Origin of the sequence: Kitasatospora sp. NPDC056446 (assembly GCF_042796115.1) — a bacterium.
Classification (GTDB): domain Bacteria; phylum Actinomycetota; class Actinomycetes; order Streptomycetales; family Streptomycetaceae; genus Kitasatospora.
Genome location: NZ_JBHTRF010000011.1, coordinates 63,015 through 119,866, shown reverse-complemented (window position 1 = coordinate 119,866; position 56,852 = coordinate 63,015). Strand labels below are relative to the sequence as shown.

Here is a 56,852-nt window from a genome sequence, read left to right as displayed (position 1 = left end):
TCCTTCTCCTCGAAAGACGCCCCCAGCTCGCCCGTCACCCGGACGATCACCTCGCGGGCCTCGTCGCACAGGTGGCAACCGGGCTTGCCGACCAGGGTCACGGTACGGTCCGCGGGCTTCGGGCTCTTACGTCGCAGCAGTGGGCTCACGGCGTTCATTATTCGCGCCGCTCGCCTCCGGGGCGCTTTGGGTCCGGTGCCGACGGTCGGCGCACTGCCACTCGCCCGCTCGCCTCCGGGGCGCTTCTCGTCCGGTGCCGACGGTCGGCGCTCCCTCGCTCCTTCGTCGCTCCCTCGCGCTCTCCCTTTCGGCACCGGCGCGCCCCTTCGGCTCGGGGCGGGGCGGGGAGGCTCGGGGTGGGCCAGGGGAGGACCCCGGGGCGGGGGCCCTGGGCGCAGGGGAGAACCCCGGGACGGGGCAAGGGGCGGGGGCAAGGGGCGGGGGCAAGGGGCGGAGGCGAGGGGCGGGGACAAGGCGCGAGGAGCCCGGGGCGGGGGCTGGGGGCAGGGGGCGCACCCGGGCCGCGCGCGGCCGAGCTGTTCACCCGGCGGGCACGGCACCGTCACGGCCGCTCCGCGCCCGGCTGGCTATGCTCGATGACATGGCCGTGCTCAGAAGGCTCACCCAGGCAAGGCGTTCCGGCAGCGAGCGGAGCGCCCTGGCGGGCGAAGCCGCGGCCGAGGCCGCCGAGGCCGCGCTGCGCGCCGAGCCCGAGCACGGATCCGCCCCCGCGGCGGCCCACGCGGCCGCTCCCCCGCTCTCTCCCGACGCGTCGGATCCGACGGCCCCGACCAGGCCCGGGAAGGCCGCCAGGACGCCCAGGGCCTCGGAGGAGAACCACACCCCGGACCGGGACGACCCCCGCGCCGCCGCCTTCTTCGACTGCGACAACACCATCCTGCGCGGCGCCGCCGTCTTCTACCTCGGTGTCGGCCTCTACCGCCTCGGGTTCCTCACCCGCCGCGACATCGCCCGCTTCGCCTGGCAGCAGGCCTGGTTCCGGCTGCACGGCGCCGAGGACCCGGACCACATCTCGGACGCCAAGCACACCGCGCTGGGCATCGTCGCCGGGAAGCCGACAGCCGACCTGGAGGCGATCTGCGAGGAGATCTTCGAGGAGGTCGTCGCCGACAAGATCTGGCCGGGCACCCGGGCCCTGGTCCAGATGCACCTGGAGGCCGGCCAGCGGGTCTGGCTGGTCACCGCCGCCCCGCTGGAGGTGGCCCGGATCATCGCCCGGCGGCTCGGCATGACCGGCGCGCTCGGCACCGTCGCCGAGGCCCGGGACGGCCGGTACACCGGCGGGCTGGTCGGCGATCTGCTGCACGGCCCGGCCAAGGCCGCCGCCGTCCGCGCGCTGGCCCGCCGCGAGCGCCTGGACCTCGACCGCTGCGCCGCCTACAGCGACTCGGCCAACGACATCCCGATGCTCTCGCTGGTCGGCCACCCGTACGTGGTGAACCCGGACGGCGCGCTGCGCCGCCACGCCCGGGCCCAGGGGTGGCGGGTGCGGGACTTCCGGACCGGCCGGAAGGCGGCCCGGGTGGGGCTGCCGGCGGCGGCCGCGCTCGGGGTGCTGGCCGGCGCGACGGCGGCCGGGGTGGCCCTGCACCGGCGTCGCCGCCGCCCCTGAGACCGGCCCTTCCGGGACTCTCCGGAGCCTTCCGGGGCCCTTCGGAGGGCTCGCGAGCGCTTGCGAGGATCGCTCGGGCGGGCTCGCCCGGGTGGGTGAGCGGGCGTCAACCAGGGCTCTGACCTGGCCGCTCGTACGGGCGAACTCCCCTGTACTGCCAGGCAGTCGGGCCTCTATGTACGAACGTGTCAGCCGGTGACTGGTTCTGATCGTTCGCCAGGCCGGGAAAGTCAGGGGTTGCCGGGCCCCAAGGCTGGGAAACCGCCCGCGAGACACCCGAATTGGTCACCCTGGGCGGCTGTTCGATCACGTTGAGCTGGATGAACGATGACAGCTCCGGTCAGTGTCAGCCGAATATGCACAACAAATGGATCCCAAACGACCACTTCGACCACACGGTGTAGCTGTCATTGCACAAAGCGTTATTCTCTCCTGGATGCACGTCACCCACGTGTCCCGCTCGAACGGACGCTTCGGGAAGTGCTCTCCGCGCAGGCGGAGGTGATCCGTCCACAGTTCTGCCTCTGGGAGTCCCGTGTACCCACCCGTCCGGAACGACGCGCCTGCACCCTCCCGCCCGTCGTCCGCGCCCCTGCGCCCCCGCACCGGCCACCGCGGCCGGCCCACCGCCGAGCGGCAGATCTCCACCGGCCTGGACCTGCTGCGCAACCTGCTCCGCAGCCAGCTCGCCGCCTCGCCCCGACTCGCGACCGCCGGCGGAACGTTCGGCCACCCGCACGGCCCCGGCCTGGCGCTGCGCACCACCGCCGCCGGCTCGACCGGCACCGGCGCGCGCGGCCGGGCCGGCACCACCGGCGTCGGGCGCGGCCGCTCCCGGACGGCCGCCGGCCCGGGCTACGAGACCGAGCACAACCCGGTCATGGAGCTGGTCGAGCGGGCCCAGGCCGGCGAGAGCGAGGCCTTCGGCCGGCTCTACGACCACTACGCGGACACCGTCTACCGCTACATCTACTACCGGGTCGGCAGCCGGGCCACGGCCGAGGACCTCACCAGCGAGACCTTCCTGCGCGCACTGCGCCGGATCGGCACCTTCACCTGGCAGGGCCGCGACTTCGGCGCCTGGCTGGTCACCATCGCCCGGAACCTGGTCGCCGACCACTTCAAGTCCAGCCGCTTCCGGCTGGAGGTCACCACCGGCGAGATGCTCGACTCCAACGAGTGCGAGCGCAGCCCGGAGGAGTCGGTCCTGGAGTCGCTCTCCAACGCCGCCCTCCTGGACGCCGTCCGCCGGCTCAACCCCCAGCAGCAGGAGTGCGTCACCCTGCGCTTCCTGCAAGGGCTCTCGGTGGCCGAGACGGCCCGGATCATGGGCAAGAACGAGGGCGCCATCAAGACCCTCCAGTACCGCGCCGTACGCACCCTGGCCCGGCTGCTCCCGCCCGACGCGCGGTGAGCCGGCCGTGACCGCGCGGGGCACCGCCGGAGGGCCGTCCGGCCGTCCGTCACCGGCCGCGCCCGACCGACACGTCAGGGTGAACGGTCGATCCGATGATCAGCCGTGCGTAACCGACCGCCCGCACCGATCGTTGCCCTGGGTGCAAGCCTCCACCGGGCTTACGGTCAAGCCGAATTGTGACCTGTCACCCGATGGAGTGGCTTTGGCCCGCCGGGGCAACCGTCCGGCAGGCCGGGGTGTCGACAACGACGAAGGGAGGTGTGGCCCGTGACGGCAAACGTGCTGGAGCACCGGCGGGCGAAGGCCTTCGCCGAGGCGCTGGAGGCCCACCGGACGGAGCAACTCGCTGCAACCGACGCGGAGCCGGCCAACACCGCGGGCCTCGGCTCCGGTTCGGCCGCGATGGCCGAACTGGTCGGCCTGACCGACGTGCTGGGAGCGCTGCCAGGACCGGTGCTGGACCGGGAGGCCCGGACGGTCCAACGCGCCCAGCTGATGGCGGCGTTCGAGCAGGCCTTCGCCGGCGGACCGGGCGCGGCGGTACCCCGCCAGCGCCGCCACCGGGCGATCCGGACGGCGCCGCGCGGCCGCTGGAGCCGCCGGTTCGCGATCGGCGGACTGGTCGCGGGGCTCGCCGTGGGCAGCCTGACCGGCGCGGCGGCGGCGAGCACCGGGGCGCTCCCGGGGGACACGCTGTACGGGCTCAAGCGCGGCCTGGAAGGGCTGCGGCTCGACTTCGCGGACTCCGACTCCGAGCGCGGCGAGATGCTGCTCGACAACGCCGCCACCCGGCTCGGCGAGGCCAAGCAGCTGGTCGGCCGGACCGGCCCGGCCGGCGGGCTCAGCCCGGTCACCGTCGAGCAGGTCCGGCGTGCCCTGGACGACATGCACAGCGACGCCCTCAAGGGCCGCGAGCTGCTGCGCTCGGTCTACCGCAGCAACGGCTCGCTCGACCCGATGCGCGCGCTGGCCGGCTTCGCCCACGACGAGGACGGCCGCTGGAGCGAGCTCCAGGGCAAGCTGCCCGTCCAGCTCACCCAGCAGGCGTCCCTGGTGAACCAGCTCTTCGACGACATAAGCGAGGACGTCGCGCCCCTGCGCCTGGCCCAGCCCCCCGCCAAGAGCGGTGGCACGGCCGGCCCCGGAGCGGGCGACGGCTCCTCCCAGTCGACCGGCGGTTCCCCGGCCGGCTCCCCGGCGGGCTCCGGCACGGCGGGCACCGACCAGGCCCCGGGCGGCGGCGCGAACGGCCGTCCCGGCGCCACCGACCACGCCCCGGCCAACCCCGGCTCCGGCGCGTCCGGCAGCGGCGGCAAGGGCGGCGGGTTGCCGAGCACCCTGCCCACCAGCGCCCCGGACGCGGTCAACGGGCTGGTCGGCGACCTCACCAGCGGGCTGACGGGCACCAAGCCCTCGCCGAGCGCCGACGCCGCCCCGCCGCAGGTGCCGCAGCCGTCCGGGACACCGGGCGTCCCGGACGCGGCCAGGCAGCAGGGCGTCGAGGTGCCCCCGCTGGTCCCGGGCCTGCTGCCCGGGCTACGGATCCTCGGCGGCTGACCGGGGTGCGACGGGGGCCCGGCGGAGTGCGATATCCGCCGGGCCCCTCCCGTACGTCCGTGGGTCCGTCCTCCACAAGGGACGGACCCACGGACGTACGGTCAGAAGAACACCGAGCGGCGCTGCACCAGCAGCTGGTAGAGCGAGTGCTGGATGGTCTCGCGCACCTCGTCGGCCAGGTCGAAGACCAGCATCGGATCGTCCGCCGCCTCCGCCGGGTACCCGTCGGTGGCGATCGGCTCGCCGAAGCGGATCGTCCACTTCGTCGGCAGCGGCAGCATCCCGAGCGGCCCCAGCCAGGGGAAGGTCGGTGTGATCGGCACGTACGGCAGGCCCAGCAGGCGGGCCAGCGTCTTCACGTTGCCGATCATCGGGTAGGTCTCCTCCGCCCCGACGATCGAGCAGGGCACGATCGGCACCCGGGCCCGCAGCGCCGAGGACACGAAGCCGCCGCGGCCGAAACGCTGGAGCTTGTAGCGCTCGGCGAACGGCTTGCCGATGCCCTTGAAGCCCTCCGGCCAGACCCCGACCACCTCGCCGCGCTCCAGCAGCGCCTGGGCGTCCTCGTTGCAGGCCAGCGTGTGGCCGGCCTTGCGGGCCAGCTCGTTGATCCCGGGCAGCACGAAGACCAGGTCGGCGGCGAGCATCCGCAGGTGCCGGTGGTTCGGGTGGTGGTCGTGGATGACCACCTGGGTCATCAGCGCGTCCAGCGGGATCGTCCCGGAGTGGTTGGCGACGATCAGCGCGCCGCCCTCGGCCGGGATGTTCTCCACGCCCTGGACGTCGATCCGGAAGTACTTCTCGGCCAGCGGGCGCAGCAGCGAGAGCAGCACCTCCTCGGTGAGCTCCCGGTCGAAGCCGAACTCGTCGACCTCGTAGTCGCCGGTGACCCGGCGGCGCAGGAAGGCCAGCCCCTCGGCGGCCCGGCCCTCCCAGCCCTTGCCGAGCAGCCGGGTGGCCGCCGGACCGAGCGGCCCGGACAGCGCCCCGCCGACGGCCCCGGCGAGGCGGTCGGCCAGGCCGGGGCCCTCGGACCCGGTCCAGCTCGGGGCGGACTCGATCGGGATGACCTTGGCCTCGCCGGGCACGTTCTCGGCTGCGGCACTCATCGCGGGTTCAGCTCCTCGGTCGGCGGGGGCGGTCCGGTACGGCGGGGGCGGCCCCTTCCGGGCCGAGCAGGGCGGACAGCCGGTCGGTGGCGGCGGCCAGCCGTCCGGGCGGCAGCAGGCCCGGGCGCTGGGCGGCGGCGAAGTCGGCGAAGGCCTCGGGCGTGGTGAACGCCGGCCGGTAGCCGAAGGTCTCGCGCAGCCTCGTGGTGTCCACCACCCGGCCGTGGGTGAGCAGCCGCAGCTGCTCGGGCGAGACGTCCACCAGCCGGGTCTGCCGGGCCAGGACGGCCATCCAGCTGACCGCGGGCAGCAGCAGCGGCAGGGTCGGCCGGCCGAGCCGGCGGGCGCACTGGGAGAGCAGCAGGACGCCCTCCCCCGCGACGTTGAGGGTCCCGGTGTTGACGGTGCCCGGCTCGGGCTCGCCGGCGGCCCGGCAGAGCACGGCGACGGCGTCGTCCTCGTGCACGAACTGGAGCCGCGGGTCGTAGCCGAGCACGGTCGGCAGCACCGGCAGCGCGAAGTACTCGCTGAGCGGGGTGTCCGCGTCCGGGCCGACGATGTTGGCGAAGCGCAGCACCGTCACCGCGACGTCCGGGCGGCGCCGGGCGAAGCCGCGGACGTAGCCCTCGACCTCCGCCGCGTCCTTGGCGAAGCCGCCGCCGGGCGGGTCCTTCGGCTGGATCCGTTCGCTGAACACCGCCGGGTCGCGGGGCGCGGAGCCGTAGACGCCGGTGGTGGACTTCACCACCAGCCGGCGCACCCCGGGCGCCTTCTGGCAGGCGCCGAGCAGCTGCATGGTGCCGATGACGTTGGACTCCTTCACCGCGGAGCGGTTGGTGGAGCCCAGTCCGGTGGCGCTGACGCTGAGGTGCACGACGGTGTCCACCCGGTGCTCGGCGAGCACCCGGGAGAGCGCCGGGCGGCGCAGGTCGAGCTGGTGGAAGCGGTACGGGGCGGCCGGGCCGGACGGCTCCCCGGCCGGCACCCGCGGCGGCTGCACGTCCACGCCGACGACCAGGTCCACCCCCGGACGGCGGCGGACCTCGGCGGCGAAGCGGGCACCGAGATGGCGTGCCACGCCGGTGACGAGCACGACCACGCCCACGGTGCTGCACCCCATTCCCTCGGCCCGAGCGGCTGCGTGCACCGTACCGCGCCGCCCCACCGGGCCGTGAAACGACACTGCCCGCCCCGGACCGCGAGGGCCTGGGACGGGCAGTGGAAGCGCTGGGCGCGCAGGGCGCGGCCGGGGGCGCTTACTTCTTGTTGCGACGCTGCACGCGGGTCCGCTTCAGAAGCTTGCGGTGCTTCTTCTTGGCCATACGCTTGCGACGCTTCTTGATGACAGAGCCCACGGAACAACCCTCGCTCACTGAGACTCTCGCCCGTGTGAGACGGAGTCCATACGACTGACGTGAGGGCCTAGCCTACCGTCCGGGTGGCCGGGGCTGTAAATCGTGCCCCCGGCAACCGGGAAACTCAGGGGAAATCTGCGGCGAACGGGCCCCGGTCCGCGGCTGCGGACCGGGCCCCGACGCCCATGTCCTACGCGCTCTCGAGCCGCACGTAGGACTCCTTGAGGTACTCGTGCACCGCCTGCTGGGGCACCCGGAAGGACCGTCCGACCCGGATGGCCGGCAGTTCTCCGCTGTGCACCAGTCGGTACACCGTCATCTTGGACACCCGCATGACCGCAGCGACCTCCGCCACGGTCAGGAAGACGACTTCCTGCAGGGGACGCTCCACGGAACTCATGACCATCACCCGACCCTTACCCGTGTGCAAGGCACCGGCTTCCCCTCCGGTGACTCCACCGGCACACGTGTATCCCCAGAGTAGTTATGGGTGGTACCAGTGGGAAGAGGGGAAGTGCAGTCCTCGTACGGTGAGAGATAGGACTGTTGCAGTACGTAGCCACTCGGCGGATCGCACGGGTCGCCGTACGCACGACGGGCGCGGCGCCGCTCCGGGGCGGCGGGTTCAAGCCAGCAGGCCGTGGTGGGGGAACACCGCGCGGCGGGCGGCCAGGACGGCCTGATCGAGCCGGTCGGCCGGATCGTAACCCGCGTCGAAGTCGCGCCAGGCCGGGCGGGCGCCGTCGGTCATCCGCAGCGGGGCCGGGCGGCGGGTGCGGCGGTAGACCTCGGCGCGCCACGGCTCGGGGGTCTCGGTGGCCGGGTCGACGGGCCGTCCGGCGGCGGTGGCGACCAGGTGGGTCCAGGTGCGCGGGACGACGTCGACCACCGCGTAGCCGCCCCCGCCGGTGGCCACCCAGCGGCCGTCGGCGTGCCGGTGGGCGAGCCGGTGGAGCTCCTCGGCGATCAGCCGCTGGGCGTCCACGGTGACGGCCAGGTGGGCGAGCGGGTCCTCCAGATGGGTGTCGGCGCCGTGCTGGGTGACCAGGACCTGCGGCCGGAAGGCGTCGAGCAGTTCGGGCACCAGGGCGTGGAAGGCGCGCAGCCAGCCGGCGTCGCCGGTGCCGGCCGGCAGCGGCAGGTTGGCGGCGGAGCCGGGGGCGTCCGGGCCGCCCGTCTCGGTGGACCAGCCGGTCTGCGGGAAGAGCGTGGCGGGGTGTTCGTGCAGCGAGACGGTGAGGACCCGGGGGTCGTTCCAGAAGGCCGCCTGGACGCCGTCGCCGTGGTGGACGTCCACGTCGACGTAGGCGACCCGCTCGGCGCCGAGTTCGAGCAGCCGGGCGACGGCCAGCGCGGGGTCGTTGTACACGCAGAAGCCGGAGGCCTTGCCGGGCATCGCGTGGTGCAGTCCGCCGGCGAAGTTGACCGCGTGCGGGGCCTCGCCGCGCCAGACCGCCTCGGCCGCGGCCACCGACTGCCCGGCGATCAGCGCGGAGGCCGAATGGATGGCCGGGAAGGACCAGTTGTCGTCGGTGCCGAGGCCGTGCCGGGGGTCGCTCAGCTCCGGGTGGGCGGCGGCCTGTCTGACCGCCTCGACGTACTCCCCGGTGTGCACCAGCCGGAGGGTGGAGTCGCCGGCGGGCGGCGCGGACCGGACGGTGACCCCGGGAGCGGTGTCGAGCCCGAGGGCCTCGACCAGGCGCATGGTGAGGGCCAGCCGGGTCGGGTCCATCGGGTGGCCGGGGCCGAAGTCGTAGGCGGTGACGGCCTCGTCCCAGAAGAGGTGCAGGCCGCAGGGGGTGTCACGCTCGGCTTCGGGCATGGCCTCCACCGTAGCGGGTGACGGCCGTCGGGCCGCCGCCAGGGCGCGCCGGGGCGGCGGCCGCGGCCCGGCGGCGCGGCACGTGTGGGGTACCTGTGGAGAGGAGTTGTCGAGGCGGTACAGACAAAGGCTTTACGAATCCCTATCCTCTCCGCCATGAAGCCATTCAGCGTGCAACGCCTTGGGGTAATTCTCGCTGCAATACTGGGACTTGGTCTTCTCTTTGCCGCCCAGCCGGCCTCCGCCACCGTCAGCGGTATCGCCTTCTCCGTCGACAAGAAGACGGCGAAGCCCGGTGACCAGCTGACCCTGACGCTGTCCCTCACCAACACCGAGACCAGCGACATCTTCTTCGCCTACGAGTTCATCCAGCCCACCTGGCCGTCCAACCAGGCGACCGGCATCTACACGGTCGTCGGCTGCTCCGGCGACACCGTCGACTGCACGACCAACGGGAACAACGCCAACTTCCACTTCCTGGCCCCGATCGCCCCCGGCGCGACCCGCACCGTCACGCTCACCGTCCAGATCTCCCCGAACTGGCCCGGAAACACGTCCACCAGCACGCTGAACTGGGCGCCGTACGTCCACTACGAGTTCGGCCAGGTGAACGGCCCCTCCACGGCCAGGGACGAGGGCTACTACAGCGGCCTGCCCGAGTTGCAGACCACCATCGGCGTCTGACCCGCCTCCCCCACCCCCCACCCCAGCCCTGTCCCCGCCGTCACCCGGCGGGGACGGGGACCGACACGGGCGCCGGGGCGAAGCGGTCCGCCAGCGGCAGGACGGCGAGCACCAGCAGCATCGGGGCCAGCAGCGCCCAGCGGTACGAACTCGCGTCGGCGATCGCCCCGACCAGCGGCGAACCGACCAGGAACCCCACGTAGTTGAAGAGGTTGAGCCGGGCCACCGCGGCGTCCGAGTCGGCCGGGAAGAGCCGCCCGCCCGCCGCGAAGACCTGCGGGATGATCGCGCAGATGCCGAAGCCCAGCACCGTGAACCCGGCGATGCCCGCCCAGGGGGCGGGCGCGACCGCGGCCGCCCCGAAGCCGAGCGCCGCCAGCGCGGCCCCGCCGCGGACCACCGGGACGGCCCCGAAGCGCTGCACCGCGCGGTCGCCCAGCGCGCGGCCGAGCAGCATCGCGACCATGTAGCCGAGGTAGGAGAGCTTGGCGAGGTCCTCCCGGCTGCCCAGTCCGTCGGTGAGGTACTTGACGCTGTAGTTGGAGACCGAGGCGTCGGCGATGTACGCGAAGGCCATCGCCAGGCAGAGCGGCAGCAGCGGCCGCCACGGGACGGACCGGGCGGCGGCCTCGGTGGCCTCCCGGACGGCGTCGCCGAGTTCGGCCGGGCCGGCGGTGGGGGTCCCCCCGGCCGAAGGCTGGGGGAAAGTGCCGGTGAGCACCGCGAGCGGGGCGATCACCGCGGCGGCCGTGCCGAACAGCACCGGCAGCCCCAGGTCGTAGTGCGAGCCGAGGCCCGCGAGGGCCGCGCCGACGATGCCGCCGAGGCTGAACGCGGCATGGAAACCGATCATGATCGAGCGCCCGTAGCGGTGCTGGAGGCCCACCCCGAGCATGTTCATACTGGCGTCGAGGCCGCCCACCAGCAGCCCGAACGCGCCCAGGGCGAGGGCCAGTTGCCACAGCGCGCCGCCCAGTCCGACGGCCGCCAGGCTGAGGCAGACGGCGGGCTGGACCACCCGCAGCACGGCCCGGGCGCCGGTGCGCTTCACCAGCCGCTCGGAGACGATCGAGCCGACCCCCGCCAGGACCGGCACGGCGGCCAGGAAGACCGGCAGCAGCCCGTCGCTCAGCCCGTACCGGTGCTGGATCTCCGGGATGCAGGTGACCAGCAGCGCGAAGGTGACGCCCTGGAGCAGGAAGCTGACCGCGAGCGCGGCCCGCCCGACCCGCAGACCGGGCGGGGCCACGGACGGCGCGGCACTGATACGGACCTCCACACGGGCCTCCCGGCAACCTCGCTACCGACCGGTAGAACGATGTTGGCGAGAGCGTAGGCGGTGCGCCGCGATTGCGGGAGGGGTCGCGCAGGGACTTCTGCCCGGGACTTCCGTGAGGCTCCCGCCCCGGGCGCCGCGGCCTACTTCCCGCCGGAGGCCAGCTCCCGGGAGCGGTCCCGGGCCGCCTCCAGGGCGCTCAGCAGCGCCGCCCGCACCCCGTGGTTCTCCAGCTCGCGGATGGCCGAGATGGTGGTGCCGGCCGGCGAGGTGACCGCCTCGCGCAGCTTCACCGGGTGCTCGCCGGAGTCCCGCAGCATCACCGAGGCGCCGATCGCCGACTGCACGATCAGGTCGTGCGCCACCTGCCGGGGCAGGCCGAGCAGGATCCCGGCGTCGGTCATCGCCTCGACCAGGAAGTAGAAGTAGGCCGGACCGGAGCCGGACAGCGCGGTCGCCGCGTCCTGCTGGGACTCGGGCAGCCGCAGCGCCTTGCCGACCGAGCTGAAGATCTCCTCGGCGCGCACCAGGTGCTCCTCGCCGGCGTGCGAACCGGCCGAGATGACGCTCATCCCCTCGTCCACCAGGACCGGGGTGTTGGGCATCACCCGGACCACCGGGGTGCCGGCCGCCAGCCGCTCCTCGAACCACGCGGTCGGCACGCCGGCCGCCGCCGAGATCACCAGCCGGTCCGGGCTGACGTGCGGGGCCAGCTCCTCCAGCAGGGTGCCCATGTCCTGCGGCTTGACCGCGAGGATCAGGGTGTCGGCGAGCTTGGCGGCCTCGGCGTTGGAGACGGCCACCACGCCGTACCGGGCGGCGAGTTCGGCCGCGCGCTCGGGGCGGCGGGCGGTCACCAGGACGTCCGCCGGGTCCTTGCCGGCCCGCAGCAGACCGGAGAGCAGGGCCTCGCCGATCTTGCCGGTGCCCAGGAAGGCGATCTTCTGTCCGTGTGCCGCGCTGTTGCCCATGGTCCGCTCCTTGCCTCGGTACTGCGGCCATCCTCGCACCGCGCGCGGGCCGTCGGCGGGACCGTCCGGTCCGTGGTCGCCGGGCCCGCCGGGGCTCCCGGGCGGCTCCACGGCGCCTCCCGGCGGCTCTTGCCGGTTCCCGGAAACGGCTCCCGGAAGCGGCTACCGGACCGGTTCCGGAGACGATTCGCCCCTAGGGAGAAAACCAGGGGGTTCCCCTATGGCCCCCGGCTCCTGGCAGGCGCACCGTGGAGCCATGGCACACGACGAAATGTCCCGACGTGAGAACCGGCAACTCGCCGTCGCCTCGGCGACCGTGGGCCCGTGGCGGACCGCCGCGGGGGTCGGTGCGGTGGTGGGGGCGACCGCCCTGGGGATCGAGGCGATCTCCGGCGGCTGGTCGCTGAGCATGCTGGCCGGTCCGGCCGGCTGGGCCCTGTTCTTCTTCTTCCTGGTCGGCACCGTCGGCGGGCAACTGCGCCGCGACACCACCGACCGACGGCTGCGCCGCTGGGCGAACGAGCACCCGTGGCAGTCGGCGCTCCCCGCGGCCGGCGGGCTGCTGGTGCTGAACACGCTGGCCCAGGTGTTCCTCGGCGACACCGGCCTGTTCGGCTCCTTCTTCATCTCACTGCTGCCGGCCGGCCTCCTGCTGGCGATCGCCGGGGTGGTGGGGTCGGTCAAGCAGGCCCGCGAGAAGGGCTGAGCACCGGCGCGGTTCCGGACGGGACGGGGTGGGCCGCACCCCGGCGCGCACGAGTTCACCACATGGTGTGCCCCCGATCGACGTATCGTCACACCCCGTCGTCATACTGGCGCGATGCCGATAGCCGAAGATCCGGAACCGCGCCCCTCCGGGGGCGACGAGCCGGGCGGGTCCGACCTGTCCGGAAGGGGCGGGAAGGACCCGTTCGCCGACCTCGTCCTGGACGAGGAGTTCGTCCGCGACGCCACCGTCAAGGAGCAGAGCGGACGGACCCGCATGCTCGCCGCCCGGTGGAAGCACACCCCGCCGGTCGACCCGGGCGGCCGCCGCTCGGTCAACGACGGCCCCGCGCCCGCACGGCGCTTCGGCCGCAAGCCGAAGCCCCCGGCCGTCGACCCCTGGGGCAACCCGCGCCCGCGCCGCCGCGCCGGGTGGCGCACGCCGCTCTACGTCGTGCTGGTCGTCGCCGTCCTGCTCGCCGCACTGAACATCGACGGGCTGCGCGGCTGGTTCGCGGACCACGTCGGCGGCCCCTCCTCGGCCCACGCGCCGGTGCCGACCGTCGCCCCCGAGACGGCCAAGCCGACCACCGCGCCGCCGAAGGTCGACGAGCAGCAGCCGACCGTCGACCACCCCTGGGCCGGCTCCCCCGCCGAGGGCTGGCCGAACGGCGCCGAGGCCTTCGTCCTGCCCGAGGCCCAGGCCACCGGCGTCTTCTCCACCGAGCAGGTGGCCGCCCAGCTCGCCTCGGTCCGGGACTACCTGGCCGCCGCCAACCTCGACCCGGCGGTGGTCGCGGGCGGCCGCCCGGACGCCGCCCTGGCACTGCTGGAGCGGGAGGACCAGGACAGCGCGCGAACGGCGGTGGAGCACCCCTCCAAGGAGCAGGACCCGACCGGCCGGTTCAGCCGCTTCGACCCGCGCGACGCGATCCCGGTGGGCGACGTCGTCAAGGTCCAGGGCCGGATGAGCTTCGAGGGCGACGGGGACAAGGGCGTCCTGATCCACACCGACTTCAGCTTCGTGTACGCGCTGCGCCCCGGCCCGGAGGCCGCCAAGCGGGCCGGGGCGCCCCAGCCGACGACCCGCGCCCCGCAGCCGACCAAGCCGCCCTCGCGGCAGGACGGCACGGCCAAGCCGGCCGGTCTGCTCGTCCCGGCGGCCGACGTGGCCGGGGACACCTGGACCACCCGCACGATCGTGCGCCGGGTGGACACCTTCCGCTTCTACGACCCGGGGCGCTACCGGGTCCAGCCGAAGAAGCTCGTGTACGCCAAGAACCAGACCGACCCGGCCAACTCGGCCTGCGACGTCTACGACGGCTTCTTCCACCCGCAGTTCGACCAGTTCGCGGTTGCGGACGCGCCCGGCACCCGGCCGACCGGTCCGGCGGTCGACCCGTACGACCGCAGCAAGGACATCCAGCAGACCGACGAGTGCGGCACGATCAGCCGCAACTGACCGGTCAGCGCTTGCGCTTGGCCCGGCTCGGCACCTTGGTGCCGGGCCGGCCGCTGCGGCCCGCCTGGCGCTTCTCGTACTGGGCGACGGCCCGCTCGTGCGCGGCGCGCCGGACGGCCTCGCCGGGGGCCTCGACCAGGCTGCGGGCGAAGTAGGCGGCCAGGGCGCCGGCCCCGCCGATGAGCCAGACCGCGCCGAGCGACTTGTCCTCGGCCATCCAGCCGGTCAGCTGGTCCTTGCCCTCGGTGAGCACCTTCCAGGTGCGCCGCACGGACATCATCGAGCAGATCGCGATGGCCGCGGTCAGCAGCACGTTGAGGAAGGTCCCGCTGTCGGAGACGGCGATGCCCTCGACGCCGAAGCGCAGGAGCAGCACGGCGGCGGCGGTCGCGGCCAGGGCGCCGACGGACACGCCGATCCGGCGCGGCCAGTAGCCGCCGTCCCGGTTCAGCCAGCTGGTGCCGAACCAGCGGATCGGCTCCGGCTCGGGGGCGCCGGCGGGCTTGGGGGCGGGGGTGGGGGTGGGGGGCTGCTCGCTCACGCCGTCGATTATCACCCGGGCGCCGGGTACGGCGCGGGCGCCGTCCCGGCCCGCGGGACGGCGCCCGCGCCGTGGGTGGTCCGGACCGGGCTCAGCCGAGCTTGGTCACGTCCCGGACGGCGCCCTTGTCGGCGGAGGTGGCCATCGCGGCGTACGCCCGCAGGGCCTGGCTGACCTGGCGCTCCCGGTTCCTGGGGCGGTAGCCGCCCGAGGCCTCCAGGGCGCGGCGGCGCTCGGCGAGGACCTCGTCCGGGACCTCCAGGGAGATCGTCCGGCCGGGGATGTCGATGGCGATGGTGTCACCGTCCTCGACGAGGGCGATCGTCCCGCCGGAGGCCGCCTCCGGGGAGGCGTGGCCGATGGACAGGCCCGAGGTGCCGCCGGAGAAGCGGCCGTCGGTGACCAGCGCGCAGGCCTTGCCGAGGCCGCGGCCCTTGAGGAAGGAGGTCGGGTAGAGCATCTCCTGCATGCCCGGGCCGCCCTTGGGGCCCTCGTAGCGGATGACGACGACGTCGCCCTCCTTGACCCGCTTGGCCAGGATCGCCTCGACCGCGTCCTCCTGGGACTCGACCACGACGGCCGGGCCGCTGAAGGTCCAGATCGACTCGTCCACGCCGGCGGTCTTCACGATGCAGCCGTCCTCGGCGAGGTTGCCGTACAGCACGGCCAGGCCGCCCTCGACCGAGTAGGCGTTCTCGACGCTGCGGATGCAGCCCTTGGCGCCGTCGGTGTCCAGCGTGTCCCAGCGCTCGGACTGGGAGAAGGCCTCGGCGGAGCGGACGCAGCCGGGGGCGGCGTGCCACAGCTCGACGGCCTCGGCGGAGGGCGAGCCGCCGCGCACGTCCCAGGTCTTGAGCCACTCGGCGAGCGAGTCGGCGTGCACGGTGTGGACGTCCTCGTTCAGCAGGCCACCACGGTGCAGCTCGCCGAGGATGGCCGGGATGCCGCCCGCGCGGTGGACGTCCTCCATGTAGTACGAGCCGTTCGGCGCGACCTTGGACAGGCAGGGCACCTTGCGGGAGATCGCGTCGATGGCCCGCTGGTCGAAGTCCAGCTCGGCCTCCTGGGCGGCGGCGAGCAGGTGCAGGATGGTGTTGGTCGAGCCGCCCATGGCGATGTCCAGGGCCATCGCGTTCTCGAAGGCGGCGCGGGTGGCGATCGCCCGGGGCAGCATCGAGGCGTCGTCACCTGCGTAGTGGCGCTGGGTGATCTCGACGACCGTCCGGCCGGCCCGCTCGTACAGCGCCCGGCGGGCGGTGTGGGTGGCGAGCACCGAGCCGTTGCCGGGCAGCGAGAGGCCGATGGCCTCGGTGAGGCAGTTCATCGAGTTGGCGGTGAACATGCCGGAGCACGAGCCGCAGGTGGGGCAGGCGTTCTCCTCGATGATCGCGATGTCCTCGTCGGAGACGTTCTCGTTGACCGCCTGGGAGATCGCGTCGACCAGGTCGAGCTTGCGCACGGTGCCGTCGACCAGGGTGGCCTTGCCGGCCTCCATCGGGCCGCCGGAGACGAAGACGGTCGGGATGTTCAGCCGCAGCGCGGCCATCAGCATGCCCGGGGTGATCTTGTCGCAGTTGGAGATGCAGATCAGGGCGTCGGAGCAGTGCGCGTTGACCATGTACTCGACCGAGTCGGCGATCAGGTCGCGCGAGGGCAGCGAGTAGAGCATGCCGCCGTGGCCCATCGCGATGCCGTCGTCCACGGCGATGGTGTTGAACTCGCGCGGGATGCCGCCCGCCTGCTTGATCGCCTCGGAGACGATCCGGCCCACCGGCTGGAGGTGGGTGTGGCCGGGGACGAACTCGGTGAAGGAGTTGGCGACCGCGATGATCGGCTTGCCGAAGTCCTCGCGGGCTACGCCGGCGGCCCGGAGAAGCGCCCGGGCGCCTGCCATGTTGCGACCGTGGGTGACCGTACGGGACCTCAGCTCGGGCACTGTGCTCCACTCCTTCGGGGCTCTCGCCGGCGCCCCGCCGGTGGAAGGTGCGGGGGCCGCTGTGGCTACCGAGCCTACGCCCGCCGTCCGGCGGGCGGACAGGCCGTCCGCGATGCGGTCATCCGGCCGGTGGGGCCACGGGCCCGCCGGGTCACTCCGGGGTGGTGGCCACCGTCAGGTCCACGACGTACGGCTCGACCACCCGTCCGTCCGGGAACTCGGCGAGCAGCGCCGCGCGTTCGACGGCGATCAGCGGCTCGCGCCGCTCGGGGGCCAGGGCGGCGAAGAAGGAGCGGGAGGTGAGGTTGTCGACCGCCTGCTCGACCGGGATCTCCCGCTGCCAGTCCAGCCTGACCCGGGAGACCCGCAGCCCGGCGGCGGCGAAGGGGGCGGTCAGTTCGTCGACCCGGCCGTACCCGTGGTAGCGGCCGGAGAGCGCCTCGGACAGCCGCACGTCCCGGGCGCGCACCCACGGGACGGACTCGTCGAACATGTTCCACCAGGTGGCGAGGGCGCCGCCGGGCCGCAGCACCCGGACCGCCTCGGGGACGGACCGCTCGGGCCGCGTCCAGTGGAAGGCCTGGGCGTAGGTGACCAGGTCGGCCGAGCCGTCGTGGAAGGGCAGGTCGTCGCCCCCGCCCCGGACCAGCGGGAGCCCCGGCGAGACGGCCCGGAGCCGCGCGGCCATCTCCGCCGAGGGCTCCACGGCGACGACGTCCGCGCCGCGGGCGGCCAGCAGCCGGGTGCCGATGCCGGTGCCCGCGCCGACGTCCAGGACCCTGGCGCCCCTGAGGCCGTGGCCCCAGAGCCGCTCCAGCTCGTCGAACAGCTCCGCCGGGTAGCCGGGGCGGCCGCGGTCGTACTCGGTGGCCACCGAGCCGAAGCTGCCGGCGAGTTCACGGAAGTCGCGGAGTTCGCTGAACCTCTGACCGTTCGACACTTCTCCCCCTCGGTACGGCAGTTCCGTTCTCGTCCCCGCCGGTCAGCGTACGCGCGACGGGGTGGCGAGGTGCAGCCTGGTGAACGCCAGCGCCTCGGCCAGGTCGGCCTCGCGTTCGGCGGGGGACGCGGAGCGGCGGGTGTTGACCTCCAGCACCACGTGGCCGTCGAAGCCGGTCCGGGCGAGGTGCTCCAGCAGCTCGGCGCAGGGCTGCTTGCCCCGGCCCGGGATCAGGTGCTCGTCCTTGCCGGACCCGCTGCCGTCGGCCAGGTGGACGTGGGCGAGCCGGTCGCCCATCCGCTCGACCATGGCGAAGGTGTCGATCCGGGAGGTGGCGACGTGCGAGAGGTCGATGGTGAAGTGCCGGTACTCCTCGTCCGTCACGTCCCAACCGGGCGAGTACGCCAGCACCTCCCGGTCGCGGTAGCGCCACGGGTACATGTTCTCGACGGCGAAGCGGACGTCGGTCTCGCCCGCCATCCGGTTGATGCCGGCCACGAAGTCCCGGGCGTACTGCCGCTGCCAGCGGAACGGCGGGTGCACGACCACGGCGCTCGCGCCGAGCTTCTCCGCCGCCGCCCGGGCCCGGACCAGCTTGGTCCACGGGTCGGTGCTCCACACCCGCTGGGTGATCAGCAGACACGGCGCGTGCACGGCCAGGATCGGCAGCCGGTGCGCGTCGGAGAGCCGGCGCAGGGCCTCGATGTCCTGGCTCACCGGGTCGTTCCAGACCATCACCTCGACCCCGTCGTAGCCCAGCTTGGCGGCCAGCTCGAACGCCACCGCGGTGCTCGCCGGGTACACCGAGGCGGTGGACAGGACCACCTTGGTGTCGGGGATGTGCAGGGCCGGGTGCTGGGGCAGCACCAGCCGGTCGGTGGTGCGCAGCAGCGGCGGGCGGGCGGCGTCCCGGCGGGCGGCCTTGACCGAGCGCACCGACTGGACGGCGGCCTTGGCGGCGCCGGCGGCCCGGGCGGTGCGGGTCTCCTTCGGCACCGCCTTGGCGGCGGCCTTGCGGGGGGCGGGGGCGGGGGCGGGGGCCGTCGCCGGGGCGGTCTTCGCGGGTGCGGCCTTCCTGGCGGTGCGCGTGACGGCCTTCGCGCCCTTGACGGCCTTCGCGCTCTTGGCCGGCTTGCTCGTCCTGGCCGGCTTGCTCGTCCTGGCCGGCTTGCTCGTCCTGGCCGGCTTGCTCGTCTTGGCCGGCTCGGCGGCCTTCACGGCCTTCACGGCCTCGGCGGCCGGTGCCGCGGTGGCGCCCTTGACCGCCTTGCCGAGCCGACGGCGCGACCCGCCCGGCCGCGGCTGCCCGTCCCCGGGAGCGCGGCCCTCCCGCGTCCCGTCCTCGTCCGCTGGTTGCACCACGGGAGACAGCGTAAGCGGAGCGCGCCCCGAACGGGACGACGTCCTGACGCCGTCCTGACACGCCCCGGTGCCGCTCCTACGGGGTGAGCGCCGGCCGGCGCCGGTCGGCGGGGCTGTCCATGGCGTCCAGGCGGCGCAGGATGATGCCCTCGCGCAGCGCCCACGGACAGACGTCCAGCTCGTCCAGGCCGAACAGGTCCATCGCGGCATCGGCGACCAGTGCTCCGGCCAGCAGCTGCTTGGCCCGGCCCTCGGAGACACCGGGGATCTGCGCGCGCTCGGCGACCGTCATCGCGGACAGCCGCGGCACCCAGGCGGCCAGCCCGCTGCGGGTCAGCCGGCGGTCGGCGTACGGACCGGCGTCGGCGGGGGCGGCGCCGGTCATCCGGGCCAGCTGCTTGAAGGTCTTGGAGGTGGCGACCGCGTGCTGCGGCGGCCCGAGCCGGGCGATCTCACCGACCACGGTGGCCATCTCGGCCCGGATGTGGCGTCTCAGCTCGCGCAGCCCGTCCGGGTCGGCGACGTCCCCGGGCAGCCAGCGGGCGGTCAGCCGCCCGGCGCCCAGCGGCAGCGAGGAGGCGACGTCCGGCTGCTCGTCCAGACCGCAGGCGATCTCCAGCGAACCGCCGCCGATGTCCAGGTTGAGCAGTCGGCCGGAGGACCAGCCGAACCAGCGGCGGACGGCCAGGAAGGTGAGCCGCGCCTCGTCCTGCCCGGAGAGCACCCGCAGCTCGACACCGGTCTCGGCGGCGACCCGGCGCAGCACCTGCTCGCCGTTGGCGGCCTCGCGCACGGCGGAGGTCGCGAACGGCAGGATGTCGACGACGCCCTTGTCCTCGGCGACCCGCAGCGAGGAGGCGATGTGGCCGACCAGCCGCTCGACCCCGGCCTCGCTTATCGCGCCGTCGTCGTCCAGCAGCTCGGCCAGGCGCAGTTCGGCCTTGTGGGAGTACGCGGGCAGCGGGGCCGCGCCCGGATGGGCGTCCACCACGAGGAAGTGGACCGTGTTGGAACCTACGTCGAGAACACCGAGTCGCATAACTCTCCACGCTACGCGATCCGGGCCCTGGCAAGGGGGGTTGCGGCGGTATTCGCGCTGGTCCGGGGCCGTCCCGCCGCCGGTCCGCGGCGGTAGGGGTCGACGGCCCCGGGGGGCGGGGCCGAAACCGGTCCGGCACCGGCCGGCGGAGGGCTTCTCCGGAGCCGACGGCGGCCCTCCCGCCGGATGCCCCCGGCCGTCCGAAAGCCCGCTGGTCCGGTGCCGGTTGCCGTCCGGGCCCGACCGGCGTGCCGCACCCGGACGGGCGGGCGCGGAGCCGTGGTCGGCCCCGCCCCGCCCCGCAGCCCGTCACCGCCCCCGCGAAAGCTCTACCCTTGCCGGGTGGCACCAGCAGAAACGTCCAAGAAGAAGGCCAAGGCGAGGCCCGAGGCCTCCCCCGCCCCCGTCGACCTCGCGATGCCGACCCTGCGCCGCGAGATCCCGCGCGACGAGGTCCCGCTCGACTTCGCGCGCGCCTGGGTCGAGTTCGCCGACCCCGCCGACGAGGAGCAGGTCTTCCGCTGCGACCTCACCTGGCTCACCTCCCGTTGGTCCTGCGTCTTCGGCCAGGGCTGCCACGGGATCCGGGAGGGCCGCGGCGAGTCCGACGGCTGCTGCACCCTGGGCGCGCACTACTCGGACGAGGACGACGAGAAGCGCGTCCTGTCGCACGCGAAGCGGCTGACGCCCGAGCTGTGGGAGAACTTCGCCCAGGGCACCGACGCCAAGGGCCGGATCGTCTCCGACGGCGGCGTCACCATGCTGGACGAGGACGGCGACCGCCAGACCCGCCGGGTCGGCGGGGCCTGCATCTTCGTGAACAGCCCCGACTTCGCGGGCGGCGCCGGCTGCGCCCTGCACGCGCTCGCCCTCAAGGAGGGCCGCGAGCCGCTGGAGACCAAGCCGGACGTCTGCTGGCAGCTGCCGATCCGCCGCACCTACGACTGGATCGACCGCCCCGACGACACCCGCTACCTCCAGGTGTCGATCGGCGAGTACGACCGCCGCGGCTGGGGCCCGGGCGGCCACGACCTGCACTGGTGGTGCACCGGCGCCCCGGCGGCCCACCAGGGCGCGGAGCCGGTGTACGTCAGCTACCGCCCCGAGCTCACCGAGCTGATGGGCCGGGCGGGGTACGACGTCCTGGCCCGCCTGTGCGAGGAGCGGATCGCCACCAAGGGCGACCGCAGGATCGCGCCGCACCCGGCCGACCCGCCCAAGCCGAAGAAGAAGGGCTGACCCTCCCGGAGGGCCCGGGGAGCACTGCCCCCGGGCCCTACTTGTCGATGTCCCCGACCACGAAGAACATCGACCCGAGGATCGCCACCATGTCCGCGACCAGGGTCCCGGGCAGCAGCTCGGTCAGCGCCTGGATGTTGTTGAAGGACGCCGAGCGCAGCTTGAGCCGCCACGGCGTCTTGTCGCCGCGCGAGACCAGGTAGTAGCCGTTGATGCCGAGCGGGTTCTCGGTCCACGCGTAGGTGCTGCCCTCGGGCGCCTTGAGCACCTTGGGCAGCCGCTGGTTGACCGGGCCGGGCGGCAGGGTGGCGAGCTTGTCGAGGCAGGCGTCGGCGAGGTCCAGCGAGTTGAGGGTCTGCTCCAGCAGGCACTCGAAGCGGGCCAGGCAGTCGCCCTCCTCCCGGGTGACCACGGTGAGCACCTGCCGCAACTCCTCGGAGCCGTACGCGAGGTAGGGCTCGTCGCGGCGCAGGTCGAGGTCGAGGCCGCTGGCCCGGGCGATCGGGCCGCTGACCCCGTACGCCTGGGCGTGCGCCTTGGTGAGGACGCCGACGCCGGCCGTCCGGGCGCGGAAGATCTCGTTGCCGAGGACGAGGTCCTCGAAGACCGGCAGCTGCGAGCGGACGGTGGCGACGGCGGTGCGGACCCGGCCGAGCCAGCCGGCCGGGAGGTCCTCCTTGAGGCCGCCGACCCGGTTGAACATGTAGTGCATGCGGCCGCCGGAGGCCTCCTCCAGGACGTGCTGGAGGTCCTCGCGGCCGGTGAAGGCGTGGAAGATCGGGGTGATCCCGCCGAGTTCCAGCGGGTACGAGCCGAGGAACATCAAGTGGTTGAGCACCCGGTTGAGCTCGGCAAGCAGGGTGCGGACCCACACCGCCCGCTCCGGGACCTCCATGCCGAGCATCCGCTCGACGCCGAGGACGACGCCGAGTTCGTTGGAGAAGGCGGAGAGCCAGTCGTGCCGGTTGGCCAGCATGATGATCTGCCGGTAGTCCCGGGCCTCGAAGAGCTTCTCCGCGCCCCGGTGCATGTAGCCGATCACCGGCTCGGCGGTGACGATGCGCTCGCCGTCGAGCAGCAGCCGCAGCCGCAGCACTCCGTGCGTGGCCGGGTGCTGCGGGCCGATGTTGAGCACCATGTCGGTGGTGCCCGCCCCGCCCGTGACGTTCTCGGCGCCCGCCCCGATGCCGACCGTGGTCTCCCTCATGACCCCAGAGTCTGCCATCCCGGCAGGGCCGCCAGGCTCGTCGGTACCGGCATGCGGACGGCCTGCAAGACCCATCCGAACCCGCCCAGCCCGGCCGGGTCGGTCAGCTCGGCGCCCTCCCCCGCCCCGCCGAGCGCCCGCAGGTAGGCCGCCGGGTCGGTGGTGGCGAGGGTGAGCGGCGGGCGCCCGCCGCTCACCCCGAGCGCGCGCAGGGCGTCCCGCTGCGTCGTCCACAGGCTGTGGAGACCGGGGACGGCGACGGAGTCCAGGGCCACGTGCGCGGTGACGTCGCAGGAGCCGTCCGGCACCGGGGCCACCTCCCGGCCGTCCCGGAAGCCGGCGAAGGTGGCGAAGGGCGGCCGACGCCCCGCCGTGTGCCCGTAGTCGACGGCGACGGCGAGGCCGCGCTCCAGCCCGGCGACGGCCCGCGCCCAGGCCGCGTCCCGGGGCCCGCCGAACTCCACCACCTCGCCGGGCACGGAGACCGGCCACCACCGCTCGGCCCAGGCCGCCTCCGCCGCCGGCACCTCCGCGCCGAGGCGCACCTCGCCCGTCGCGGTGTGCACCTCCAGGTAGCGCAGCACCCCGTCCTCGTCCACCTCCCCGGCGTCCAGCGGCACGTTGTCCAGCCACTCGTTGGCGAACAGCAGCCCGGTCAGGCCGCGCGGCACCTCGTCCGTCCACAGGGCTGTGGACGGGAGTCCGGCCGGGCGCTCCGCGATCTCCACGCCGTACGGGCGCAGCCGCGCCAGCACCTCGCCGGGCAGCTCGGCCAGGACGCCGGCCAGCAGTTCGCCCCGCCCGGCCCCGACGTCGACGAAGGCCAGCTCCTCCGGACGGCCGAGGGCCGCGTCAACCTCCAGCAGCAGCCGGGCCACCGCACGGGCGAACCTCGGCGAGGCGTGCACGGAGGTGCGGAAGTGCCCGGCCGGGCCCTCCGGCCTGCGGTAGAAGCCCTGGTCGGGGTCGTACAGGGCCCGGTCCATGGCGGGTGCCCACCGCATCCAAGTCATGGGGCGGGACGGTACCCGGACGCGGGTGACCCCTCCCAATCGGAGCCGGGGCTTCTCCGACCTACGGAGTAGGACGGATCGCCCTACCGGCGGACCTGGGCACACGGAGCGACTGCCTACGCTGGACACGTGCATCGACTCAACGCCTGGCTCCGCCGTCACCCCATGGTGGTCGACGCCGCATGGGCGGCGATCGTGCTCGTCCTCGGCCTGCTGCCGAACGACAACCTCCCGGACGACGGCTGGCGCCTCGACGCGGACATCCTGGTCGCGCTGCTGCTGCCCGCGCTGATGGTCTTCCGCCGCCGCTACCCCGACGTCACCGTGGCCGCCGCCACCGGCCTCGGCGTCAGCCAGGTGCTGGCCGACGTCGAACCGGGCGGCTCCTCCATCGCCTACCTGGTCTTCGCCTACACCGGCGCCGCCTTCGGCCAGAAGTGGACCTCCCGGCTGGCGCTGACCGCCGGGCTGTCCGCCGGGCCGCTGGTGTTCTGGCAGATGAACCCGATGAAGACGGTCCGCGAGAGCGCCGACCACTACGTCTCCCGCCCGTACGCGGTCGGCGAAGCGGCGCTGATCATGCTGCTGATGAGCACGCCGTTCATCCTCTGCTGGGCCTGGGGGCGGCTGACCAGGGTGCGCCGCGCCTACCTGACCGAGCTGGAGGACCGCGCCGCCCGGCTGGAGCGCGAGCGGGACGCCCAGGCCAAGGTGGCGGTCGCCGCCGAACGGGCCCGGATCGCCCGCGAGCTGCACGACGTGGTGGCGCACAATGTGTCGGTGATGATCGTCCAGGCCGACGGCGCCGCGTACGTCCTCGACAACTCCCCGCAGCAGGCGAAGGAGGCGCTCGGCACGATCGCCTCCACCGGCCGTCAGGCGCTGGTCGAGATGCGCCGCCTGCTCGGTGTGCTGCGCACCGCCGGCACCGCCGAGGAGTACGTGCCGCAGCCGGGCGTGGAGGAGCTGCCGGAGCTGCTGGAGCAGGTCCGCACGGCCGGGCTCCAGGTGGACTACGCGACGTCCGGGCACCCGCGCGAGCTGCCGCGCGGCGTCGAGCTGACCGTCTACCGGATCGTCCAGGAGGCGCTCACCAACGTCCGCAAGCACGGCGGCCCCGACGTGCACGCCCGGGTCGCGGTCGACTTCGGGGAGCGCGAGCTGGCCGTGCTGGTGGAGGACGACGGGCGCGGCAGCACCGACGAACAGCTGGCCGCCGGCGGCCAGGACGGTCTCGGCCACGGCCTGATCGGCATGCGCGAACGGGTCGGCATGGTCAGCGGCAGCCTCGACGTGGGCCCCCGCCCCGGCGGCGGCTTCCGGATCCGCGCCGTCCTGCCGCTCAAGGCCGCCCACTGACCCCCGTACCCAAGGAGCCCACCTTGACCATCCGCGTGATGCTCGTCGACGACCAGGAACTGCTGCGCACCGGTTTCCGGATGATCCTCCAGTCGCAGGGCGACATCGAGATCGCCGCCGAGGCGGGTGACGGCGCGCAGGCCGTGGAGCAGCTGCGGCACACCAAGGTGGACGTGATCCTGATGGACGTCCGGATGCCGCGCCTGGACGGTGTGCAGGCGACCCGCCGGATCTGCCTGGCCGAGGACGGCAGCCCGCTGCCGGACGCCCCGCACGTGCTGATCCTCACCACCTTCGACCTGGACGAGTACGCGTTCGCCGCGCTCAAGGCGGGCGCCAGCGGCTTCCTGCTCAAGGACGTCCCGCCGACCGAGCTGGTGGCCGCGATCCGCGCGGTGCACGGCGGGGACGCGGTGGTCGCCCCGACCACCACCCGCCGGATGATCGACCGCTTCGCCGAGGTGCTGCCCACCCCGCAGAGCGCGCCCGGGTCGAACGTCCTCGGCCCGCTGACCGAGCGCGAGCGGGAGGTGTTCCTGCTGGTCGCCCAGGGCCTGTCGAACGGGGAGATCGCGGCCCGGCTGGTCCTGTCCGAGGCCACCGTGAAGACCCACGTCGGCCGGATCCTGGCCAAGCTCAACCTGCGCGACCGGGTCCAGGCCGTGGTGCTGGCGTACGAGGCCGGGCTGATCCGGGCCGGGGCCACCGACTGAGCTCCCGGGCGTCCGGGCGCCGACCGTAGACTGGGGCGGTACGTCCGGTACCCGAGGAGTGGACCGGAACGGTCATTCAGGACAAGGGTGGATGCGTGGATCCGTCCGACTTCGCCGGCTCCGGCGAGTTCGCCCCGTTCGCCGACGGCTTCGGCGACCCCGCCGGGAACCCCCAGGACCCCGGCAACCGTCCGGCCCGGCTCGCCGTCGGCGTGGTCGGCACCGGCCGGGTCGGCCCCGCGCTGGGCGCCGCGCTGCAGCTCGCCGGGCACACCGTGGTCGCCGCCTCCGGGGTGTCCGCCACCTCCCGCCGCCGTGCCGACGCGCTGCTGCCGGGCGTGCGGATCGTCACCCCGCCGCAGGTGCTGGCCGCCGCCGACCTGGTGCTGCTGACCGTCCCGGACGACGCGCTCGCCGACCTGGTGGCCGGGCTGGCCGCCACCGGCGCCGTCCGCCCCGGGCAGCTCGTCGTGCACACCTCCGGCGCGCACGGCGTCGCCGTCCTGGAGCCCGCCGTCCGGGCCGGGGCACTGCCGCTGGCGCTGCACCCGGCGATGACCTTCACCGGCACCTCGGTCGACCTGGACCGGCTGGCCGGCTGCCCGTTCGGCGTGACCGCCCCCGCGGAGCTGCGGCCGGTCGCCGAGGCGCTGGTGGTGGAGATGGGCGGCGAGCCCGAGTGGGTGCCCGAGGAGGTCCGCCCGCTCTACCACACCGCCCTCGCGCACGGCGCGAACCACCTGGTCACCCTGGTGGCGCAGGCGATGGAGCTGCTGCGCGCGGCGGGCGTCGCCGAACCGGGCCGGATGCTCGGCCCGCTGCTGGGCGCCGCCCTGGACAACAGTCTGCGCTCCGGCGACGCGGCCCTCACCGGCCCGGTCGCCCGGGGCGACGCGGGCACCGTGCGGCGCCACCTGGCGCAGCTCAGTACGGTGTCCCCGGACATCCCGGCGGCCTACCGCGCGATGGCCCGCGCCACCGCGCAGCGGGCGCTCGCCAACGGAACGATCGACGACACGTCGGCGGCGGCGCTGCTGGACGTACTGAACGAGGAGAAGCGCTAGATGGCACGCGGTAAGCAGCCGAGCAAGCCCCAGAAGACGCCGAAGGTCCACCGGGCGATCGTCACGCACACCGTGGACGACTTCGAGGCCGCGTTCTGGCCGGACGAGCAGCCGGTGGACAACGCCGTGGTGATGACCATGGGCGCCCTGCACGAGGGCCACGCCGCGCTGATCCGGGCCGCCCGCAAGCAGGTCGGCCGGGACGGCCGGGTCGCGGTGACGGTCTTCGTCAACCCGCTGCAGTTCGGCCCCGGCGAGGACCTGGAGCGCTACCCGCGCGCCCTCGACGCCGACGTGAAGCTGGCCGAGGAGAACGGCGCCGACGTGGTGTTCGCGCCGTCCGTCGACGAGGTCTACCCGAACGGCGAGCCCCAGGTGCGCCTGGCCGCCGGCCCGATGGGCGAGCGCTACGAGGGCGCCACCCGGCCCGGCCACTTCGACGGCGTGCTGACCGTGGTCGCCAAGCTGCTGCACATCACCGACCCGGACTTCGCGCTCTTCGGCGAGAAGGACGCCCAGCAGCTGGCGATCATCCGGCGGATGGTCGCCGACCTGGACTTCGACGTCGAGATCGTCGGCGTGCCGACCGTCCGCGAGGAGGACGGCCTGGCGCTGTCCTCGCGCAACCGCTACCTCTCCGAGGAGGAGCGCGGCCACGCCCTCACGCTGTCCCGGGCGCTGTTCGCCGGCCGGGACGTCGCCGCGCAGGGCCCGAAGGCGGTCCGCGAGGCCGCCGCGGCCGTCCTGGACGGCGCCGAGGGCGTCACCCTGGACTACCTCGCCCTGATCGACCCGCACGCCTTCTCGGAGGCGGCGGACGACTTCCAGGGCGAGGCGGTGCTGGCCGTCGCCGCGCAGGTGGGCTCGACCCGTCTGATCGACAACGTCGGCATCATCGTTCGCTGAACCCGTTCACCGCCCGGTCCGGCGGGAGCACCCGCCGGGCCGGCAGCACCACCCCTTCAGGCATGCACTCACAGGAGGCGTGACCCCATGCTCCGCACCATGCTCAAGTCCAAGATCCACCGGGCCACCGTGACCCAGGCCGACCTGCACTACGTCGGCTCCGTCACGGTGGACGAGGACCTGCTCGACGCCGCCGACCTGCTCCCCGGCGAGCTGGTCCACATCGTCGACATCAACAACGGCGCCCGGCTGGAGACGTACACCATCGCCGGCCCGCGCGGCACCGGCGTGATCGGCATCAACGGTGCCGCCGCCCGGCTGGTCCACCCCGGCGACCTGGTCATCCTGATCGCCTACGGGCAGATGGACACGGCCGAGGCCAAGGGCTACGAGCCGAAGGTCGTCTTCGTGGACGAGCGGAACCGGATCACCGGCTTCGGCGGCGACCCCGCCGAAGCCCAGGAGGGCACCGGACTGCTGCGCGGGGACGCGGCGTACGGTGGCGGCAACGGCGCGGCCACCGCCGCCACGCGCTGAAGGAGCCAGCCACCCATGTCCACGCACCGCCTCACCGCCCCGGCCCCCGGCTGGACCGCGACCACCGACGTGGTCGTGGTCGGCTCCGGAGTGGCCGGCCTCACCGTCGCGCTCAACGTCCGCAAGGCCGGCCTGCGGGCCATGGTGGTCACCAAGGCGATGCTGGACGACGGCTCCACCCGCTGGGCCCAGGGCGGCATCGCGGCCGCCCTGGGCGAGGGGGACACCCCCGAGCAGCACCTGGACGACACCCTGGTGGCCGGCGCCGGGATCTGCGACGAGGAGGCCGTCCGCACCCTGGTCACCGAGGGCCCGGACGCCGTCCGCCGGCTGATCGCGGTCGGTGCCGCGTTCGACCGCGGCGAGGACGGCGAGATCCTGCTGACCCGCGAGGGCGGCCACCACCGCCGCCGGATCGTCCACGCGGGCGGGGACGCGACCGGCGCCGAGATATCGCGCGCCCTGGTCGCCGCCGTCCGCACCACAGCGACATCAGCGGCCCTGGCCGCGGGCGGCATCGAGCTGATCGAGCACGCGCTCGTCCTCGACCTGCTGACCGACGCCGAGGGCCACACCGCCGGGCTGACCCTGCACGTGATGGGCGAGGGCCAGCGCGACGGCGTCGGCGCCGTCCGGGCCCGCGCGGTGGTGCTCGCCACCGGCGGCATGGGCCAGGTCTTCTCCGCCACCACCAACCCGGCGGTCTCCACCGGCGACGGCGTGGCCCTGGCCCTGCGGGCCGGCGCAGCCGCCGCCGACCTGGAGTTCGTCCAGTTCCACCCCACCGTGCTCTGGCTGGGCCCGGACGCCGAGGGCCAGCAGCCGCTGGTCTCCGAGGCGGTCCGCGGCGAGGGCGCCCACCTGGTCGACGCGGACGGCGTCCGCTTCATGGTCGGGCAGCACGAACTGGCCGAGCTGGCCCCGCGCGACATCGTCGCCAAGGCGATCACCCGGCGCATGCAGGAGCAGGGCGCCGAGCACATGTACCTGGACGGGCGGCACTTCGGCGCCGAGATGTGGGAGCACCGCTTCCCCACCATCCTCGCCTCCTGCCGCGCGCACGGCATCGACCCGGTGACCGAGCCGATCCCGGTCTCCCCGGCCGCCCACCACGCCTCCGGCGGCGTCCGCACCGACCGGCACGGCCGCACCGACGTCCCCGGCCTGTACGCCTGCGGCGAGGTCGCCTGCACCGGGGTGCACGGCGCCAACCGGCTGGCCTCCAACTCGCTGCTGGAGGGCCTGGTCTTCGCCGAGCGGATCGCCGCCGACCTGGCCGGCCGGCACGCGGCCGGCGAGCTGCCCGAGCGCACCGTGGACGTGGCCGCCGCGCGGGCCGCGCAGGCCGTGCCGCTGCCGCCGTCCGAGGCGCGCGCGGAGATCCAGCGGCTGATGTCGCGCGGCGCGGGCGTGCTGCGCTCGGCCGACTCGATCGCCGGCGCCGCGGCCGGGCTCGCCCTGATCGCCGAGCAGTCGTACGCGCACCTCGCCGAGGAGAAGCCGGCCGACCCCCGGGTCGAGACCTGGGAGGCCGCCAACCTGCTGCTGGTCGCCACCGCCCTGGTCGCCGCCGCCGCGCAGCGCGAGGAGACCCGCGGCTGCCACTGGCGCGAGGACTTCCCCGAGCGGGACGACGCCCACTGGCGGCGCCACCTGATCACCACCCTCGCCGCCGCCGGCGGCCCCGTCAGCACCCCTGAGGAGCAGTAGAACCATGACCCACTCCCACGAGGAACTCCCCCTGGCCGACCAGGGCGGCGGCTGCGGCGACGGCTGCGCCTGCGGGGACGGCGAGGGCTACGAGACCGGTCTGGACCCGCAGCTCGCCGAGCTGCTGGAGCAGGCCGGGCTGGACCCGGTCGAGGTCGAGGACATCGCCACCCTGGCCCTGGCCGAGGACCTGGCCGGCGGCGAGGACGTCACCTCGGTGGCCACCGTGCCCGCCGACGCGGTCGCCACCGCCGACTTCACCGCCCGCCAGGCCGGCGTGGTGGCCGGCCTGCGGATCGCCGAGGCCGTCGTCTCGCTGGTCTGCGAGGAGGAGTTCGAGGTCGAGCGGCACGTCGAGGACGGCGACCGGGTGGCGGCCGGCCAGGTCCTGCTCTCGGTCCGCTCCCGCACCCGCGACCTGCTGACCGCCGAGCGCAGCGCGCTCAACCTGCTCTGCCACCTGTCCGGCATCGCCACCGCGACCCGCGCCTGGGCGGACGCCCTGGAGGGCACCGGCGCCGTGGTCCGGGACACCCGCAAGACCACGCCGGGCCTGCGCGCGCTGGAGAAGTTCGCGGTGCGCTGCGGCGGCGGCGCCAACCACCGGATGGCGCTGTCCGACGCCGCCCTGGTGAAGGACAACCACGTGGTCGCGGCCGGCGGCGTGGCCGAGGCCTTCCGGGCCGTCCGGGCCGCGTACCCGGACCTGCCGGTCGAGGTCGAGGTCGACACCCTGGAGCAGATCGCGCCGGTGCTGGAGGCCGGGGCCGACCTGATCCTGCTGGACAACTTCACCGTCGACCTGCTGAAGGAGGCCGTCGCCCTGGTGTCCGGCCGGGCCAAGCTGGAGGCCTCCGGCGGACTGACCCTGGCCGACGCGCGCGAGGTCGCCCAGACTGGTGTCGACTACCTGGCCGTGGGCGCGCTCACCCACTCCTCGCCGATCCTGGACATCGGCCTGGACCTGCGCGCCTGACCCCAGGTCGAGCGCGCCGCCCGTCCCGACTCGCAGAAAGCGCCCCATGCTCCTCACCATCGACGTCGGCAACACCCAGACCACACTCGGCCTGTTCGACGGCGAGGACGTGGTGGAACACTGGCGGATCTCGACCGATCCGCGCCGCACCGCCGATGAACTGGCGGTGCTGCTGCAGGGCCTGATGGGCAACCACACCGCGGTCAAGGAGGCCGTGGTGGACGGCCTGGCGATCTGCTCGTCCGTTCCCGCCGTGCTCCACGAGCTCCGCGAGGTGACCCGCCGCTACTACGGCGACGTCCCCGCGGTGATCGTGGAGCCCGGCGTGAAGACCGGGGTGCACGTCCTGATGGACAACCCCAAGGAGGTCGGCGCCGACCGGATCGTCAACGCCCTGGCCGCCAACCACCTCTACGGCGGCCCGTGCATCGTGGTCGACTTCGGCACCGCGACCACCTTCGACGCCGTCAACGCCCGCGGCGACTACGTCGGCGGGGCGATCGCCCCCGGGATCGAGATCTCCGTCGAGGCCCTCGGCGTCCGCGGCGCCCAGCTGCGCAAGATCGAGCTGGCCCGCCCGCGCAACGTGATCGGCAAGAACACCGTCGAGGGCATGCAGTCCGGCATCCTCTACGGCTTCGCCGGCCAGGTCGACGGCCTGGTCGAGCGGATGGCCCGCGAACTCTCCAAGGACCCGGACGACGTCCAGGTGATCGCCACCGGCGGCCTCGCCACCCTCGTCCTCGGCGAGGCCACCAGCATCGACGTCCACGAGCCCTGGCTCACCCTCATCGGCCTGCGCCTGGTCTACGAACGCAACCGCCCGAGCTGACCGGCTCCGCCCGTCGGGCCGACCGCGGGTGGTTCGACGCGACGTTACCGACAAATCGGATATTCGTCACGTAGTGTCAGTCCATGCCTACGCCACACGGATCGCGCGGCGGCATGGCCTTCAGCGCCGACGAAGTCCGCGTGCTGCGCCGAGCCCTCGCCCAAGCCCTGCACCCCGCCGTCCCCGTCCACCTCCAGCGGCCCGACCGGCCGGCCCTCGCCGGGCCCGGCGCCGAACTGTGGGCGGAGGACGTCCAGGACGCGCTGCGTCTGACCGAGGCGATCGACGAGGCCGTCCAGGAGGGCGGCCGGTTGCGCGCCTTCCTGCTCGCCGACCTCGGCCGCTACCGCTCGGCCCTGCCCGGCGGCGCGCCCGGCTACCTGGAACGGCTGGAGGAGGCCGTGTCCGACGGGTACCTGCCCGGGCCCGAGGACCTCACCGCACTGCGCGGGCTGACCCGCCAGCCCTGCGGCCAGGGCGAGCGGGCGCGCCGCTCCCGCCTGGCCGGGCGCTGCCACGCGCTCGCCGAGGCCGCCGTCCGCGAACGCCTCGCCCTCGCCACCGGACAGCCCCGCCACCTGGTGGCCGTGCCGAGCCCCGCCGCACCCCCCAGCAGTCACCCCACCCCTGTAGGAGGACGGACCACCATGAGCAGCACCGACTCCCGCCCGGAGCAGCCCGCCGAGCCCGCCGCCGCGAAGATCCCGCCCCGCCCGTACCGGATGCCCACCCCGGCCGAGCTCTTCGGCCGCCGCCCCAAGCCCCCGGCCCGGCCCGCCCCGCCGGAGGACCCGGCCGCCGAGGAGATCGAGCTCGCCACCGGCACCGGCTGAGCCGCCCGAGCACCCCGGAGGGGGGACCGCGCCGCCGCGGTCCCCCCTCCGGACGCAATCCCGTCGCGGAGCACCGCGTGTGGCTGGATACCCTTGTGGGGTGAGCGATCAGAGTCTTCTTCCCGCGACCGACGACCTTCCCGAGCAGATGCGCGTCCGGCGCGAGAAGCTGGACCGGCTCCGGGCGGCCGGCGTCGACCCGTACCCGGTCGGATTCCCCCGTACCAGCACCATCGCGGACCTGCGTGCCAAGCACCCGGACCTGGAGCCGGACACCGCGACCGGCGAGCGCGCCGGGATCACCGGCCGGGTGATCCTCTCCCGCACCGGCGGCAAGCTCTGCTTCGCCACCCTGCGCGACGGCACCGGCGACCTCCAGGTGATGTTCTCCCTGGACAAGCTGGGCGCGGAGCGCCTGGCCGCCTGGAAGGCCGACATCGACCTCGGCGACCAGGTCGGCGTCGAGGGCGAGGTGATCACCTCCAAGCGCGGCGAGCTGTCGGTGATGGTGGACCGCTGGGAGCTCACCGCCAAGTGCCTGCGGCCGCTGCCCGACAAGCACAAGGGCCTGACCGACCCGGAGGCCCGGGTCCGCCAGCGCTACGTGGACCTGATCGTGAACCCCGAGGCCCGCGAGATCCTGCACCTGCGCAGCAAGGTCGTCCGCTCGATCCGCCGCACCTACGAGGACCGCGGCTACATCGAGGTCGAGACCCCGATGCTGCAGCCCGTGCACGGCGGCGCCAACGCCCGTCCGTTCCGGACCCACATCAACGCGTACGACATCGACCTCTACCTGCGCATCGCCCCCGAGCTGTACCTCAAGCGCCTGGTGGTCGGCGGCGCCGAGAAGGTCTTCGAGATCAACCGCAACTTCCGCAACGAGGGCGCGGACTCCACGCACAACCCGGAGTTCACCTCGCTGGAGTCGTACGAGGCCTACGGCGACTACGACACCCAGGCCGAGCTGATCCGCGCGACGATCGTCAACGCGGCCCGGGACGCGCTGGGCACCACCGTGATCAAGGGCGTGGACGCGCACGGCGTCGAGCACGAGATCGACCTGGCCGAGCCGTGGGAGGAGGTCAGCGTCTACCCGGGCATCTCCGCCCGCCTGGGCGTCGAGGTCACCCCGGAGACCGGCGTCGAGGAGCTGCGCGAGCTGGCCGCCGCGCACGGCATCCCGTTCGAGAAGGACTGGGGCCACGGCCAGATCGTGCTGGAGATGGTCGAGCGCCTGCTGGAGGAGAACGCCGTCCGGCCGACCTTCATCAAGGACTACCCGACCGAGGTCTCCCCGCTGACCCGCCAGCACCGCTCGGTGCCGGGCGTGGCCGAGAAGTGGGACCTGGTGATCTTCGGCACCGAGATCGGCACCGCCTACTCCGAGCTGGTCGACCCGGTCGAGCAGCGCGCCCGCCTCACCGCCCAGTCCCTGCTGGCGGCCGGCGGCGACGTCGAGGCGATGCAGGTGGACGAGGACTTCCTGCGGGCGCTGGAGTACGCGATGCCCCCCACCGGTGGCCTCGGCCTCGGCGTGGACCGCCTGATCATGCTGCTGACCGGCAAGAACATCCGGGAGACCGTACTCTTCCCGCTGGTGAAGCCGGAGCCGAAGGCTTCCGCCGCGACGGCGGAGAAGACCGAGGAGGAGTGACCTGATGGACTACGTCAGCGCGATCGTGCCACCGCTGGTCATGGCGATCGGCTTCGGGTTCCTGGTGCGGGCCATCGTCCGCAGCCAGGGCGGGAACCAGAAGGCCAAGGAAGACGTCGACTGATAGACGGGGCCCGGCTCCCCGGACCCGGACGACCCGCGAGCGGACCCGCGACTGACGCCGTCAGCCGCCCCGAACGACCGGCGCGCCGCCATTCCCGATTCCCGGGGGTGGCGGCGCGCCGGTTTGGCGCACTTCACAAGATTTGCCCCATTCACTCCCTATCCTGGCCGCACTATGGTCCGGCAACTCGGCGAACTTGAGAACGCCATCATGACCCGGGTGTGGCAGTGGAACCGACCGGTGACGGTTCGCGAGGTTCTCCTGGATCTGCGGTCGGAACGCGAAATCGCGTACACCACGGTGATGACCGTCCTGGACAAGCTGCACAGAAAGGGCTGGTTGCGCCGCGAGCGGGTCGGCCGGGCCTATCGATATGAACCGGTCTCCTCGCGCGAGGCGTACACGGCGGCTCTGATGAACGACGCCTGGGCCACCGGCGACAATCCGGCGGCGGCCCTGGTGCACTTCTTCGGCCTGATGTCGCCCGAGCAGCGCGAGGCACTCCGGGACGCGTTGCGGGTCGCCGCCCTCTTCCCGCCCGATCCGCCGGGCGCGGAATCCGCGGCGGACCGACCGGATACCGGCGGAGCGGATACCGGCGAGACCGGACCGGGCACGACGCGATAGCGTCCCGGCATGGAGGTCACCATCCGCCGCGCACGGACCACGGACGTGCGGGCAGTACGCGGGCTCATCGACGCCTACTCGCGCGACGGCATTCTGCTGGACAAGCCCACAGTCACACTGTTCGAATCCGTCCAGGAGTTCTGGGTCGCGGAACGCGACGACACCGGCGCCGTGGTGGCCTGCGGCGCCCTGCACGTGATGTGGGAGGACCTCGCCGAGGTCCGCACCCTCGCGGTGGATCCGTCCTGCCGGGGCTTCGGGGTCGGACATCTGCTGCTGGAGAAGCTGGTGCAGACCGCCCGCTGGCTCGGCGTCCGTCGGATTTTCTGCTTGACGTTCGAGGTTCCGTTCTTCGCGAAACACGGTTTCGTCGAGATCGGGGAGCTCCAGGAAACCGATGATGGTACGACAGACCCGGCGGCGATCGCTACGGATGTCTATGAAGAACTCCTCCGCTCGTACGATGAAGGCGTCGCCGAGTTCCTTGACCTGGAGCGGGTGAAGCCCAACACACTGGGCAACTCGCGCATGCTGCTGCACCTCTGAGCCGCTCCGCGCGGGTCAAGGGTTTGTGTTTTCCGGAGAAAGGCGCTTTCCTTTCCTCAGGCAATGGGTCGTTTAGCGGAAAGGGAAGCCCGTGGCACAGAGGGTGCAGGTCATTCTTGAAGACGATCTCGACGGTGGTTCGGCGGACGAGACGGTGACGTTCGCGCTCGACGGCGTTGCCTACGAGATCGACCTGAAGAGCGCCAACGCGGACAAGCTCCGCGGTCTGCTGGCGCCGTACGTGGAGAAGGGCCGCAAGCAGAGCGGCCGGCTCGCCGGCCCCCGCCGCCCGGGCCGCAGCTCGGCGGCGCGCCCGTCCGGCAGCGCTCCGGACACCGCGAAGATCCGCGCGTGGGCCAAGGAGCAGGGCATGGACGTCAACGACCGCGGCCGGGTGCCGAGCGGCGTCCGCGAGGCCTACGAGCAGGCCAACGCGTCCTGACTCCGCCACCGTCGCAACGCCGGAGCGGATGCGGGGCCCCGGCGGCCGCGGACGGTGCCGATGACACACGCGCGGGGCGCGGAGGAGCCTCCTCCGCGCCCCGCGGCGCGCACCCGGAGGGCCGCGGCGCCGACGGCGCCAGGGAGCACCCGGGGCCCGGGTCCGGGCGGCGGAACAATCACGGGCTGTGCGACGCTGTAGGAGCGAAGCGGTAACGCGGACACCACCCGGCGGCGTACGGCCGCCCCGGTCGGCGGCGAACCGCCGTCACTGCGGCCCGACTTCTCGCCAGGCGAACACCGCCACCGCGGAAACTGCGCGAGAACCGCCCCGATACCGGGTATGAATGCAGGTGGACGGGTTCTCGGACCTGTCCAGGGGCAGTACGCGCGACCGGCCGGAGCGGGTCCGACCGCGTCCCGGCGGCGCTTGTTCGCCGATGGCGTAGCGGATTCCGGTGCATCCGGCCCACCAGTGGGAACACCGATTCCCAGCATCAGGTTGGGATTGGTGTCGGCTGGTCGCGCAGCATCTCGCTCCCGTACCGGGGAGTGAATCCGTGGGCCGCGCCGCTGAGCGGGACTAGCATGCGGAAGGACAGGGCGGGGACGGACCCCGAACTGCCCGACCGCTCTGAGGAGCGATAAACGATGTTCGAGAGGTTCACCGACCGCGCGCGGCGGGTTGTCGTCCTGGCTCAGGAAGAAGCCCGGATGCTCAACCACAACTACATCGGCACCGAGCACATCCTCCTGGGTCTGATCCACGAGGGCGAGGGCGTCGCCGCCAAGGCCCTGGAGAGCCTCGGGATTTCCCTTGAGGCCGTTCGCCAGCAGGTCGAAGAGATCATCGGCCAGGGCCAGCAGGCCCCGTCCGGTCACATTCCCTTCACCCCCCGGGCGAAGAAGGTCCTGGAGCTGTCGCTCCGCGAGGCCCTTCAGCTCGGCCACAACTACATCGGCACCGAGCACATCCTGCTCGGCCTGATCCGCGAGGGCGAGGGCGTCGCCGCCCAGGTCCTGGTCAAGCTGGGTGCCGACCTCAACCGGGTGCGCCAGCAGGTCATCCAGCTGCTCTCCGGCTACCAGACCAGCGGCGGCAAGGAGTCGGCCACGGCCGGCGGGCCCGCCGAGGGCACCCCGTCGACCTCCCTGGTCCTGGACCAGTTCGGCCGCAACCTCACCCAGGCCGCCCGCGAGGCCAAGCTCGACCCGGTGATCGGGCGCGAGAAGGAGATCGAGCGGGTCATGCAGGTGCTGTCCCGCCGCACCAAGAACAACCCGGTGCTGATCGGTGAGCCCGGCGTCGGCAAGACCGCCGTGGTCGAGGGCCTGGCACAGGCCATCGTCAAGGGCGAGGTCCCGGAGACGCTCAAGGACAAGCAGCTCTACACGCTGGACCTGGGCGCCCTGGTGGCCGGCTCGCGCTACCGCGGTGACTTCGAGGAGCGCCTGAAGAAGGTCCTCAAGGAGATCCGCACCCGCGGCGACATCATCCTGTTCATCGACGAGCTGCACACCCTGGTCGGCGCGGGCGCCGCCGAGGGCGCCATCGACGCCGCCAGCATCCTCAAGCCGATGCTGGCCCGCGGCGAGCTGCAGACCATCGGTGCCACCACGCTGGACGAGTACCGCAAGCACCTGGAGAAGGACGCCGCGCTGGAGCGCCGCTTCCAGCCGATCCAGGTCGCCGAGCCCTCGCTGCCGCACACCATCGAGATCCTCAAGGGCCTGCGCGACCGCTACGAGGCCCATCACCGGGTCTCCATCACGGACGCCGCCCTGGTCGCCGCCGCCACCCTGGCCGACCGGTACATCTCGGACCGCTTCCTCCCGGACAAGGCGATCGACCTGATCGACGAGGCCGGCTCCCGGATGCGCATCCGCCGGATGACCGCGCCGCCGGACCTGCGCGAGTTCGACGAGAAGATCGCCGACGTGCGCCGCGAGAAGGAGAGCGCGATCGACGCGCAGGACTTCGAGAAGGCCGCGTCCCTGCGCGACGACGAGAAGCAGCTCCTCCAGGCCAAGGCCAAGCGCGAGAAGGAGTGGAAGGCCGGCGACATGGACGTCGTCGCGGAGGTCAACGAGGAGCTCATCGCCGAGGTCCTGGCCACCGCCACCGGCATCCCGGTCTTCAAGCTGACCGAGGAGGAGACCTCGCGTCTGCTGCGCATGGAGGACGAGCTGCACAAGCGCGTCATCGGCCAGAAGGACGCCATCAAGGCGCTCTCCCAGGCCATCCGGCGCACCCGTGCGGGCCTCAAGGACCCGAAGCGCCCCGGCGGTTCGTTCATCTTCGCCGGCCCGTCCGGCGTCGGTAAGACCGAGCTGTCCAAGACGCTGGCGGAGTTCCTGTTCGGCGACGAGGACGCGCTGATCGCGCTCGACATGTCCGAGTTCTCCGAGAAGCACACCGTCTCCCGGCTGTTCGGCTCCCCGCCCGGCTACGTGGGCTACGAGGAGGGCGGCCAGCTGACCGAGAAGGTCCGCCGCAAGCCGTTCTCCGTCGTCCTCTTCGACGAGGTCGAGAAGGCCCACCCGGACATCTTCAACTCGCTGCTGCAGATCCTGGAGGACGGTCGCCTGACCGACTCCCAGGGCCGCGTGGTCGACTTCAAGAACACCGTCATCATCATGACGACCAACCTCGGCACCCGGGACATCTCCAAGGGCTTCAACCTGGGCTTCGCGGCCACGGGTGACTCCCAGACCGGGTACGAGCGGATGAAGGCGAAGGTCGGCGAGGAGCTCAAGCAGCACTTCCGCCCCGAGTTCCTGAACCGCGTCGACGACATCGTGGTGTTCCACCAGCTGTCCGAAGAGGACATCATCCAGATCGTCGACCTCATGGTCGACAAGGTGGACGAGCGCCTCAAGGACAAGGACATGGGCCTGGAGCTCAGCGTCGAGGCCAAGAAGCTGCTGGCCAAGCGCGGCTACGACCCGATCATGGGTGCCCGTCCGCTGCGCCGCACCATCCAGCGCGAGATCGAGGACCACCTCTCCGAGAAGATCCTCTTCGGCGAGCTGCGGGCCGGCCACATCGTCGTCGTCGACGTCGAGGGCGAGGGCAAGGAAGCCAAGTTCACGTTCCGCGGCGAGGAGAAGTCGGCCGTCGCGGACACCCCGGCCGAGGTCGCCTCGTCCGGGCCGGACCTGACGAAGTAGCCCAACTTTTAACAGACAACTTCACAGCAACCGAGCCCCCGGCGTCCACGCCGGGGGCTCGGTGCGTTCCGCGCCTCCGAGGAGGTGCCCGCCGGCCGACCGGACGGGAGGCCTCCGCGCTGGCTGGTACGGGTGCGCTCTTTTTCTCAGCCAGCTTTAACGAACATACGGTTGACAGACGGTCAGCTGATGGGAAGTCGCGGAGCATAGCGCCGTGACCATGTCATGGTCAAGGTCTATCTTTTCTGTGCACGCTTGTATCAAATGACGTCCACCTGTCTTTCATTTTGGTTTGCCGGGCTTTGGCCAAGAGCTGGCCCCGGTCGGGGAGGACGTCACAACGTTGAAGAACACCAGGAGAACCGCTGCGGTCGCGACGGCTGCGGCGGTCATAGTCACGCTCGGCGCGGGCCTTTTCCCGGCCACCGCCGTCGCAGCCGGCTCGGCACCCGTGCCGAGGGACCCGGCTGACGCCGTCCAGTCGAACACCGAGCACAACATCCCGGGCCCGCTGACCGCGAAGGTGGAGGCCGAGCAGAAGGCCGCCACCGAGAAGCTGCTCGACGGCACCGCCCAGGTCGAGCAGCACAACGGCAGCACCAGTGTGAAGCTCGGCAAGGACAAGTACGTGGAGCTCGCCCGCGAGCGCACGGACAAGATCTTCACCATCCTCGTCGACTTCGGCGACCAGGTGGACAACACCACCAAGACGCCCGACGGCAAGGTCAAGTACGGCGGCGAGGCCGGCCCGAAGCACAACGCGATCGAGAAGCCGGACCCGGCGAACAACAACTCGACCGCCTGGCAGGCCGACTACAACCAGCAGCACTACCAGGACCTGTACTTCGCCAAGGACAAGCCCTCGCTGAAGACCTACTACGAGAAGCAGTCCTCGGGCCGCTACTCGGTCGACGGCGTGGTCTCGGACTGGGTGCGGGTTCCGTGGAACGAGGCCCGGTACGGCTCGGACTACTGCGGTTCCAACGTCTGCGCCAGCGCCCAGGACCTGATCCGTGACGCCGTGGACATCTGGTACAAGGACCAGGTGGCCAAGGGCCAGACCCCGGAGCAGATCAAGGCGACCCTGGCCCAGTACGACCAGTGGGACCGCTACGGTTCGCACCACGACGGGAACTTCAACCAGCCCGACGGGTACATCGACCACTTCCAGATCGTGCACGCCGGCGAGGACAAGTCGGCCGGTGGCGGCAAGCAGGGCACCAAGGCCCTGTGGGCGCACCGCTCGTACGTCTACGGCAACCTGACCGGTACCGCGGGCCCCGAGAACAACAAGCTCGGCGGCGTCCAGGTCGGCAGCACCGGCCTCTGGATCGGCGACTACACGATGCAGCCGGAGAACGGCGGCCTCGGCGTCTTCGCCCACGAGTACGGCCACGACCTCGGTCTGCCGGACCTCTACGACACCGCCGGCAAGGGCATCGACAACTCGGTCGGCTTCTGGTCGCTGATGTCCTCCGGTTCCTGGCTGGGCGAGGGCAAGAACAGCATCGGCGACATGCCGAACGACCTCGACGCCTGGAGCAAGTACAAGCTCGGCTGGCTGAAGGCCGACCGCGCCAAGGCGGGCACCGAGTCGACGCACCACATCGGCCCGGCGGAGTACAACAGCAACCTGCCGCAGGGTCTGATCGTCGACCTGCCGAAGAAGAGCATCACCACCGAGATCAACAAGCCCTTCGGGGGCAGCGGTGAGTGGTGGAGCGGCAGCGCCGACAACCTGAACGTCACGCTGACCCGCGACGTCGACCTGACCGGCAAGACCAAGGCCAGCATCAACGCCAAGGCCTGGTACGAGCTGGAGCCGGACTTCGACTACGCGTTCGGCGAGGTCTCCACCGACGGTGGCAAGAACTGGACCGTCGTGGACGGCACCTGGAACGGCGCCCCGCTCCCCCGCGAGAACGACCGTCCGGCCGTGAGCGGCCTGGCCGCCACCTGGGGCGACCTGTCGTTCAACCTGGACGCCTACGCGGGCAAGCAGGTCAAGTTCCGCTACCACAACACCACCGACGGCGGCCTGCACTACCGCGGCCTGACGCTGGACAACATCTCGATCGTCGCCGACGGTGCCACCGTGTTCAGCGACGACGTCGAGAAGGGTGACAACGGCTGGGTGGCCGCAGGGTTCACCCGCTTCGGCGGCTCGTACACCAAGGACTACGCGCAGTACTACATCGCGGAGAACCGGCAGTACGTGTCCTTCGACCAGACCCTGAAGACCGGCCCGTACAACTTCGGCTTCGCCGACCGCCCGGGCTGGGTCGAGCACTACGCGTACCAGCCCGGTCTGCTGATCTGGTACTGGGACGAGTCGCAGACCGACAACAACGTGAGCGCCCACCCGGGCCAGGGCCTGATCCTGCCGGTCGACTCGCACCCGACCCCGCTGAAGTGGAACGACGGCACCCTGATGCGTCCGCGCATGCAGGGCTTCGACTCCACCTTCGGCTCGCGCCGCGTCAACGCGCTGACCCTGCACAAGGCCGGCGTCGAGACCGTCATCCCGAAGACCAAGGGCGTCGACGAGTTCAACGACCTGAAGTCGTGGTGGTCCAAGGACAACCAGTACAACGGTGTGAACGTGCCGAAGACCGGCACCAGCATCGAGGTCGAGAACGAGTCCTCGAACTACCTGGAGACCTGGATCCGGGTCCGCCCGGTCGACAACTGATCGAGCCCGTAGCGATCGGCCTGTGACCAGGCAGCTCTGACGGAACCACGTCCGGCCCGTCCCCGCACCACGCGGGGGCGGGCCGGACGCTTTTCCGTCCGGCCCGGAATCCGTCCGGCCCGGTATCCGTGCGACCCCGGCTCCGTCAGGCCCGGCGCGCCGGGACGGGCTCGCTCAGGCCCGGCGCGCCGGGTCGGGCAGCCGGTCCAGGAAGGCGGCGGCCGCCGCCTCGACCTCGGCGCCGGTCCAGTCGAGGGCCGCCGAGGCGACCGTGACCTCGGTCATCGCCAGACCGGGCAGCTCCCGTTCGCGCCAGGCGCCGAACAGCCCGATCCCGCGCTCCTCGGCCAGCCCCAGCGCGGCCTCCTCCAACTCCCCGGCCGGGTACGGCAGCCAGAGCTGGAACTGGTGGGTGTGCGGCGGAGCCGGGTGCACCCGGGCGCCGGGGACGGCGGCGAAGGCCCGGGCGAGCGCCCCGGCGACCGTCCGGGCGTGCGCCACGTACCGCGCCAGCAAGGGCAGTTCGCACTCCAGGCCGGCCAGCGCGGCCAGCGCGAACGGCCACTGCTGGAAGAGCTGCCCGCCGTAGCGGTGCCGCCAGGCCCGGGCGGTGCGGACGAAGCCGGCCGGACCGGCCAGCGCGGCACCGCTGATCCCGCCGAGCGTCTTGTAGAAGGAGACGTACACCGAGTCGGCCAGAGCGGCGACCTCCGGCAGCGGTCGGCCGAGGGCGACGGCGGACTCCCAGATCCGGGCGCCGTCCAGGTGCAGCGCCGCACCGTGCTCCTCCCGCACCACCGCGGCCAGCGCCCGCAGCGGCTCCCAGCCGGGCAGCACGAACCCGGCGTCGCGCAACGGCAGCTCCAGGCTCAGCGCGGCGTACGGCTCGCCCAGGGCGCGCAGCTCCGCCGCCGTGGGCTGGCGCGGCTCGGTGGTCGGCCAGAGGCTGCGCAGCCCGGTGAGGGCGCCGAGCGCCTGCCGCTCGTGCCGGTCGGTGTGGGCCAGCGGGTGGGTGGCGACGGCGCGCAGGCCGGCCGCCTCGGCGTGGATCCGCAGGGCGACCTGCTGGGCCATGGTGCCGGTCGGGAAGAAGGCCGCGTCCTCGGTGCCGAGCAGTCCGGCGACCCGGAGCTCCAGGGCGCGGACCACGCCGTCGCCGTACTGGTCCGGCCGGCCGTCCAGCCCGTCGACGGCCGCGCTCCCGTCCGGCAGCGGGCCGGCCAGGGCGGCGAGGCGTTCGCGGATGCTCTGCGGCCGGACGCCGGACAGGATGCGCTCGCAGCCGCGCAGGGCGGCGAAGCGGCGGTCCAACGGGTTCGGGCGGCCACCGGCGTCGGGTTCTTCGCTCCTGATGCCATACATGGGTCGATGGTCCCGCAGCTCGCCGGAGCGGTCAGCGGTGCGGACGGAAGCCGTTCGAGCCCGGCAAACCCCGTCGGCGCGTGGTCCTGGTCACAGGCCTCCGGGGCGGTACGACCAGGGGTAGTAGCGGCGGCGGAGGGTGCCCCGGACCGGCTCGGCGGGGCCATGGACGATCGGATCACATGATCGTTACTCCGTCAGCTTGAATCTCCGGCGCCACGCCGACTACCTGCGGTAGTACGTCACCCCGTTTGGGCGTCCGCTCGGTGACCGTTACACCTGAGTGGTCCCCCGCTCAGCACGCGCCCGAACGGGTCCTTCGTGCTGCCCTCGTCCGACCCGTGAGGTATGGCTACCGATGTCCACCGTCCCGCCCGTGGGGCCGGCCCTGCGCCGGCTCGCCGCCCGTACGGCAGCCCGTACGGCGGCCCAGGCGGCGGCCTGGCAGCCCCGGCTCGGCCATGCCCTCCGCACCCAGGCCGCCCCGCTGCGCAGGCTGGGCACGCCCCGGCACACCACCCTGCCGGGCAGCCGCCAGCGGGCCGAGCACGACCACGCGCTGGTATCGGCCGGGGCCGTCGCGACGCTGCTCGCCGGCGTGTTGCTGGTGGCCGCGCCCGGCAGCGCCTCGGCGCAGACCGTGCTGCCCACCACACCGGGCAGCTCGGCGTTCACCGCGCCGCTGGCGGAGGTGCCCACCGCGGGGCTGGTCCAGGTGGCCGGCCCGAGCCCGTACAAGCTGTCCGAGGACAGCGACTCGGCCCAGCAGTTCGTGGCGGTCGCCGCCAACCTGCTGCCGCTCGAACCGCCCGCCCCCGCCGCGGAGCCGGGACCGACCGCCGACGAGCCCGCCGGACCCGGCGCCGAGCCGGAGCCCGGGCCCGGGCCCGCGCCCGCCTGGTCGGCGCCGGTGCCGGACGCGCCGACCAGCAATCCGTACGGGGTCGCCAACCGGAGCTACGCGGCCGGGTACCACACCGGGGTGGACTTCGCGGTCTCCCCCGGCACGCCGCTGCTGGCGGTCGGCAACGCGACCGTGGTCTCGGCCGGCTGGGACGGCGCGTACGGCAAGGAGGTCGTGCTGCGGCTGGCGGACGGGCACTTCGCGCAGTACGCGCACATGTCCTCGGTCACGGTCTCGTCCGGCCAGCAGGTGGCGGCGGGCCAGCGGATCGGGCTGTCCGGGAGCACCGGCAACTCGACCGGGCCGCACCTGCACTTCGAGATCCGCACCAGCAACCGCTACGGCGCGGTGGTCAACCCGATCGCGTACCTGGCCGGGCACGGCGTCACCGACTTCTGACCCGGCCTCACGCGGCGGGCGGGGCCGGAGCTGCGGCCGGCGGGGCCGGGGGTGCGGCGGGCGGAGCAGGCGGGGCCGGAGGTGCGGCCGGGTGGCCGATCCGGTCGCCGATCTCCAGCGCGACGTCCCGGGCCGCCTCGATCGCCTCGTCCAGGGTGGCCGCCGTCTTCAGCGGCTCGCCCCAGACGTTCTCGGCGTGGCCGCAGTCCGCGTGGTCCTGCTTGAGCAGGAACAGCGCCGAGTGGACGGTGAACAGCGCCATCGCGGCCCGCAGCCGGTCAGGGAAGTCCGCCTCGGGCCCGTGCACCAGCTGGACCATGGTGATCATGCGGTCCCGGAAGGCCAGCCCGGCCGCGGACTCGCGCAGCGCGGGCTGGTTCTCGTGGAAGAACCGCAGCAGCGGCGCCCGCTCGGCCATCCCGTCCGCGAAGCGGCGGATCAGCTCGTCGCGCATCCCCGGGCTCCAGGCCTGCTCGCGGCCCCATGCGATGGTCTCGTCGATCGGGGCGGCCATCCGCTCGACGATGCCCAGGACGATGTCGTCCTTGGTCTTGAAGTGGTAGTAGAGCGCGGCCTTGGTGACGCCCAGGCGGTCGGCGATCTCGCGCAGTGAGGTCTGCTCGTAGCCCTGCTCGGAGAAGAGCTCCAGTGACACCTCGATGATGCGAGCCCGGGTGTCGCTGCGGGGGCTGTGCGAAGTGCCCATGGCCTGCCTCATGACTGCGTCGGTGAACTGCTGCGGACTCCCGGTGGCGTCCGCCCCGGGCAACATTCTCCCTGCCCAGGCGGCCGGTCGGGAAACTGGCTTGACGACCGGCTAGTGAACAACCTACCGTGCCGACGGTCGATAAACTAGCCGGGCGACAAGTAAGTGAGCCGCCGCGCGGCGCGACGCCCCGTCCGAACCACCCTCCGGGAGACCCACCTCATGTCACAGCCCAAGACCACCGACCCGGTGCCGGAGGACAAGGCGGCCGAGGAGGAGCAACCGCGGTCGCCCCGCGAGATCCGCCTCGTGATGGTCGGCCTGGTCGTCACCATGCTGCTGGCCATGCTCGACAACCTGATCGTCGGCACCGCGATGCCGACCATCGTCGGCGACCTCGGCGGCGCCGAGCACCTGTCCTGGGTGGTCACCGCGTACACCCTGGCCACCGCCGCCTCGACCCCGATCTGGGGCAAGCTCGGCGACATGTACGGCCGCAAGGGCACCTTCCTCACCTCGATCGTGATCTTCCTGGTGGGCTCGGCACTGTCCGGCCTGTCCCAGAACATGAACGAGCTGATCGGCTTCCGCGCCGTCCAGGGCCTGGGCGCCGGCGGTCTGATGGTCGGCGTCATGTCGATCATGGGCGCGCTGGTCCCGCCGCGTGACCGCGGCAAGTACCAGGGCATGTTCGCCGCGGTGATGGCCCTCGCCACCATCGGCGGCCCGCTGGTCGGCGGCTTCATCACCGACCACCTCAGCTGGCACTGGACCTTCTACATCAACCTGCCGCTCGGCGTGGTCGCGCTGGCCGTCGTCGTCGTCACCCTGAAGCTGCCGAAGGTCCGCAGCACCGCCAAGATCGACTACGCGGGCGCCGTCCTGCTCACCACCGGCATCACCTCGCTCGTGCTGATCACCACCTGGGGCGGCCAGCAGTACCCCTGGGGCTCCAAGCAGATCCTCGGCCTGGCCGCGCTCGCCGCCGCCTCGCTGATCGCCTTCTGCTACGTCGAGCAGCGGGTCGAGGAGCCGATGCTGCCGCTGAGCCTCTTCAAGAACCTGAACTTCACCCTGGTCTCGATCATCGGCTTCGTCGTCGGCTTCGTGATGTTCGGCTCGACCGTCTTCCTGCCGCTCTACCAGCAGATCGTCCAGGGCGCCTCGGCGACCAACTCCGGCCTGCTGCTGATGCCGATGATGTTCGGCATGCTGGTGGTCTCGCTGGTGGTCGGCCAGGCCGTCACCAAGACCGGCAAGTACCGGATCTACCCGATCATCGGCACCCTGGTGATGACCGCCGGCATGGTCCTGCTCTCCACCATGGGCACCACGACCAGCAGCTTCACCTCGGCCTGCTGGATGGTCGTGCTGGGCGCCGGCATGGGCTTCCTGATGCAGATCACCATGCTGGTCGCCCAGAACAGCGTCGAGCTCAAGGACATGGGCGTGGCCAGCTCCACCGCCACCCTGTTCCGCACCATCGGCGGCTCCTTCGGTGTCGCGCTGTTCGGCGCGCTGTTCAACAACCGGGTGGCCGACACCATGAAGGAGAAGCTCGGCGAGCAGGCCGGCGCCGGCGGCGTGAAGGACCCGGGCCAGATGAGCCCGGCCGCGCTGCGCACGCTGCCCGAGAACATCCAGGACGCCTACCACCACGCGGTGTCCAACGGCATGCACACCGTCTTCCTGTGGGGCGCCGGGGTGGCCGTGATCGCGATCGCCGCCGCGGTGTTCCTGCGCGAGGTGCCGCTGCGCGGCACGGGCAAGGGCGAGAAGCCGGCCGAGGCCTCGCTGGAGGCGGCGGCCGTCTGACGGTCCCGCCCGTACGACCGCGGCGCCCCCGGGAGGTTCGTCCTCCCGGGGGCGCCGTCGTCCGCGCTCGTCTGCGGTGGTCGTCGGTACTCGTCGGCGGTGGCCGGCTGCCGGGGCGGCCGGTTACCGCGGCAGTCGGTTACTGCGGCAGTCGGTAGACGCCCTGCTCGACCGGCTCGACCAGGCCGTCCGACACCAGGCCGTCCAGGGCCCGGGCCCGCTGCACCGCGTCCGGCCAGACCGCGTCCAGCCGGGCCTGCCCGACCTCGCCGTGCGCCTCGCGCAGCACCGCGAGCAGCTTGCCGCGCACCTGGCGGTCCGTCCCCTCGTAGGTCTGGCCGCGCCGGGCCGGGCCCTCGTACGGCGGCCGGCCGGCCCGCTGCCAGGCGCAGCCGGCGAACAGCGGGCACTCCCCGCACTCCGGGCCGCGCGCGGTGCAGACCAGCGCGCCCAGCTCCATCACGCCGACCGCCCAGGTGGCGGCGGTGCCGGCGTCCTCGGGCAGCAGTTCGGTGGCGGTGCGGCGCTCGGCGGCGGTGGTGGCCTGGGCCGGGTACTCGACGCCGGTCACCGCGCGGGCGAAGACCCGGCGGACGTTGGTGTCCAGCACCACGTGCCGCTGGCGGAAGGCGAAGGAGGCGACCGCCGCGGCGGTGTACTCCCCCACTCCGGGCAGCGAGAGCAGGGTGGCGTGGTCGTCCGGGACCTCGCCGCCGTGCTCCTCGGTGATGGCGACGGCGGCCGCGTGCAACCGCAGCGCGCGGCGCGGGTAGCCCAGCCGGCCCCACATCCGGACCGCCTCGCCGGGCGCGTCGGCGGCCAGGGCGGCGGGGGTCGGCCAGCGGGTCAGCCAGGCCTCCCAGGCGGGCAGCACGCGCTTGACGGGGGTCTGCTGGAGCATGAACTCGCTCACCATGACGGCCCAGGGCGTCGCGTCGGGCGTCCGCCAGGGCAGGTCGCGCTTGCTCGCCTCGTACCAGTCCAGGACGGTCGAGTGGAACAGCGGCAGCGGCATCGGCAGCCGGGTGGCACCGGCGGCGGCGGTGGCGGAAGCGGTGATGGCAGTCATGGCCCTTCGATCCTCCCATGCCCGCCGACCCGGCCGAAGTGGATGATCCGACTCCGGATATTCCGGTGGACTTCCCCGAAATCAGCCTTTCGGGGCTCCCCCGAACGGATCAAATGGCGGATCATGTGAAGGAAGGGGCGACTGTGCGGTGTTGGTGAGTCAAACGCCACACACAGTCTCGTAGAGTTTGGTCGTGCCCTCTCTGCGTCAACCCGTGGGACCGCTGCCGGCCTCGATCTACTGGCGTCGGCGCGTCGTCGTGCTCGCCGCCGTCGCGGCGGTCGTCGCCCTGATCGCCTGGCTGATGACCGACCAGGGCGGGGGCGGTGACGACGGCTCACAGAGCAAGGCCGCGCAGGCCGTTCCGTCCCAGTCCCAGAACCAGACCCCCGCCCAGGCCATCACGCCCGGCGCCTCGCCGAGCGGCCCCGCCGCGCGCCCCGGCGGCGGGAGCAACCCCGGCGGCGGCCCGGTGGCCGGCGGCGGCGGAACCGAGGTCAACCTCAGCGGCGGAACCGGCGCTGCCAACCCTGCCCCCGCGGGCGGTACCGGCGGCGCGGCCGGCGGCACCGGCGGCGGTGCGGCGGGCGGCACGGGCGGCACCGGTGGCACCGGCGGCGGGGTCCCGGCGGTCAACACCCCCGAGATCATGACGCTCCCGGTCTGCGCCTCCTCGCAGGTCGCCCTGGAACTGGCCGGCACCCAGAACTCGTACCCGCCCAAGGACAAGCCGCGGCTCGCCCTGACGGTCAAGAACTCCTCCGGCGCCAACTGCCGGGTGGACCTCGGCCGGGTCACCTCCGCCATCACCGTCAGCGCCAGCAACGGCGACCGGGTCTGGTCCTCCGGCGACTGCCCGGCCGACAAGGGCAGCATCTGGGTGCAGCTGGCGGCCAACGGCAGCCAGACCGAGACCTTCACCTGGGACCGCAGCCGCAGCAAGCCGCAGTGCGCGACGGCCGACCCGGCGCCGCCCGCGAACGGCACCTACGTGGTGCTCGCCGAGCTCACCGGGCTCTCCGGGGACAAGGTCTCGGCGCGGGCCTCGATCCGGCTGGACAACTGAGCGACGGTCACGTCCGTACGGAGCCCCCCGGCCGCCCTGGCCGGGGGGCTCCGGCGTCGGGGGCTCCGGCGTCGGGGGCGAGCCCCGGCCCGCGCGGCCGGATACGGGACGGTCCCCGGGGAGGTGCCTCCCCGGGGACCGTTCGTGCGTCCGGCTGTGTGTGTCCGAGTGTCCGTGTGCCTGTTCCTGTCCGTCCGTCCGTCTGCCCGGGTGGACGGACGGACGGGGTGCCCGATCAGACGTAGCGCTCCAGGATGGACGATTCGGCAAGGCGGGACAGGCCCTCGCGGACCGAGCGGGCCCGGGTCTCGCCGACGCCCTCGACCGTCTGGAGGTCGTCGATGCTCGCCGCGAGCAGCTTCTGCAGACCGCCGAAGTGCTCGACCAGGCGCTCTATCACCGTGTTGGGCAGGCGCGGGATCTTCGCCAGCAGCCGGTAGCCGCGCGGCGAGACGGCGGAGTCCAGCGACTCCGGCGTACCCGAGTAGCCGAGCGCCTTGGCGACGGTCTGAAGGTCCAGCAGCTCGGCGTGGGTGAGCGCCTCCAGGTCGGCCAGCACCTCGGTGACCGTCCGGCCCTTCTTGGCGGCCCGCTCCGGGAAGTAGTCCCGGGCGACCAGCTCGCGCTCCGGCTCCACGCCCGCGATCAGCTCGTCCAGCTGGAGCGAGAGCAGCCGGCCGTCGATGCCGAGCTCCAGCACGTAGCCGGCGATCTCGGTCGCGATCAGCCGGACCATCTCCAGGCGCTGCGCCACGGCGGTGACGTCCCGGACCGTCACCAGGTCCTCGATCTCCAGCGCGGAGAGCGTGCCGGCCACCTCGTCCAGGCGCAGCTTGTAGCGCTCCAGGGTGGCCAGCGCCTGGTTGGCGCGGGACAGCACGGTGGTGGAGTCCTCCAGCACCCGGCGGGTGCCGTTGACGTACATCGCGATCAGCCGCATCGAGTGCGAGACCGCGACCACCGGGAAGCCGGTCTGCCGGTTGACCCGCTCGGCGGTGCGGTGGCGGGTGCCGGTCTCGTCGGTCGGGATGGTCGAGTCCGGCATCAGGTGCACACCGGCCCGGACGATCTTGGTGATGTCCTTGTCGAGCACCACCGCGCCGTCCAGCTTGCACAGTTCGCGCAGCCGGGTGGCGGTGAACTCGACGTCCAGGACGAAGCCGCCGGTACAGATGGGCTCGACGGTCTTGTCGAAACCCAGCACGATCAGGCCGCCGGTGTTGGCCCGCAGGACCCGCTCCAGGCCGTCACGCAACGCCGTGCCGGGCGCGATGGCGGTGAGGGAGGCCCGCAGCAGGGCCTCCTCACGGGAGGCCTTGTCCGCCCCCCGGTCGCTGGCTGCCACGTGACTCCTCCGGTCGACCCCGTGCCGCGCGCCTCGCGCCGTGCGCCGGTCCGCGGTCTGTTGCTCTGTCGCTCAGTACCGCTCGGTACTGCCTTCTGGCCAATGAGACTGGGGAAAGTCTAACTGTGCGTGGCTTCGGCAGGGCTTGGGTCAGCGCAGTTCGTCGGAGTCGACCGGCTCCCAGCCGTCCATCAGCTCCTCCGGGAAGGCCGTGACCGGTGCCGGGCGGGGAGCCGGAGGCGCCGACGGTGCCTCAGCGCGGGCCCCGGCACGGGCGTCCGTACGGGCCTCGCCGCGCGGCTTGGCGGCGGCCCGGCGGCGGCCCGGGATGGCCCGCAGCGCCTCGCCGATGTCGGCCACCTCGACCACCTTCATGCCCGGCGGCACCTTGCCCGGGTCCGGCGGGACCAGGGCGTGGGTGAAGCCCAGCCGGTGCGCCTCGGCGAGGCGCCGCTGCACACCCGTCACCCGCCGTACCTCGCCCGCCAGGCCGACCTCGCCGATCGCCACCAGGTTGCTGGGCAGCGGGGTGTCGGTGGACGAACTGGCCACCGCGAGCGCGACCGCGAGGTCGGCGGACGGCTCGCTCAGCTTCACCCCGCCGACCGTCGCGGTGTAGATGTCCTGCTTGCCGAGCTTCACCCCGCCGTGCCGCTCGACGACCGCCAGGATCATCGCGATCCGGGGCGACTCCAGGCCCGAGGTGGTGCGGCGCGGCGAGGGGATCTGCGAATCCACCATCAGCGCCTGCACCTCGGCCACCAGCGGGCGCTTGCCCTCCAGGGTGACGGTGAGGCAGGTGCCGGGAACGGGCTTGTCACGCCTGGTCAGGAAGAGGCCGGACGGGTCGGCCAGGCCGACGATGCCCTCGTCGTGCAGCTCGAAGCAGCCCACCTCGTCGGTGGCGCCGTAGCGGTTCTTGACCCCGCGGATCAGGCGCAGCCGGGCGTGCCGGTCCCCCTCGAAGCTGAGCACCACGTCCACCAGGTGCTCCAGCAGGCGCGGGCCGGCGATCTGGCCGTCCTTGGTGACGTGGCCGACCAGCAGGGTGGCCATGCCCCGCTCCTTGGACACCCGGATCAGCGCGGCCGCCACCTCGCGGACCTGGGCCGGGCCGCCCGGGGCGCCGTCCAGCTCGGCGGAGGCGATGGTCTGCACCGAGTCCAGGATCAGCAGGCCGGGGCCGACCGCGTCGATGTGCCCCAGCACGGCGCCCAGGTCGGACTCGGCGGCGAGGTAGAGGTGCTCGGAGAGCGCGTTGATCCGGTCGGCTCGCAGCCGGACCTGGCCGGCCGACTCCTCGCCGGTGACGTAGAGCGTGCGGTGCTGCGCGGAGGCCGCCTTGGCCGCGACGTCCAGCAGCAGGGTCGACTTGCCGACACCGGGCTCGCCGGCCAGCAGCACCACCGCGCCGGGGACCAGCCCGCCGCCGAGTACCCGGTCCAGCTCCGGCACACCCGTCGAGCGGGCCGTCGCGACCTGGCCGTCGACCTGGGCGATCGGGCGGGCGGGCGCGCTGACCGGGCCGGCCGCCGTCGTCCGGATCGGCACCGCGCCGTACTCCTCGACCGTCCCCCAGGCGTTGCACTCCGGGCAGCGGCCGACCCACTTGGGCAGCTGGTTGCCGCACTCGGTGCAGCGGTACGCCGGGCGCGGCTTGGCGGTGGTCTTGGAACGCGGAGGCATGCGGCCCACGGTAGCGCCTGGGTACGACAGCGGCGGCGGGGTGCGGCGGCGGGGTGGGGTCCGGGCGGCGGTGGGGCCCGGCCGGGACGGTGGTGGGGCCCGGCCGGGGCGGCGGCGGGGAGGGGTCCGGGCGGAGGCGGGTTTGCCGTGCGTCCACACAGATGGGCGATGTTGTTACCCGAAAGAAGTACATACGCGGCGAATGGCGGGGCCGGGCGCTCCGGGGTCTCTACCGTCGGACGGGTGACAACGCGAACTGTTGGGCCGGCCGGGCCGCAGGCCGCCGCTGCCGTGCTCACGGCGTACGACCGGCAGGTGGACGGCCTCTTCACCTACTGCCTCTCGGTGCTGTGCGAGCACGACGCCGCCGCCGACGCCCTGCGCGAGGTCCGTGAGCTGGCACAGCGGCACGGCGCCCGGCTGGCGGAGCCCGGGCTGGTGCGGGCCTGGCTGTTCTCGCTGGCCCGGTACTGCTGCCTGCGGCGGCTGGCGGACGGCAGCGGTGGGAGCGGGAGCGGCCAGGACGGGAGCGACGAGGGCGGAGGCCGGGCCGACGGGGTCGGCGGCCGGAACGGGCGGACGGGCGGCTCGGTGGAGCCGGACGAGGTCGAGGCGGCCCGGCGGCGGCGCGAGCTGGCCTCGCTCGCCTGGCCGGAGGCGGCCGGCACCGACCCGGAGCAGCGCGAGGCGCTGGAGCTGTCCGTCCGGCACCGGTTGACCCCGCTGGAGGTGGCGGCGGTCCTGGGCCTGCCGTTCGAACGGACCCGCGCGCTGCTGGCGGGCGCCGAGGCCGAGGTGGCCCGGACCAGGGCGGCGCTGCTGGTGCTCGGCGTGGGCAGCTGCCCCGAACTGGACCGGCTCGGCGGGGCCGGGGCGGAGTCCTGGCGGGACTGGGTGCTCGGCCCGGCGCTGCGGCGGGAGCTGGTGCAGCACGTGGTGGACTGCCCGACCTGCCGGGGGACGGCGGAGCGGGTGGCGGGCGGGGCGGCGGAGGGCGCGTCGGCGCTGTCGGGGCTTCCGGGGCTGCCGCTGCTGGGGGCACCGGGCGGGGCGGGTGCTGTGGGTGCTGTGGGTGCGGTCGGTGCTGTGGGTGCCGTGGGTTTCGCGGGCGTCGCGGGCATCGCGGGTGTCACGCGCGTCGTCGGTGTCGCGGTGGCCGAGCCCGGGTTGCGGTTCGACCAGGGCGGCTTTCCACGGCACCGGGCGCCGGACGCGGGGCGCGGGCTGGCGGTCCGTCGGCGGGTGGTGACCACCGGGGTGCTCGCGGCCGTCCTGGCGGCGCCGGTGATCGCGCTCTGGGCCGGGCACCGGAGCGGCGGCGGGTCGGGGTCGGCGGCCTCGGTGTCGGCGGTGCGGGTGGACGAGGCCGGTCGGGGCGCCGGGCAGCGGCCGCCGTGGCCGACTGCCGGGAGTCCGGCCGGTGCCGGGACGCCGGGGGTGCCGGGGATGGAGCTGGCAGGGACGGGCGGTGGCGGCGGGTTCGGAGATGCAGAAACGTTGCTCCCCGGTTTTCCAGGGCTGACCTTCCAGGGTCCGGCCGTCCCCGTCCCGGCCCATGGCGCGACCCCGCTCGGCAGCCCGACCCTGGTCGCCACCCCGGCCCCCGTGGTCGACCCGGCCTCCGCGTCGGCCCCCGCCGGGCTGCTCACCGTCGAAGCCGCCGAGTACGGCAGCCGTACGGTCCTCACCCTCACCGACTCCGGCAGTACCGAGATCCACTGGCACGCGGTGACGGACGCCGGCTGGCTCCGGCTCAGCCGCGACTCCGGCACCCTCGCGCCCGGCCAGCGGATCACGGTGACCGTCACCGTCGACGAGGACCTCGCGCCGACGACGCACTGGACCGCCCGGATCGCGCTGCCGCCCTCCCAGGCGGTGGTGACCCTGGAGGGCGGCCCGCACAACCGGGGCGGCTCCTCCGCCCCGGCCGACCCGTCGCCCACGGCCACCGCTCCGCCGTCACCGGGCGGGCCGTCGGGCTCGCCGTCACCGGGTTCTCCGTCACCGGGTTCTCCGTCACCGGGCTCGCCTACGTCGGGCGCACCGTCGCCGGGCTCGCCGTCGCCCTCGGGCCCGCCGTCGTCGGCGACGCCGTCCGGCACGCCGACGAGCACGCCGTCCCACCCGGGCACGCCCACGGCGGCTCCGACGGGCAGCGCCTCGCCGCATCCGACCGGCACCGGCACCGGCGCGCCGCCTGCGTCCCCGTCCGCTCGCTAGGAACCGGGCCGTGCCCCGCGGGGACGGCCCGGCCCGGAAGGTGTCAGGTGCGGTGGATCGGGGGGACCTGGTAGGTGCCGTCGAGGACCGGGGGCTCGGGCTGGTAGACGCGGATGATCGGGCGGAACTCGCCGGGCGGGGTGGGCAGCCAGTTGGCGGCGGCGGCCGGGTCCTCGGGCTGGTCGTGCCGGAGGGTCAGGGTGAGGGAGCCGTCGTCGCCGTGGACCAGGCCGGGGGTGCGGTCGCCGATCGAGTAGCGGTCGATCGGGTTCTCCACCAGGTAGTAGTCCGGGACGGAGTACATCGTGACGGACCAGAACGCCCCGGCCGGGGGCGGCTGGTCGAAGCGCAGGGTGTAGCTGTGGGCGCCGGTCAGCGGGCGGCCGTCGGAGTCGTCGTAGGTCATCGCGTACGAGGCCTCGTAGGCGTGGTTGCCCCAGAGGCCCGCCCGGGCGGCGGCGGCGCGGCTGAGGTAGGCGGCGCGGCGGTCGGGGATGCGCCACTCGGGGTCGTCCAGGGTGCCCGGGCCGAGGTGGTCGGTGTTGTAGTCGAAGAGGTGGAGCGCGGAACGCCATTCGCCGGGCGGGTGGTCCTCGGGCGGGCGGGTGGCGTCCTCGACCCGTTCGCGCCCGGCGGCCAGTCCCTTGGCCAGCGCGAGCGTCCACTCGGGGGCCGCCGCGCGGTACGGGGAGGCACCGTCGTCGAGCAGGCCGAGCGGGGCGAAGCGGCGCTGGTACTCGATGTCCGCCGTGGCGGGCGGGAAGGCCTGCATCCACACCCGCAGGCGCTCGAAGAAGGCCAGCCGCTCGGGTACGTCCGGGTCGGGCTCGGGCAGGCCGGCGACCAGGCCGCCCGGCTCCAGCGGTTCCAGGGTGAGGGCGGCCTGCAGCGCCCGGACCCGGGGCAGGTCGTCGGGGCCGGTGCAGGCGAACCGGCCGACCACGGTGCCGACGGTGGTCGGCAGCTCGATCACCCGGTCCGGGTCCGGTGGGGTGCCGTGCCAGCCGGGCGGGACGATCAGCCGGGTCTGCGCGCCGGTCCCGGTGGCCCGGCGGCCCAGGTAGGCGACGTTGTCCGTCCAGGCGTCCAGGAACTGCAGCACGTAGTAGGTGCCGGCGGTGTCCGGGACGTGCAGCACCTGCGGGCCCTCGGAGAGGTCGAGCTGGGCGATCGAGTAGATCGTGTCGTTGTTGACCGAGACGAAGGCGTCGGCCGGACCGGCCAGGCGGGTGGCGTGGCTGAAGTGGTTGAACGGCGCCGCCGGGAGGGTGCCCAGGCCGCCCCTGATGAAGCGCTCGACCATGGTGAGGTCGGCGACCAGCGGGTAGCCGTAGACGTACGCGTCGGCGGCCAGGGCCTCCAGCTCGGGCTGGTTCATCGGGGGTCCTTCGTACGGTCGGTCGGGGCCGGTCGGGGGCCTGCGGGGCCGGTCGGGCCGGTCGGGCCGGTCGGGGTCGAAGCCGGTCCAATCGGCACAGGTCGGTATAGGTCGGTACAGATCGGATGCTAGGTGGGCCGGAAGGGGGCGGCATGTCGGATCAGGAGGGGCGGCGGGCGGTGCCGGTCGCGGCGCGGCCTCTGCTCTGCGCTAATCCGGGCGTACGGGCGGGACCGCCGGGAGAAGGTGGCCGGTATGAAGATCCTTCTGCTTGGGGGCTCGTCCTTCCTCGGACGCGCCTACGCCGCCGAGGCCCTCGCCCGGGGCCACCAGGTGACCACCTTCAACCGCGGCCGCAGCGCCGCCGACCTGCCCGGCGTCGAGGCCGTCCGCGGTGACCGGGACAGCCCCGCGGACCTCGCCCGGCTGGTCGACGGCCGGGACTGGGACGCCGTCGTCGACACCTCCGCGCAGCAGCCCGCCCAGACCGCGCTCGCCGTACGGCTGCTGCGCGAACGGGCCCGCCACTACACCCTCGTCTCCTCCGTGCACGCCTTCGCCGACTGGCCCGCCCGGGTGGTCAGCGAGGACTCCCCGCCGCACCCCTGCCCCGCCGACACTCCGCCCGACCAGCCCCCTGGCAACGCCCTCAAGGCCGGCTGCGAACGCGCGGCGCTGGAGGGGTTCGGCACCGAGCGCACCCTGGTCCTCAACAGCGGACTGCTCATCGGACCGCACGAGATCGGCGGCCGGCTGCCCTGGTGGCTGGAGCGGATGGCGCGCGGCGGGCGGGTGCTCGCCCCGGGGGACCCTCAGCGGACCATGCAGGTGATCGACGTCCGGGACTTCGCCGCCTTCGGGCTGGACCTGCTGACGGCCCGGACGACGGGACGGTTCGTCACCACGGCGCCCGCCGGGCTGCTCCGCTTCGGCGAGTGGCTGGAGACCTGCCGGGCCGTCGCGGGCGCCGGGGACACCGAACTGGTCTGGGTCCCGGACGGACCGCTGCTCGCCGAGGGGCCGGACCGGGTCGAGCCCTGGAGCGAACTCCCGCTCTGGGCGCCCGACCTGCCCGACCTCGCGGGCGTCTGGCTCGCCGACACCACCCGGGCGGAGGCGGCCGGGCTGCGCTGCCGACCGTTCGCCGACACCGCGCGGGACACCTGGGAGTGGCTGCGGACGCGCGGACCGGCCGAGGACACCGACGCCGACGGGCGCAAGGGACGGCCGGGCGCGCCGGTGCGTCAGGGCATCGACCCCGCCAAGGAGCGGCGGCTGGCGGACGCCTTCGGGTAAGCGGGGCGGCTGGGCGGCTGGGCGGCTGGATGATGCCGACTGCGGGAGTGGGGGGGGGGGGCGGGCGCCGTGCACGCCCCCGCGGGGGGCCCCCGGGTCACGCGCTGGGGGGGAGCCCCACGCCGCCGCGGGCCGCGGGGGCCGCCGCCC

General features: G+C 73.4%; 48 protein-coding genes (1 of these 48 only partly in view). 27 read left to right on the top strand and 21 right to left on the bottom strand.

Annotated features, from left to right (window positions below; all coding sequences use genetic code 11):
• Positions 1–158 carry the 5' portion of a glutaredoxin family protein gene (locus ACFQ6N_RS10600; RefSeq protein ID WP_380648365.1) on the bottom strand. It extends 127 nt beyond the left edge of the window, so the window shows 158 of its 285 coding nt (coding positions 1–158); its start codon is at positions 156–158; its stop codon lies off the left edge, out of view.
• Between the two features lie 443 nt (positions 159–601).
• On the opposite strand from ACFQ6N_RS10600, the gene ACFQ6N_RS10595 reads away from it, so the two are divergent.
• The 3 genes from ACFQ6N_RS10595 (at position 602) to ACFQ6N_RS10585 (ending at position 4,607) form a co-directional block, all read left to right on the top strand.
• Positions 602–1,633: an HAD family hydrolase gene (locus ACFQ6N_RS10595; RefSeq protein ID WP_380648363.1), complete on the top strand. Its 1,032-nt coding sequence runs from the start codon at positions 602–604 to the stop codon at positions 1,631–1,633.
• A gap of 592 nt (positions 1,634–2,225) precedes the next feature.
• Positions 2,226–3,047 carry an ECF subfamily RNA polymerase sigma factor, BldN family gene (locus tag ACFQ6N_RS10590; RefSeq protein WP_380648422.1) on the top strand — a complete coding sequence of 274 codons (822 nt, stop codon included), beginning with the start codon at positions 2,226–2,228 and terminating at the stop codon, positions 3,045–3,047.
• 270 nt (positions 3,048–3,317) lie between these two features.
• On the top strand, positions 3,318–4,607 hold the full coding sequence (locus ACFQ6N_RS10585) for a DUF5667 domain-containing protein (protein WP_380648361.1): 1,290 nt from the start codon (positions 3,318–3,320) through the stop codon (positions 4,605–4,607).
• 101 nt (positions 4,608–4,708) lie between these two features.
• Here the strand turns inward: ACFQ6N_RS10585 and ACFQ6N_RS10580 are convergent, their stop codons facing one another.
• The 5 genes from ACFQ6N_RS10580 to ACFQ6N_RS10560 all read right to left on the bottom strand — a co-directional run bounded on the left by ACFQ6N_RS10580 (position 4,709) and on the right by ACFQ6N_RS10560 (position 8,893).
• Positions 4,709–5,716, bottom strand: a complete 1,008-nt coding sequence (locus ACFQ6N_RS10580) for a lysophospholipid acyltransferase family protein (protein ID WP_380648360.1) — start codon at positions 5,714–5,716, stop codon at positions 4,709–4,711.
• A gap of 7 nt (positions 5,717–5,723) precedes the next feature.
• A complete protein-coding gene (locus tag ACFQ6N_RS10575) occupies positions 5,724–6,821 on the bottom strand; it encodes an NAD-dependent epimerase/dehydratase family protein (protein ID WP_380648359.1) in 1,098 nt (365 codons plus the stop codon).
• A 151-nt stretch (positions 6,822–6,972) separates the two neighbouring features.
• Positions 6,973–7,071, bottom strand: coding sequence for a 30S ribosomal protein bS22 (locus ACFQ6N_RS10570; RefSeq protein ID WP_003948845.1), 99 nt, complete (start codon positions 7,069–7,071; stop codon positions 6,973–6,975).
• A gap of 190 nt (positions 7,072–7,261) precedes the next feature.
• Positions 7,262–7,471: a helix-turn-helix domain-containing protein gene (locus ACFQ6N_RS10565; protein WP_045699258.1), complete on the bottom strand. Its 210-nt coding sequence runs from the start codon at positions 7,469–7,471 to the stop codon at positions 7,262–7,264.
• 225 nt (positions 7,472–7,696) lie between these two features.
• The gene (locus tag ACFQ6N_RS10560) at positions 7,697–8,893 is read right to left on the bottom strand and encodes an acetoin utilization protein AcuC (protein ID WP_380648358.1); all 1,197 of its coding nucleotides are present in this window, start codon (positions 8,891–8,893) and stop codon (positions 7,697–7,699) included.
• 156 nt (positions 8,894–9,049) lie between these two features.
• On the opposite strand from ACFQ6N_RS10560, the gene ACFQ6N_RS10555 reads away from it, so the two are divergent.
• A complete protein-coding gene (locus tag ACFQ6N_RS10555) occupies positions 9,050–9,577 on the top strand; it encodes a hypothetical protein (RefSeq protein WP_380648357.1) in 528 nt (175 codons plus the stop codon).
• Between the two features lie 40 nt (positions 9,578–9,617).
• On the opposite strand, the gene ACFQ6N_RS10550 is transcribed toward ACFQ6N_RS10555, so the two are convergent.
• Positions 9,618–10,856 (bottom strand): MFS transporter, encoded by a 1,239-nt coding sequence (locus ACFQ6N_RS10550; protein WP_380648356.1) that lies wholly within the window; start codon positions 10,854–10,856, stop codon positions 9,618–9,620.
• A 140-nt stretch (positions 10,857–10,996) separates the two neighbouring features.
• Positions 10,997–11,824 (bottom strand): pyrroline-5-carboxylate reductase, encoded by an 828-nt coding sequence (proC, locus tag ACFQ6N_RS10545; RefSeq protein WP_380648355.1) that lies wholly within the window; start codon positions 11,822–11,824, stop codon positions 10,997–10,999.
• Between the two features lie 256 nt (positions 11,825–12,080).
• Between proC and ACFQ6N_RS10540 the strand changes: the two genes are divergently transcribed.
• Together ACFQ6N_RS10540 and ACFQ6N_RS10535 are read left to right on the top strand one after the other, a co-directional pair.
• The gene (locus ACFQ6N_RS10540; RefSeq protein WP_380648354.1) at positions 12,081–12,530 is read left to right on the top strand and encodes a hypothetical protein; all 450 of its coding nucleotides are present in this window, start codon (positions 12,081–12,083) and stop codon (positions 12,528–12,530) included.
• A gap of 114 nt (positions 12,531–12,644) precedes the next feature.
• Positions 12,645–13,991 (top strand): hypothetical protein, encoded by a 1,347-nt coding sequence (locus tag ACFQ6N_RS10535; protein ID WP_380648353.1) that lies wholly within the window; start codon positions 12,645–12,647, stop codon positions 13,989–13,991.
• A gap of 4 nt (positions 13,992–13,995) precedes the next feature.
• On the opposite strand, the gene ACFQ6N_RS10530 is transcribed toward ACFQ6N_RS10535, so the two are convergent.
• From ACFQ6N_RS10530 to ACFQ6N_RS10510, 5 genes are all read right to left on the bottom strand, one after another.
• Positions 13,996–14,532, bottom strand: coding sequence for a hypothetical protein (locus ACFQ6N_RS10530; RefSeq protein WP_380648352.1), 537 nt, complete (start codon positions 14,530–14,532; stop codon positions 13,996–13,998).
• Between the two features lie 91 nt (positions 14,533–14,623).
• Entirely contained in the window at positions 14,624–16,468 is a 1,845-nt protein-coding gene (gene ilvD, locus ACFQ6N_RS10525) for a dihydroxy-acid dehydratase (protein ID WP_380648351.1), read from the bottom strand.
• A gap of 151 nt (positions 16,469–16,619) precedes the next feature.
• Positions 16,620–17,408, bottom strand: a complete 789-nt coding sequence (locus ACFQ6N_RS10520; RefSeq protein WP_380648350.1) for a class I SAM-dependent methyltransferase — start codon at positions 17,406–17,408, stop codon at positions 16,620–16,622.
• A 42-nt stretch (positions 17,409–17,450) separates the two neighbouring features.
• Positions 17,451–18,254 carry a sugar phosphate isomerase/epimerase family protein gene (locus ACFQ6N_RS10515; protein WP_380648421.1) on the bottom strand — a complete coding sequence of 268 codons (804 nt, stop codon included), beginning with the start codon at positions 18,252–18,254 and terminating at the stop codon, positions 17,451–17,453.
• 592 nt (positions 18,255–18,846) lie between these two features.
• A complete protein-coding gene (locus tag ACFQ6N_RS10510; RefSeq protein WP_380648349.1) occupies positions 18,847–19,809 on the bottom strand; it encodes a Ppx/GppA family phosphatase in 963 nt (320 codons plus the stop codon).
• 342 nt (positions 19,810–20,151) lie between these two features.
• Here ACFQ6N_RS10510 and ACFQ6N_RS10505 point away from each other — a divergent pair, with 342 nt between their 5' ends.
• Positions 20,152–21,048, top strand: coding sequence for a hypothetical protein (locus tag ACFQ6N_RS10505; protein ID WP_380648347.1), 897 nt, complete (start codon positions 20,152–20,154; stop codon positions 21,046–21,048).
• A 37-nt stretch (positions 21,049–21,085) separates the two neighbouring features.
• On the opposite strand, the gene ACFQ6N_RS10500 is transcribed toward ACFQ6N_RS10505, so the two are convergent.
• Both ACFQ6N_RS10500 and ACFQ6N_RS10495 read right to left on the bottom strand, forming a co-directional pair.
• The gene (locus ACFQ6N_RS10500) at positions 21,086–22,255 is read right to left on the bottom strand and encodes an NADH-quinone oxidoreductase subunit D (RefSeq protein WP_380648346.1); all 1,170 of its coding nucleotides are present in this window, start codon (positions 22,253–22,255) and stop codon (positions 21,086–21,088) included.
• Positions 22,252–23,268, bottom strand: coding sequence for an SAM-dependent methyltransferase (locus ACFQ6N_RS10495; RefSeq protein WP_380648345.1), 1,017 nt, complete (start codon positions 23,266–23,268; stop codon positions 22,252–22,254). The genes ACFQ6N_RS10500 and ACFQ6N_RS10495 overlap by 4 nt, the downstream gene beginning before the upstream one ends.
• Positions 23,269–23,433: 165 nt before the next feature.
• On the opposite strand from ACFQ6N_RS10495, the gene ACFQ6N_RS10490 reads away from it, so the two are divergent.
• The 15 genes from ACFQ6N_RS10490 to ACFQ6N_RS10420 all read left to right on the top strand — a co-directional run bounded on the left by ACFQ6N_RS10490 (position 23,434) and on the right by ACFQ6N_RS10420 (position 41,456).
• Complete coding sequence (locus ACFQ6N_RS10490; protein WP_380648420.1) at positions 23,434–24,627, top strand: sensor histidine kinase; 1,194 nt, start codon at positions 23,434–23,436, stop codon at positions 24,625–24,627.
• 23 nt (positions 24,628–24,650) lie between these two features.
• A complete protein-coding gene (locus tag ACFQ6N_RS10485) occupies positions 24,651–25,340 on the top strand; it encodes a response regulator (RefSeq protein ID WP_380648344.1) in 690 nt (229 codons plus the stop codon).
• Between the two features lie 212 nt (positions 25,341–25,552).
• Positions 25,553–26,404, top strand: a complete 852-nt coding sequence (locus ACFQ6N_RS10480) for a Rossmann-like and DUF2520 domain-containing protein (protein WP_380648419.1) — start codon at positions 25,553–25,555, stop codon at positions 26,402–26,404.
• Entirely contained in the window at positions 26,405–27,310 is a 906-nt protein-coding gene (panC, locus tag ACFQ6N_RS10475) for a pantoate--beta-alanine ligase (RefSeq protein WP_380648343.1), read from the top strand.
• 87 nt (positions 27,311–27,397) lie between these two features.
• A complete protein-coding gene (gene panD / locus ACFQ6N_RS10470) occupies positions 27,398–27,847 on the top strand; it encodes an aspartate 1-decarboxylase (RefSeq protein ID WP_380648342.1) in 450 nt (149 codons plus the stop codon).
• Between the two features lie 15 nt (positions 27,848–27,862).
• Entirely contained in the window at positions 27,863–29,557 is a 1,695-nt protein-coding gene (locus ACFQ6N_RS10465; RefSeq protein WP_380648341.1) for an L-aspartate oxidase, read from the top strand.
• A 4-nt stretch (positions 29,558–29,561) separates the two neighbouring features.
• Entirely contained in the window at positions 29,562–30,533 is a 972-nt protein-coding gene (nadC, locus tag ACFQ6N_RS10460; protein WP_380648340.1) for a carboxylating nicotinate-nucleotide diphosphorylase, read from the top strand.
• A gap of 46 nt (positions 30,534–30,579) precedes the next feature.
• A complete protein-coding gene (locus ACFQ6N_RS10455) occupies positions 30,580–31,365 on the top strand; it encodes a type III pantothenate kinase (protein ID WP_380648339.1) in 786 nt (261 codons plus the stop codon).
• An 83-nt stretch (positions 31,366–31,448) separates the two neighbouring features.
• Positions 31,449–32,198 carry a hypothetical protein gene (locus tag ACFQ6N_RS10450; protein ID WP_380648338.1) on the top strand — a complete coding sequence of 250 codons (750 nt, stop codon included), beginning with the start codon at positions 31,449–31,451 and terminating at the stop codon, positions 32,196–32,198.
• Between the two features lie 100 nt (positions 32,199–32,298).
• Complete coding sequence (lysX, locus tag ACFQ6N_RS10445) at positions 32,299–33,855, top strand: bifunctional lysylphosphatidylglycerol synthetase/lysine--tRNA ligase LysX (RefSeq protein WP_380648337.1); 1,557 nt, start codon at positions 32,299–32,301, stop codon at positions 33,853–33,855.
• A 298-nt stretch (positions 33,856–34,153) separates the two neighbouring features.
• On the top strand, positions 34,154–34,606 hold the full coding sequence (locus ACFQ6N_RS10440) for a BlaI/MecI/CopY family transcriptional regulator (protein WP_380648336.1): 453 nt from the start codon (positions 34,154–34,156) through the stop codon (positions 34,604–34,606).
• A gap of 9 nt (positions 34,607–34,615) precedes the next feature.
• Complete coding sequence (locus ACFQ6N_RS10435; protein WP_380648334.1) at positions 34,616–35,152, top strand: amino-acid N-acetyltransferase; 537 nt, start codon at positions 34,616–34,618, stop codon at positions 35,150–35,152.
• Between the two features lie 91 nt (positions 35,153–35,243).
• Entirely contained in the window at positions 35,244–35,594 is a 351-nt protein-coding gene (locus ACFQ6N_RS10430; protein ID WP_380648333.1) for an Lsr2 family protein, read from the top strand.
• Positions 35,595–36,244: 650 nt separating this feature from the next.
• On the top strand, positions 36,245–38,764 hold the full coding sequence (locus ACFQ6N_RS10425) for an ATP-dependent Clp protease ATP-binding subunit (protein ID WP_380648332.1): 2,520 nt from the start codon (positions 36,245–36,247) through the stop codon (positions 38,762–38,764).
• Between the two features lie 343 nt (positions 38,765–39,107).
• Complete coding sequence (locus ACFQ6N_RS10420) at positions 39,108–41,456, top strand: immune inhibitor A domain-containing protein (RefSeq protein WP_380648331.1); 2,349 nt, start codon at positions 39,108–39,110, stop codon at positions 41,454–41,456.
• A gap of 174 nt (positions 41,457–41,630) precedes the next feature.
• On the opposite strand, the gene ACFQ6N_RS10415 is transcribed toward ACFQ6N_RS10420, so the two are convergent.
• Positions 41,631–42,818, bottom strand: coding sequence for a threonine aldolase family protein (locus tag ACFQ6N_RS10415; RefSeq protein WP_380648330.1), 1,188 nt, complete (start codon positions 42,816–42,818; stop codon positions 41,631–41,633).
• A 358-nt stretch (positions 42,819–43,176) separates the two neighbouring features.
• On the opposite strand from ACFQ6N_RS10415, the gene ACFQ6N_RS10410 reads away from it, so the two are divergent.
• Positions 43,177–44,121, top strand: coding sequence for a M23 family metallopeptidase (locus tag ACFQ6N_RS10410; protein ID WP_380648329.1), 945 nt, complete (start codon positions 43,177–43,179; stop codon positions 44,119–44,121).
• Positions 44,122–44,128: 7 nt separating this feature from the next.
• Here the strand turns inward: ACFQ6N_RS10410 and ACFQ6N_RS10405 are convergent, their stop codons facing one another.
• Entirely contained in the window at positions 44,129–44,827 is a 699-nt protein-coding gene (locus ACFQ6N_RS10405) for a TetR/AcrR family transcriptional regulator (RefSeq protein ID WP_380648328.1), read from the bottom strand.
• A 222-nt stretch (positions 44,828–45,049) separates the two neighbouring features.
• On the opposite strand from ACFQ6N_RS10405, the gene ACFQ6N_RS10400 reads away from it, so the two are divergent.
• Positions 45,050–46,642, top strand: coding sequence for an MDR family MFS transporter (locus ACFQ6N_RS10400; protein WP_380648327.1), 1,593 nt, complete (start codon positions 45,050–45,052; stop codon positions 46,640–46,642).
• Between the two features lie 139 nt (positions 46,643–46,781).
• Here the strand turns inward: ACFQ6N_RS10400 and ACFQ6N_RS10395 are convergent, their stop codons facing one another.
• Positions 46,782–47,657, bottom strand: a complete 876-nt coding sequence (locus ACFQ6N_RS10395; protein WP_380648417.1) for an A/G-specific adenine glycosylase — start codon at positions 47,655–47,657, stop codon at positions 46,782–46,784.
• Between the two features lie 247 nt (positions 47,658–47,904).
• Here ACFQ6N_RS10395 and ACFQ6N_RS10390 point away from each other — a divergent pair, with 247 nt between their 5' ends.
• Positions 47,905–48,777 (top strand): hypothetical protein, encoded by an 873-nt coding sequence (locus tag ACFQ6N_RS10390; protein WP_380648326.1) that lies wholly within the window; start codon positions 47,905–47,907, stop codon positions 48,775–48,777.
• 235 nt (positions 48,778–49,012) lie between these two features.
• Here the strand turns inward: ACFQ6N_RS10390 and disA are convergent, their stop codons facing one another.
• On the bottom strand, positions 49,013–50,071 hold the full coding sequence (disA, locus tag ACFQ6N_RS10385; protein ID WP_030304894.1) for a DNA integrity scanning diadenylate cyclase DisA: 1,059 nt from the start codon (positions 50,069–50,071) through the stop codon (positions 49,013–49,015).
• A gap of 201 nt (positions 50,072–50,272) precedes the next feature.
• A complete protein-coding gene (gene radA / locus ACFQ6N_RS10380; protein WP_380648325.1) occupies positions 50,273–51,808 on the bottom strand; it encodes a DNA repair protein RadA in 1,536 nt (511 codons plus the stop codon).
• Positions 51,809–52,051: 243 nt separating this feature from the next.
• Between radA and ACFQ6N_RS10375 the strand changes: the two genes are divergently transcribed.
• A complete protein-coding gene (locus ACFQ6N_RS10375; RefSeq protein ID WP_380648324.1) occupies positions 52,052–54,028 on the top strand; it encodes a hypothetical protein in 1,977 nt (658 codons plus the stop codon).
• 43 nt (positions 54,029–54,071) lie between these two features.
• Here the strand turns inward: ACFQ6N_RS10375 and ACFQ6N_RS10370 are convergent, their stop codons facing one another.
• Complete coding sequence (locus ACFQ6N_RS10370; RefSeq protein WP_380648322.1) at positions 54,072–55,406, bottom strand: DUF1254 domain-containing protein; 1,335 nt, start codon at positions 55,404–55,406, stop codon at positions 54,072–54,074.
• A gap of 255 nt (positions 55,407–55,661) precedes the next feature.
• Between ACFQ6N_RS10370 and ACFQ6N_RS10365 the strand changes: the two genes are divergently transcribed.
• Entirely contained in the window at positions 55,662–56,702 is a 1,041-nt protein-coding gene (locus ACFQ6N_RS10365; protein ID WP_380648321.1) for an NAD-dependent epimerase/dehydratase family protein, read from the top strand.
• Positions 56,703–56,852 lie beyond the last annotated feature (150 nt).

What these genes read in the sequence shown, in the direction of transcription:
- ACFQ6N_RS10595 (WP_380648363.1), top strand. Translation starts at nt 602, where the DNA reads ATGGCCGTGCTCAGAAGGCTCACCCAGGCAAGGCGTTCCGGCAGCGAG.
- ACFQ6N_RS10580 (WP_380648360.1), bottom strand. Translation starts at nt 5,716, where the DNA reads ATGAGTGCCGCAGCCGAGAACGTGCCCGGCGAGGCCAAGGTCATCCCG.
- ACFQ6N_RS10565 (WP_045699258.1), bottom strand. Translation starts at nt 7,471, where the DNA reads ATGAGTTCCGTGGAGCGTCCCCTGCAGGAAGTCGTCTTCCTGACCGTG.
- ACFQ6N_RS10560 (WP_380648358.1), bottom strand. Translation starts at nt 8,893, where the DNA reads ATGCCCGAAGCCGAGCGTGACACCCCCTGCGGCCTGCACCTCTTCTGG.
- ACFQ6N_RS10555 (WP_380648357.1), top strand. Translation starts at nt 9,050, where the DNA reads ATGAAGCCATTCAGCGTGCAACGCCTTGGGGTAATTCTCGCTGCAATA.
- proC (WP_380648355.1), bottom strand. Translation starts at nt 11,824, where the DNA reads ATGGGCAACAGCGCGGCACACGGACAGAAGATCGCCTTCCTGGGCACC.
- ACFQ6N_RS10540 (WP_380648354.1), top strand. Translation starts at nt 12,081, where the DNA reads ATGGCACACGACGAAATGTCCCGACGTGAGAACCGGCAACTCGCCGTC.
- ACFQ6N_RS10535 (WP_380648353.1), top strand. Translation starts at nt 12,645, where the DNA reads ATGCCGATAGCCGAAGATCCGGAACCGCGCCCCTCCGGGGGCGACGAG.
- ACFQ6N_RS10510 (WP_380648349.1), bottom strand. Translation starts at nt 19,809, where the DNA reads ATGCGACTCGGTGTTCTCGACGTAGGTTCCAACACGGTCCACTTCCTC.
- ACFQ6N_RS10500 (WP_380648346.1), bottom strand. Translation starts at nt 22,255, where the DNA reads ATGAGGGAGACCACGGTCGGCATCGGGGCGGGCGCCGAGAACGTCACG.
- ACFQ6N_RS10495 (WP_380648345.1), bottom strand. Translation starts at nt 23,268, where the DNA reads ATGACTTGGATGCGGTGGGCACCCGCCATGGACCGGGCCCTGTACGAC.
- ACFQ6N_RS10490 (WP_380648420.1), top strand. Translation starts at nt 23,434, where the DNA reads ATGGTGGTCGACGCCGCATGGGCGGCGATCGTGCTCGTCCTCGGCCTG.
- panC (WP_380648343.1), top strand. Translation starts at nt 26,405, where the DNA reads ATGGCACGCGGTAAGCAGCCGAGCAAGCCCCAGAAGACGCCGAAGGTC.
- panD (WP_380648342.1), top strand. Translation starts at nt 27,398, where the DNA reads ATGCTCCGCACCATGCTCAAGTCCAAGATCCACCGGGCCACCGTGACC.
- ACFQ6N_RS10465 (WP_380648341.1), top strand. Translation starts at nt 27,863, where the DNA reads ATGTCCACGCACCGCCTCACCGCCCCGGCCCCCGGCTGGACCGCGACC.
- nadC (WP_380648340.1), top strand. Translation starts at nt 29,562, where the DNA reads ATGACCCACTCCCACGAGGAACTCCCCCTGGCCGACCAGGGCGGCGGC.
- ACFQ6N_RS10455 (WP_380648339.1), top strand. Translation starts at nt 30,580, where the DNA reads ATGCTCCTCACCATCGACGTCGGCAACACCCAGACCACACTCGGCCTG.
- ACFQ6N_RS10450 (WP_380648338.1), top strand. Translation starts at nt 31,449, where the DNA reads ATGCCTACGCCACACGGATCGCGCGGCGGCATGGCCTTCAGCGCCGAC.
- ACFQ6N_RS10440 (WP_380648336.1), top strand. Translation starts at nt 34,154, where the DNA reads ATGGTCCGGCAACTCGGCGAACTTGAGAACGCCATCATGACCCGGGTG.
- ACFQ6N_RS10435 (WP_380648334.1), top strand. Translation starts at nt 34,616, where the DNA reads ATGGAGGTCACCATCCGCCGCGCACGGACCACGGACGTGCGGGCAGTA.
- ACFQ6N_RS10425 (WP_380648332.1), top strand. Translation starts at nt 36,245, where the DNA reads ATGTTCGAGAGGTTCACCGACCGCGCGCGGCGGGTTGTCGTCCTGGCT.
- ACFQ6N_RS10415 (WP_380648330.1), bottom strand. Translation starts at nt 42,818, where the DNA reads ATGTATGGCATCAGGAGCGAAGAACCCGACGCCGGTGGCCGCCCGAAC.
- ACFQ6N_RS10410 (WP_380648329.1), top strand. Translation starts at nt 43,177, where the DNA reads ATGTCCACCGTCCCGCCCGTGGGGCCGGCCCTGCGCCGGCTCGCCGCC.
- ACFQ6N_RS10405 (WP_380648328.1), bottom strand. Translation starts at nt 44,827, where the DNA reads ATGGGCACTTCGCACAGCCCCCGCAGCGACACCCGGGCTCGCATCATC.
- ACFQ6N_RS10400 (WP_380648327.1), top strand. Translation starts at nt 45,050, where the DNA reads ATGTCACAGCCCAAGACCACCGACCCGGTGCCGGAGGACAAGGCGGCC.
- ACFQ6N_RS10395 (WP_380648417.1), bottom strand. Translation starts at nt 47,657, where the DNA reads ATGCCGCTGCCGCTGTTCCACTCGACCGTCCTGGACTGGTACGAGGCG.
- radA (WP_380648325.1), bottom strand. Translation starts at nt 51,808, where the DNA reads ATGCCTCCGCGTTCCAAGACCACCGCCAAGCCGCGCCCGGCGTACCGC.
- ACFQ6N_RS10370 (WP_380648322.1), bottom strand. Translation starts at nt 55,406, where the DNA reads ATGAACCAGCCCGAGCTGGAGGCCCTGGCCGCCGACGCGTACGTCTAC.
- ACFQ6N_RS10365 (WP_380648321.1), top strand. Translation starts at nt 55,662, where the DNA reads ATGAAGATCCTTCTGCTTGGGGGCTCGTCCTTCCTCGGACGCGCCTAC.